Consider the following 57,671-nt stretch of genomic DNA (forward strand, 5'->3'; position numbering starts at 1 on the left):
GATCGGTGCCGCCGTGGTCCGACGCCTGGCCGAGCGCGGCACCCCCGTGGCCGCCGTCGACCGCGACGAGAAGGCACTGCACCGGGCCGTCGCCGACCTGACCGCCGACGGACTGCCGGTGCGGGGGTATCCGGCGGACGTCGCCGACCCCGCCGCCGCGGCTCCCCTGGTCGACACCGTCGAACGCGAACTCGGGCCGGTGGACCAGCTCGTCAACGCCGCCGGGGTGCTGCGCCTCGGCCCGGTGCGCGACTTCACCACCGAGGACTGGGTCACCACCTTCGCGGTCAACGTCAACGGCGTCTTCCACATGTCCCGCGCGGTCGTCGACCGGATGATCCCGCGTGGCCGGGGCGCCCTGGTCACCGTCGCGTCCAACGCCGCCCGCACCCCGCGGGCCGGCATGGCCGCGTACGCCGCCTCCAAGGCCGCCGCCACCCAGTTCACCAAGAGCCTCGGCCTGGAGGTCGCCCGCTACGGCATCCGCTGCAACCTGGTCGCCCCCGGATCCACCGACACGCCCATGCTCCGGTCGATGTGGCACGACGAGTCGGGCCCGCGCGCCACCCTGGCGGGCGACCCGGAGGCGTTCCGCACCGGCATCCCCCTGAACAAGCTGGCCCGGCCCGAGGACATCGCCGAGGCCGTGCTGTTCCTGCTCTCCGACCGGGCCGGCCACATCACCCTGCACGACCTGACCGTCGACGGCGGCGCCGGGCTCGGCGCCTGACCCGTCCCCGTTCCCGCCCAGGAGGCACCGACCCATGGCAGGCATTCCGCCCATCGCGCCCTACTCGATGCCGACCGCTGGCGAGCTGCCCCGCAACACCGTGTCCTGGACCGTCGACACGGACCGCGCGGTGCTGCTCGTCCACGACATGCAGCGCTACTTCCTACGACCCTTCCCGCCGGGCGGTTCCCCCGGCGGCGAGCTGCTGCACCACGCGGCGCTGCTGCGCCGCCGGGCGGCCGAGTGCGGCGTCCCCGTCGCGTACACCGCGCAGCCGGGCGGCATGACCCCCGAACAGCGCGGACTGCTCGCCGACTTCTGGGGGCCCGGCATGCGGGTCGACCCGGCCGACCGTGAGGTCGTCGAGCCGCTGGCGCCGGCGCCCGGCGACTGGATCCTCACCAAGTGGCGCTACAGCGCCTTCCACCGGACCGACCTGCTGCGGCTGATGCGCGACACGGGGCGCGACCAACTGGTGCTGTGCGGGGTCTACGCCCACGTCGGCGTGTTGATGACCGCCGTCGACGCGTTCACCCACGACATCCAGCCCTTCCTGGTCGCCGATGCCGTCGCGGACTTCTCCGCCGACCACCACCGGCTCGCCCTGGAGTACGCGGCCTCGCGCTGCGCGATGCTCCTGACCGCGAAGGAGGTCTTCTCGTGACCGGAACAGCACCCCGGGGAGCGGCCGCGGGTGGCCGGGAACCGGACGGGGAACGGACCCGCGCCCGCCGACTGCTGCGCCGGGTGCTCGCCGACCGGCCGCCGCCCTTCGCCCTGCTGTACCGCCCGGAGAGCACCGGCCCCGGCACCCTCGACGTCCTCCTCGGCGAGGTCACCGCCCCCGGCACCCTCGACCGGGTCCCCCTGGCCCCCGCCCCCGGCCGCCCCGGCCCGGAGACCCTCGTCCTGATCCCCTACCGGCAGATCGTGGAGCGCGGCTTCGACGCCCCCGACGACGGCACTCCGCTCCTCGCCCTCACCATCACCGACCACGCCACCACCGCCCTCGGTGCGGCCCTCGCCCTCGTCCCGGACCGGCCGACGGAACTGACCGGTGCCCGGTTCGAGCCCGACGACGAGGCGTACGCGGACACCGTCCGCAGGGTCGTGGCCGAGGAGATCGGCCGGGGCGAGGGCGCCAACTTCGTCGTCCGGCGCTCCTTCGTCGCCGACATCACCGACTACACCGTCCACGCCGCCCTGGCCTTCTTCCGCCGGCTCGTCGAAGGCGAGGTCGGGGCCTACTGGGTCTTCGTCGTCCACACCGGCGAGCGGACCCTGGTCGGCGCCAGCCCGGAACGGCACGTCAGCCTGGCGGACGGGGTCGCCGTGATGAACCCCATCAGCGGCACCTACCGCTACCCGGCTTCCGGTTCCACCCTCCCCGGCGTCATGGACTTCCTCGCCGACCGCAAGGAGACCGACGAGCTGTACATGGTGGTCGACGAGGAACTCAAGATGATGGCCCGCATCTGCGAGGGGGGCGGTCGGGTCACCGGCCCCTACCTCAAGGAGATGGCCCGACTCGCCCACACCGAGTACCTGATCCGGGGCCGCACCGCGCGCGACCCCCGGGAGATCCTGCGCGAGACCCTCTTCGCCCCCACCGTCACCGGCAGCCCCCTGGAGAGCGCCGCCCGCGTCATCCGCCGCTACGAGCCCGCCGGCCGCGGATACTACAGCGGGGTCGCCGCACTCATCGGACGGGACGCCGCCGGCGCCCCCACCATGGACTCGGCGATCCTCATCCGCACCGCCGACATCGACGCCACCGGACGGGTGGGGATCGGGGTGGGCGCCACCCTGGTGCGCCACTCCGACCCCGCCTCGGAGGCCGCCGAGACCCGGGCCAAGGCGGCCGGGCTGCTGGCGGCGCTGGAGGCCGGGGGCCGGCGGGGCTTCGCCGACCACCCCCGGGTGCGGGCCGCTCTGGCGCGCCGGAACACCACCATCGCCGGCTTCTGGCTCGCGAACGGCGCGGACGACGCCGGCGGCCCGGACCACGCCGGCGGCCCGGACCACCACCCGTCACCGGCGACGGTCCTGGCCGGCCGTCGGGTCCTGGTGATCGACGCCGAGGACACCTTCACCGCCATGATCGACCACCAACTCCGTTCCCTGGGGCTGTCGGTGGTGAACCGGCGCTTCGACGAGCCGCACGCCCTCCACGGTCACGACCTGGTGGTGATGGGCCCCGGGCCGGGGGACCCCCGGCGGGTCTCCCACCCCAAGATCGCCCGTCTGCGCACCATCACGACGGAACTCCTCGCCCGCCGGCGCCCGTTCCTCGCGGTCTGTCTGAGCCATCAGGTCCTCTGCACCCTGCTCGGACTGCCGCTGCGCCGCCGCGAAGCCCCCAACCAGGGGATCCAGCGCGAGATCGACCTGTTCGGGACCCGGGAACGCGTCGGCTTCTACAACACCTTCGCCGCCGTCGCCCGGGCGGACCGGTTCGTCCCCGTCGGCCCGACGGGCCCCGTGGCCGGCGCCGCCGTCGAGGTCAGCCGCGATCCCCACGACGGCGAAGTGCACGCGCTGCGGGGCCCGTTCTTCGCCTCCATGCAGTTCCACGCGGAGTCGGTGCTCACCCAGGACGGGCCCCGGATCACCGGGGACCTGCTCGCCGGGGTGCTCGGGGTCGCCCCCGTCCCGGCCGCCGGGTAGCCGTCGTCCGGCGGCGGGCGGAACGGTGCGGGCCGTTCCGCCCGGCCCGGCGCGCCGCACGTCCAAGGGTCCTGCTCGACGGCCCGGGCCCGCATTACGGGTTCACGGACGATCCGGGCCGATGGGGCGCGGCGCCAGCTCCCGGGCCAGCTCCAGCCGCTTCACCTTGGTGGTCGCGGTGTGCGGCAGCTCGTCCAGCCGTCGTTGCACCGGCGCCGCGAGCAGGGGCAGTCCGGTCACCGCTTCGTCCCAACGGCCCCGATCGAGCGGACGGTCGTCCCGGGTGCACACCACCGGCACCGGCGGGCCGTCCGCGCCCGGCACGATGATGACCTCCAGCAGTTCCGGCAGCCGGGTGAAGAGCTTGTCCTCAAGGTCCAGGGTGCTGATGCCGGGGATCTCGTCGACCTCCCGGTCCAACAGGTGCAGGCAGCCCCAGCGGGTGCGGTAGCCGAGGTCGCCCATCCGCCACCAGCCGTCCGGGGAGAAGTTCCGGTCGAACCGCTGGTCCTCCCCGTGGTAGCCGATGATCTGCCCGCCGCTGCGCACCTCGATGTGCCCGGGGGACTCACGGCTCGGCCTGCGGCCGTCCCGGCTCGCCACCCGGACCTCGGTCATCCCGGGGAAGGTCCGGCCCACGCAGCGTCCGTCGGCGCCGCCGGACCGGTGCCGGGTGTAGGTGCGGGCGGCGATCGCGCCGGTCTCGCTCTGCCCGTAGGTCTGCGCGAAGAACGGCAGCTTCCGCTCGGACGCCCCCAACAGGGTGTGCACCGTGCGGGGGTGGATGGCGTCGAAGGTGTTGCTGAAGCAGCGGACGCGCGCCAGCGGCTTCGCCGGGTGGTCCGCCAGCACCTCCCACCGGAGCAGGGTGTTGGGGTGGGACTCGATCACGCCCGGAGGCACCCGCGAGAACAACTCCGCCACCTGCTCCGGGTCGTCCTCGCGGAGCACGATCAGGGGATGGCCGCGGAGCGCGAACAGCGCCGTCCCGCTGATCATCCGGGAGTGGACGAAGGAGACGTGCACCGCGATCGGCTCGCGCCGGCCCACCGGAGCGAGCAGCACGGACTGCGGCCGGCAGCGGGCCTGGATGGTGTGCCCCGTCTGGACGGCCAGCTTGGGCAGTCCGGTGGTGCCCGAGGTGTGGGTGATCAGCGCGGCCCGGTCCTGGGGCGCGGTCACCGGTGCGACGCGCTGGACCCCGGCGAGCGCGGCGAGCGGGGTCGTGCCCGGGAACCGTCCGGTGGCCACCAGCACCCGCTCGGCCAGTTCGAGGACCTCGGCCGGGAGGTCCCGCTCCAGTTTGGCCGCGTCCGTGAGGAGGACGGGGCGGCCCAACCGTGCCAGCAACCGGGCGACGGTGGCGCCGTCCAGCTTCGGCGAGAGGAGCACCGGCACCGCGCCGATCCGGGCCACGCTGTAGGCGAGCAAGGAGATGTCGAAGCCGTCCGCCTTGTGGATCACCACCCGCTCACCGGGACGGACCCCGGCGGCCCACAACCGGGAGGCGTGGTCCGCGACGAGGTCGGCGATCTCCGTGAGCGTCACCCGGCGGCCGAGTTCCGGGGCGATGTCGAGGTCGTGATCGAGGTAGACGGGGCTCGCCGGGTGCCGCGCGGACGCCCGGTCGAAGACCGTGCCCAGTCGGATGCCCCGGTTGGTGACGCGGTGCAGGAGCATGGTGCCTCTTCCCGTTCGATGGGCGCGGGCGGCTGCGTTCGCGCGGCGGGGCCGGGGCCGCCGCCCGGCGGCCCCGGCCGGAGCCTCACGGGGTGCGCAGGGCCCGGTCGACGAGGGCGCCGGCGGCGCCGGTGTAGGCGGCCGGGTCGCACCACCGTTCCCACTCGGCGGGGTCGGCGACCCCGGCCAGTCGGGGCGTCCCGGCGAGGACGGCGTGCAGCGGGCGGCCGGTGCGGTCGGACTCCCGGGTCGCCGCGGTGAGCAGTTCCCGGGCGGCCGCCTTGCCGATGCGGGGCGCGAGGACCGCCGCGATCCGCTCGGAGACGATCTGGCCACCGGTGAGGTCCAGATTGGTCCGCATCCGTGCGGTCCGCACCTCCAGCCCCTCGGCGAGTTCCACCGCCGTGTGGGCCGCGCCGCCGGTCAGGCGCAGCGCCTCGCGCAACAGCTGCCACTCGGCGTGCCAGGCGCCCGACGGCCGTTCGTCCTCGGCCGTCAGGCACTGGGTCAGTCCGGCGGCGATCACCGGGACCTGGAGCGCGGCGGAGCGGATCAGGGTGGCCAGGACCGGGTTCCGCTTGTGCGGCATGGCCGAGGAGGAGCCGCGCCCGGCGCGTCCGGGCTCGGTGACCTCGCCCACCTCCGTGCGGCTCAGCGACTGCACGTCGACCGCGATCTTGCCGAGGGCGCCCGCGGTGAACCCGAGGGCGGCGGCGAGGTCCGCCACCGGGGTGCGCAGGGTGTGCCAGGGCAGGACGGGCGCGGCCAACCCGGTCTCCTCGGCGAACGCCGCCACCAGCCGCTCGGCATGGTCCTGCGGGTCGTCCGGGTCCGGGAGGGGCCCGTCGAGGCGCGCGTACTCCAGGTATCCGGCGAGCGTGCCCGCCGCACCGCCCAGCGAGACCGGCAGTTCCTCGGCGACCCGTCCCAGCCGCTCGTCGGCGTCCACCACCAACTGTCGCCAGCCGGCCGCCTTGAGGCCGAAGGTGGTCGGCACCGCCTGGAGGCCGAGGGTCCGGCCCGCCATGACGGTGTCCCGGTGCCGGGCGGCCAGGGCGCCCAAGGCCCGCGCGGTGCGGTCCAGGTCCGCCCGGACCGTCTCCAGCGCGCGGGCCGCCACCAGCATCGCGCCGGTGTCGAAGACGTCCTGGCTGGTCGACCCCCGGTGGACGTACTCGGCGGCGGCGGAGTCCCGTTCCGCGACCACCCGGGTGAACGCCCGGACCAGGCCCACCACCGGGTTGGCGGTCTCCCGGGACGCCACCGCGAGGGCCCGCACGTCCAACAGACCGGCGTCGGCGGCCCGGGTGATGACGTCGGCGGCCGACGCGGGCAGGGTGCCCAGCCGGGCCTGGGCCCGGGCCAGCGCGGCCTCCGCGTCCAACATGGCCTGGAGCCAGGCGGTGTCGCAGACCACCGCCTCGACCGGTGTGCCGGCGCGGACCGGCGAGAGCAGCCCGGTGTCGGCGTCCGCCGCGGTGACTCCGGTGGACCCCGCTGTCGTCCCGCTCATACGAGGACCCCGGTGAGATCGGTTTCGGCGGCCCCCGAACGGACTTCGACGGGGATCTGCGTGGTGGGCGGCAGCGCCAGCACCGAACGGGCGATCGCGTCGGAGTCCCCGAGCGTCACCGAGTCCACTCCCGGCCGGATGCCGGCCGCCGTGACCCAGTGCACCGACTCGGTCGGCACCCCGTACGCGTACCGCCGGGGGTGGGCCCGGCCCCGGGTGTCCAGCAGTCGGTAGGGCCGCTCCGTCACGGCCAGACCGCCGGTCTCGTAGCTGGTTCCGTCCTCCGCCGGGATCCGGTACACCGTCGCCTGTTCGGTGCTCAGCATGTGCACCAGCAGCGGATCGGTGGTGCGCCGCAGATCCGGTTCGGGCAGCCGCGCCTCGATCAGCACCCGTGCGCGCAGGGGCGGTCGCGGCACCTGTCGCGAGGTCAGGACGTAGGCGGGGGTCTCGGGGTCGATCCGGATCTCGGTGCCGGGGCCGGTCAGTTCGACCACGCCGGCCTCGATCAGGGCGATCAACTCCTCGATCCGCGAAGCCGGCGGACCGATCGACAGGAAGGCGTTGAGCGGGGTGTACCAGCCCTCCAGGTCGTCCCGGTGGGAGCCCCCGTCCAGACCGCCGTGGTCCACCGCGAGCCGCACCTCGTTGCGCAGGTCGCGCAGCACGTCCAGGGCGGCCTTCAGCGGGCCGCTGAGGTTGCCCGCGCGGGCCTGCCGCACGTCCTCCCTCAGATGGGGCAGGAGCCAGTCCCGGAAGGCGTCCGGTCCGGAGAAGGTCCGCTGCCCGTACGGCCGGAAGAGCCGTTCCCAGTTCCAGCGGTCGTCCTCGCCGACGGCGTACTCGTCGAGCAGGTCCGTCGGGTCGCCCTCCTCCGTGGCCGCCAGATAGCGCGTGATGAAACGTTCCCGCTCGTCGCCGCGTCCCCAGGACTCCAGCAGGGTGCCGTAGTAGACGCTCTCCACCTCGCGCGCGATCAGCGGCCACAGGTCGGTTCCGAAGCGCACCGGACGCCCCTGCCCGGACCGCTCGCGCAGCCCCGCGATGTACGCGGGGGTGAGCAGCCTCGGCAGATGACGCCCGTCCGCGCCCTTCTCGTTCTCGCCGCGCGCGTGGTACGGGATGCCGCGCCGCGAACTCGCGTACAGCTTCGGCTCCCGGCCGGAAGGCCGGTACACCAGCGGTCCGTCGGGACCCCCCGGGCGCTCGAAGGAACCACCCCGGCCGATGGTGAACAGGGCCATGTGGTCGAAGAAGTTGAGCCCGAGCCCGCGCATCAGGACGGGCTCGCCGGGCCGCACGCCGTCCAGGTCGAGATCGGCCGGGTTGGCGGGGGTGAGGTAGGTGAGGTGGTGGATCCGGGCCAGGCTCGCCGTCCGCGCCTCCTGCGGGGTGAGCCGGGTCGGCAGGTGGCCCTGGGCGAGGACGATCGCGTCCAGGCGGTCGAGTCGGGTGCCGTCCTCCAGGCGGACCCCCTGCGGGCCGCCGGGGACCCCGTGGACGTCCGCCATCGCCACCGCCCGCGAGCGGTGCACCCGCACGGTGACGTGCGCGGGCGCGTGCGCCACCACCCGGCCGAAGCTCGCGTTCAGATAGCGGCCGTAGAAGGCACGCGTCGGGTAGTCGTCCGGGCCGAGCCGGACGGCCTCCGCGAGGGTCGGCGCGTCCTCCCCGGAGACCGGGCCCGCCGCGGCGGTCTCCCGGGCCCACGCGTACAGGCTCGGTCCCGGCTCGATCGGCCCGCCGATCCGGGAACTGCCGTCGGTGTAGACGGTGATCTGCGAGGCCACCGTGTTCATCAGCAGGTGGCGCGACTGGTCCGAGCGCCACACCGCGCCCGCACCGGGCGCCGCCGGATCCACCACGTGGACGGTGACCGAGCCCTGTGCGGGCGAGGCCCGCTCGTTGGCGCACAACCGCTCCACCACGGAGAGGCCACGCGGGCCCGCGCCCACCACGCAGACCTCCAACTCCGCCTTGCGCTCCGGTCCGGTCACGGGGTCGCCTCCTTCTGGCTGCGGTCGCTCTCGGTGACGTCCGTCCCGGCCCCGGCTGCGAGCAGACGGGCCAGTTCCAGACGCTTGATCTTGATGGTCGCGGTCTGCGGCAACTCGCTCAGGCGCCACTGGACCGGATCCGCCATCGGCGGCAAGGTGCTCACGGCCCGTCGCCAGGCCACGGGGTCCAACGGACGGTCGTCCTTGGTGCACACCACCGGGACGGCCCTGCCGTCCGGCCCCGGAACGATGATGACCTCGGCGAGTCCGGCCAGCCGTCCGAAGAGGGCGTCCTCGGCGGCGAGCGTGCTGCCGAAGCCGTCGATCAGATCGACCTCGCGGTCCAGCAGGTGCACGCAGCCCCAGCGGGTGCGGTACCCGACGTCCCCCATCCGCCACCAGCCGTCCGCCGACACCTGGGCCTCGTAGCGGTCCTGCTCGCCGAGGTAGGTGACGATGCGGCCGTCGCTGCGGACCTCGATGTGGCCCGGGTTCCGCTCGGAGGGCGGCAGGCCGTTCCGGCTGACCACCCGGACGTCCGTCATCCCGGGGAACGGCATGCCGACGCAGCGGCCGTCGTCGTCGAGGGTGCGGCGCCGGGTGAAGCCCCGGACCACCGCGGGCCCCACCTCGCTCTGCCCGTACAACTGCCCGAAGACCGGCGAGCGGCGGCGGGTGGCGCGCAGCAGTCGGTGCACCGTGCGCGGGTGGATCGCGTCGAAGGTGCTGCTGAACAGCTTGACGTTGGCGAGCGGGCCGCGGGGGTCGTCCGCCAGTTCCTCCCACTCCATGAAGGAGTTGGGGTGCGCCTCCAGGATGCCCGGGCGCAGCCGGGCGAACAGGTCGCCGACCCGGCCGGGGTCCGGATCGCGGAGCACCACCAGTGGGAAGCCCCGGTACAGCGCGAGGGCGAGGGCCGTGACCAGCCGGGAGTGCACGAAGGAGACGTGGACGGCGATGGTCTCGCGGCCCCGGACCAGCGGGGCGAGGACGGATGCCTGCGGGCGGTACCGCGACTGGAGGCTGAAACCGGTGTGCACGGCCAGCTTGGGCGTACCGGTGGTGCCCGAGGTGTGGGTGACCAGGGCCGGACGGTGCGGCGGCAGGGTGACGGACGGGACCCGTTCGCATCCGGCGAACTTGTCGAGCGGCACGGCGTCCCGGTGCGAGCCGGAGGTCAGGAGCACCCGTTCGGCGAGGCCGAAGACGCTGTCCGGCAGGTCGGCCAGCTTCGCCCGGTCGGTGACGAGGGTCGGCCGCTCGGTACGGCGGACCAGTTCGGTGACCGTGGCGCCGTCCAGCGACGGCGAGAGCAGCACCGGGACGGCTCCCATGCGGGCCGCGGCGCAGGCGAGCAGGGTGATGTCGAAACCGTCGGACTTGTGCACCACGACCCGGCCGCCCGAGCGGACGCCCGCCGCGTGCAGCCGCGAAGAGAGGTCGGCCACCAGGTCGGCCACCTCGGCGACGGTCGCGCGCCGTCCGAACTCCGGTGCCACGTCCAGGTCGTGGTCGAGGATCAGGACGTTGGCCCCGTGTCGTCGGGCCGCCCGCTCGAACATCCTGCCGAGCTGGATTCCCCGGTTTCCGATACGTTGAAGAAGCACCTGTCCGCCTCCCGGGCGACGGCTGCGCGCCGCGGTCCTTGACGTGGATGGGGATGGAACACCGCGGGGGACGCCGGCGGAAATCGGCAGGGCGGAACGTCGGACGCGCCCGCGGTGCGGAACGAACGGCACGGTCCTCGTCCCGGAGCGCCCGCCTTCCGACGCGCGGGACCGCGTGCACGCGCCCCGGTGCGCCGATGGATCCGGCCGACCCGCCTGCCGGGGGTCAGCCCCCGGGGGTCTCGACGGCGGTCCGGATCCGTTGCAGGGTGGCGGTCAGGTCGTCCGCGATCTTCTCCCCCCACTCCACGAAGAAGCGGCGCCGTTCGACCGGGTCCATCGCCGCGGTGATCCCGCGGATGCCCTCGGTGGGCGCGTCCATGCGGAAGTGGTGGACCAGCAGGGTGCCGCCGTCCGCGCCCGGTGCGAGGTCGAAGCCCCAGACGCTCTCCTGCCGGCGTCCGGCCGAGTCGTGCATGGCCCAGCGGAAGGTGCGCCCCGGCTCGGCGGCGACCACCTCGGCGTACGTCGTCCAAGCGCCCCGGACCACCGGCGCCCAGGCGACGACCTCCGCCGCGCGGACGTTCTCGCCCCGGAAGACGGCTCCCACCGCGCAGGGGTCTCCGGAGATCCAGGAACCGCCCCGGCATTCGGGGCTCCAGTCCCCGCTGCGCGGTAGGTCACTGACCACCGCGTAGACGTCGAGGGGTGCCGCGGTGAGGTGGATTTCCGCGTCGGCGGAGAACAACGGCTCGTTTCCGGTGATGGTTTCGCCCATGGACCGAATCGTCCCAGCCGGGCCCGGTCAGGGGTCAAGCCGGGCCGTTCGGTTCCGTCAACTCCCTGCTTTCTCGTCAACTCCCTCATGCCATCAGGAGGGTGAACGATCGTGCGGGGGAGGGGGCCGCGCGCGGACGGCCACGGACGTGCGCCCCCGCCGCGGGGACGCGCTGCGCCGCCCCGTTCGTGCGGGGTCCCGCACCACGGGGTCCATCCCGGCGTCCGCCGGCCCCTCGGGTGCGTATCATCCGCCGGCATGAGGGGCAGACGAGCCGGCGCCTTCCACGGCACCGCCGACGTGATCGTCCTCGGTGCCGGCCCCGCAGGGCTGGTGCTCGGGAACCTCCTGCGGTCGGCGGGAGTCGACTGCGTCGTCCTGGAACGGTCCGCCCGGGCGGAGGTCCGCACCCGGGCCCGGGCCGGGTTCTTCGCCGAGAACGCCGTGCGGGTCCTGGACCGGCACGGTCTGGCCGAGGGGCTGCACGCGAACGGCCGGCGGCACTCGGTCTGCGAGTTCCGCACCCCGAGCTGCCGGTTCCGCCTGGACTACGGCCGGCTCGGGCGGGGCGAGTCGCACACCGTCTACCCCCAGCAGGAACTCGTGGCGGACCTCCTCACCCGCTACGAGGACGGTGGCGGACGGATCCACTTCACCACCGAGGCGCTCGCCGTGCTGGAGGCCGACGGTCCGCGGCCTTCGGTCACCGTCCGCGGTCCGGACGGCCGCCCCGGGCACTGGCGGGGCAGGTACGTCGCGGGCTGCGACGGCCGTCACGGTGCATCCCGCCGTTCCCTCCCGCCCGGCGCCTTCCGGCGCCACCACCGCGACCACCGGGTCAGCTGGCTCGGCCTGCTCGTCGCGGCGCCGCCGAGCTTGGACGCGGTCGGGTACGCCGTGCACGCCCGGGGGTTCGCCGGACACATGGCGCGCACGGCCGACGTCACCCGCTACTACCTCCAGTGCCCGCGCGGCACCCCGGCCGAAGCCTGGTCCGAGGAGCGGATCTGGGCCGAACTGGAGCTACGGATGCGCTCCGCCGCCTACGGCCCCCTGCGCCGCGGCCCGGTCCTCCAACGGACCGTGGTCGACCTGGAGTCCGACGTGCTCACCCCCTTGCGCCACGGAACCCTGTTCCTGGTGGGCGATGCCGCGAGCCTGCTCAGCCCGTCCGCGGCCAAGGGGGCCAACCTCGCGGTGTGCGAGGCGGAGGCACTGGGCCGGGCGCTCGTCGACGACCTGCTGCACGACCGGCCCGTGGGCCTCGACGCCTACTCCGCACGTTGCCTGGCCCGGATCCGGCGCGCCCAGTGGTTCTCGCAGTGGATGGTCCACCTGCTGCACGACGTCCCCCCGCCGCACGCCCCGCCCCTCCTCCTCGACGGCGACGCCCCGCCCAGGCCCTCCTGCCTCGACACGCTCCGCACCTCCCGCGCCGAACAGGACTGGTTCGCCGAGAACTACACCCGGGTCTGAGGCCGGTCCACCCGGGGTGCCCGGCCCGAGGAACGCGCAACGTCGGACCGGCTCGCCCAGCAGCGTCGGCGGCCGAAGGACACCGGACGCCGCAACGGGCCGCCCAACCCGCCTCACTTGAGGGTGCCTTCGCTCGACGACGGAGGGGAATCCGACCGGACGGGTTCCGCCGGCGGTTCGTAGGGTGCTGGCTGGGGCAGGTCGTTGGTGGAGGTTGCATCGGTTACTGCTTCCCGGCGAAGTCGCCGGTGTCGATGCCGGTGCCTCGGGTGAGGGTCCCGAGTGTGACCAGGCGTTTCCACTTGGCGCGGGTGCAGGGCTGTCCGGAGCGGACGGGCGCGGCGCCTGATCTGCCCGTGCGGTCATCGCATGCTGCCCGCCCGTACCTTGAGCCATCGACTTCCCACACGTATGCAAGGAAGCTGACGATCCCAGGCGAGAAGAGGGCTCCCGTGCACGATCACGAGAAGGTCGGCTCCCACACCGGGGCGGGCACCGGCCGTGTCATTGCCCGTCGGCCCGCAGTCGCCCCGCCCGCGCAGCACGGCCTGGTCGGCCTACAGGCCGGTGCGGGCAACGCCGCGGTCGTCCAGATGCTCCGCGGCGCCGGCCACCCCTGGGCCCGGGAACAGCACCAGCACGGCGCCGGCTGTGGCCACCAGGAGATCGCGTCCTCGCCCGCACCGGTGCAGCGCTCCGCCGTGCACGACGTCCTCCGCACCGGCGGGCGTCCCCTGGACGACGCGACACGTACCGACATGGAGAGCCGGCTGGGTGCGGACTTCTCGGACGTACGCATCCACGATGACGTTGCCGCCAGGGCCTCAGCCGCCGAAGTCGGCGCCCGCGCCTACACCTCCGGCAGCCACGTCGTCATCGGCGACGGCGGCGACGACAAGCACACGCTCGCACATGAGTTGACCCACGTCATCCAGCAGCGACAGGGCCCGGTGGCCGGCACGGACAACGGGTCGGGGCTGCGCGTTTCGGACCCGTCGGACCGCTTCGAGCGGGAAGCGGAGGCCAACGCGAGGCGGGTGCTCGGCGGCCCGACCCCGGCCCGGCGCATCCGGGACGGGGACACGCCGGTGTCCGGCGGGGCGGGCCCGGACACACCCGTGCAACGCACGAGTGACATCGAGATGGCGAGCCAGTCCAGCAGCGGTTCCGGTATGGACGTCGACCATCCGTCCGGTCCGGCCCCGGACGTCGACCCTCCGCCCGGGGTCGACGCGGCCCACTACGCGGCGGTGACCAAGCGCCTCTCCGAGCAGAAGACCGACAACCTGAGCCACATGGGTCCGTACCTGACGGCGACGGTGTGGGAAGCGCCGAGAGCGGGCCGCCCGGGCCGGGCCAAGAAGCTGAGCCAGATCGGCATGGACCACCTGAAGCGCCTCTACACGGAGGACCCCGGTCCCGAGGAGGACCACACCTGGCACTGGGACCGGGAGTCCTGGCCGAAGGTCCGGGCCGAGGTCGAGGCGGTACACGACTACCTGAGCGCGCGTACCCGGGTCATGGACGGCGGTGGCCTGATGCACTCCAAGAGCGACAAGCAGTGGCTGCTGGTGAAGCCCCCGCTGTCCCCCGGCAAGCAGGCGGCCTCCTCGAAGGCGCTCAACGAACTGCCCTTCTACGAGTCCCCCGTCCTGAAACCGGCTCCCGGCTCCGCCACACCCGACCAGGTCTCCCTCGGCGACGGCACGGCGATGACGCGCGGCGCCACCTACGCCTTCGTGTCCCCCAGCATGACCAGGCACCGCATGATCACCTATGCCAAGGACATGCCCGCCGAGATACCACCCCTCGCCTTGCCGCCCGCATCGATCCCGGTGCCCACCGCGGCACTCGGAACGGGACTGACGCCGGTGACGCAGGCCACCAAGACGGCCGGCCCCGTCACGGTCGACGAGAAGGTGCTCAGGACCTGGAGCGGCCAGCGCACCGGACACAAGCCCGACCAGAACGGTGCGATGAAGGGGGTGTCGGCGTCCGACGCCGCCAAGGCGAGCGGCGAGACCGAGGGCGTCTGGCAGTGGCTGCACCTGATCGCGTTCACCATGGGCGGCCACGACGGCACACAGCCCAACGCGCCGGAGAACCTGGTGGCCGGGCTAGCCGCCGCCAACGGACACCACCTCGTCCTGGAGAACCTGGTCAAGAAGATGATCCTTCAGGCGGGCGTCAGCGAGGTGCAGGTCACGGCGACGGCCAAGATGGTGATCGGGAGCTACCACGTCTGTTCGGGGATCGAATACCGGCTTGAGTGGACACGGAACGGGGAGACCTTCTCGGACGTCTTCGAGGTCGACACACGCAGCGAGAACAAGTCGATGGGCGGTCATCTCGCGCTCCTCGACAAGCAGTACGTGGCGCACCACCCCTGAGGACCGCCGCACGGGCCACCGACGGGCCCGGGCTCCGGCGCGCGCCGACGGCAGAGGAGTTCCAGCGCTGGGGCGTCACTCCGGACGTCCTGCCGGAAGTGAGGCCCCGGCCACGCGACCCCGCTCACCCGGCGGAGTGCGCGATCGACTCCCGCGACGGACGGCGGAGACCCGTCCCGCCGCGGGAGCGGCGGCCCCGGGGGCGTGCGCTTCCCGAAGTGCCGCCCGGATCGTCCGACCGGGTGTGATCAAGCGCACAAATCGCCCCCGATCTCCCTCAATCACCCCTTGACGCACCTCGGTTGGGCGCGACCCCTCACTGTCGCGCCTCCGGTGGAGGCTGCCCCCGCGCTCGACGTAAGTAAGGTAAGGCTTACCTAATTCGCTCGTTCGGAGGTTCGCCATGCCCGACCCCGTGCCACCCCTGCTCGACGGCTCCGCAGCACGTTCCGGAACCAGCCGGAGAGGAAGCAGTCGACGCGGTGTCCTGAAGCTGCTCGGCGCCTCGGGGGCGGCGGTGGCCACGGGCACCGTGCTGGTCGGCTGCTCCTCGCGCGAGGAGCAGGACGCGAAGGGGGCCGTGCGCAGCGGTTCGTCCGGGTTCACCGTGACGGACCAGCGGGGCGTCGAGGTCTCCTTCGACGGTCCGGTCTCCCGGATCGCCACCACGGTCATCCCCTCCCCGTCGATCCTCGCCGCCGTCGACGGCGGCGTCGACCGGATCGTCGGCATCAACGAGTCGACCCTCGTCGCCAACAAGCAGGGCATCTTCGGGGAGATGTTCCCGGCCTCCCGGAAGACCCGGACCGTCTCCGGCAGCGACTTCGTCCCCAACGTGGAGACGCTGCTCTCGCTCAAGCCCGATGTGGTGATCCAGTGGGGGGACATGGGCGACGAGGTCATCGCGCCCTTGGAGAACGCCGGCTTCAAAGTCATCGGACTGACGTACGGGACCCAGGAGAAGTTGGAGACCTGGATCTCCCTCTTCGGCAGGATCACCGGGAACGAGGACCGCGCCGCCGACCTCGTGTCCTGGATGCACGCCGAGAAGACCGCGGTGGGCGCGCTCGTCCGCGGAAAGGGCCGACCCGGCCAGAAGGTGCTGTACCTGAGGGCCGCCGCCGACGGCTGGACCTCCTACAACGGCAGCGGCTACATGAACTTCTGCACCGAGCTCGTCGGAGGGGTCAACCCCGCCAAGGACCTCAAGGCGGCCAGCCCCCAGGTCTCCACGGAGCAGATCCTGGCCTGGGACCCCGACGTCATCCTGCTCAGCGCCTTCGACGAGAAGCCGCCGGCCGCGCTCTACGCGGACGCCCGGCTCTCCCGGGTGCGGGCGGTGCGCGACCGAAGGGTGTACAAGATCCCGCTGGGCGGGTACCGATGGGACCCGCCGTGCGCCGAGTCCCCCTTGATGTGGCGGTGGATGGCGCAGGTCCTGCACCCGTCGACCGCCGCCGCGAACGGACTCCGCGCCCAGCTGACCCGCACCTTCGACCGGCTCTACGACTACCGGATCTCCGCCGCCCAGGTGGACGAGGTGCTCCGGCTCGACCTCAACGCCAGGAGCGCCGGCCATGACGGCTTCCGCGCCTGAACGCGTGGTGGCGGCCGGCGCGGACCGCCCCGCCCGGCCGTGGACCCGCGGTCTGCCCGTGCTGGGGGCGCTCTGCCTGGTCGTGGCGCTCGGCGCCCTCGCCCTGGGGCGCTACGTGGTCCCGCCCAACGAGATCGTGCGGATGCTCGTCGGCCAGGTCCTGCCCGTCGACCGCACCTGGACGGTCACCGAACAGACCGTCGTCCTCGACGTGCGACTGCCCCGGTTGGTCCTGGCCGTGTTGGTCGGCGGCGGACTCGCCCTCGGCGGCGCAGCCCTCCAGGGCGTCTTCCGTAATCCGCTGGTCAGCCCCGACGTCATCGGGGTCTCCTCGGGAGCCTCCTTCGGCGGGGTCCTCGCCCTGGTCCTCGGCCTGGGCTCGGTCGGCCTGGTCAGCAGCGCCTTCTTCTTCGGGCTGGCTGCGCTGGCGGTGGTCCTGATGATCGGACGGCTCTCCACCGGGTCGCCGCTGTTGATGATCGTGCTGGGCGGCACCGTCACCGGAGCCTTCTTCTCCGCGCTGGTCTCCTTCACCACGTACGTCGCGGACCCCTACTCGGAGCTGCCCTCGATCGTCTTCTGGCTCCTCGGCAGCCTCTCCACCGCCGACTACGGCAAGGTCCTGGTGGCCGCCGTGCCCGTGCTCGCGGGCGCCGTCGTCGTCCTCGTCCTGCGGTGGCGGCTCAACGTCCTCTCCCTCGGGGACGAGGACGCGCGGGCCCTCGGCGTGCCGCCGCGCACCACGCGGCTGTGGCTGCTCGGAGCGGTCGCCCTGATGACCGCCGGTGCCGTCGCCGTGTCCGGTCTGATCGGCTGGGTGGGGTTGGTCGTGCCGCACCTGGCCCGACTCTGGGTGGGCACCGACCACCGCGTCCAACTGCCCGCGTCCTTCCTGATCGGAGGCGCCTACCTGGCCCTCGTCGACACGCTGTCGCGCACCGCCACCGAAGCCGAGATGCCTCTGGGGATCCTCACCGCTGTCATCGGCGTCCCCTTCTTCATCGCGATCCTGGCCCGCTCCCGCAACCGACTGTGGACGAACGAATGATCGAGGCACGTTCCATCGGCTACCACTACCCGCGCGGGCGCTTCGTCTTCCGTGACGTCACCCTCGCCTCCCACGAGGGGCGTGTGCACGCAGTGCTCGGTCCCAACGGCCGTGGGAAGACCACCCTGTTGCGCTGTCTGGCCGGTCTGCTCACCCCCGCCGAGGGGACGGTGACCAGCGACAGTCCGGTGTCGTACGTCCCCCAGTCGCACGGCGCCACCTTCTCCTACCCCGTCGCGGACATGGTCCTCATGGGCCGCTCCCGGCAGCTCAAGGCGTACGCTTCCCCGGGGCGCCGCGACCGGCACCTCGCGGACGAGGCCCTGGACCGCGTCGGCATCACCGAGCTGCGGGAGAGGGACTACGCCCACCTCAGCGGCGGCGAACGACAACTCGTGCTGATCGCCCGGGCCTTGGCGGCCCAGTGCCGCATCATGGTGCTGGACGAGCCGGTGTCCGCGCTGGACCTGCGCAACCAGGCCAGGGTCCTGACCCTGTTGCAGTCGCTGGCCGCCGAGGGCATGGGCATCGCGCTCACCACCCACCACCCCGACCACGCACTCCACCTCGCCGACGACGTCACCCTGGTCCTCGGCCCCGAGGACGTCCGCACCGGCCCCGCGGCCGACCTGCTCACCGCCGAACTCCTCACCGAGGTGTACGGACTGCCGGTCACCACGGACCGGGTCGACGGCCCCCGGGGCCCGCGCACCCTCGTCGTCCCCGACCTCGGGCCGGCCCGCCCCACGAGCACCGCTGAAGGCATCCCGTGAACCTCCGCTCCGCCCCCCGACCCCGCGTCCTGAAGGCGACGATGGGTCCCCCGGCCACCGACCGCACGGTCCCCGGCCGGCCGGTCCCCGCCTTCGACCTGTACGACCTCTCCGCCGCCCGGCTCGACGGCTGTCGCGGGCTGATCCTCTCCCTCAACTGCGACCAGGTCTTCCTCGGCACGCGCACCGAACTGCTCGCCGACTGGGTCCGCGCCGGTGGACGCCTGCTCGTCAACGGCCATGTCCACCGGCCCTTCCTCCCCGGGCTCCCGCCCTGGCGACGCCTCGACCACCGGGGACCGCGCGATCTGCGGATCTCCCCGGTCACCCCGCACCCCGTCTGGGAGGGGGTGGACTTCGACGAACTCCTCTACCGCACCGGGGTGCCCGGCACCCCCACCGGTGCGGAGCTCGCGCGGGTCGGCGTCGCCGGCTTCTACGGCCGGGGCTACCACGGTTCGCTCCCCGAGGGCGGCACGGTCGTCAACGGCATCGGTCCGGACCGGCTCCCCGTCGACATCGGCTACCCGCTCGGCGCGGGTGAAGTCCTGGCCCACGCGGGGAACGATTTGCTGTCCTTCACCGACCGGGACCGCACGACCCGCCACCTCGGTCCGCGGCTGCTCGACTGGTTGGAGGGGCTGTGACGCACGCCGATCCCGTACGGTTGGGCATCCTGCACGGCGGCAGCTTCCACCAACTCGCCACCCTCGACGACCCCGCGGTCCGGCTCTGGCGACCGCGCGCCCACTACCTCCCCGACCTCGGTGCGGGCGACCTCGCGGACCTCGACGTCCTCCTGGTCTGCGACCGGCTGCACCCCACCCTGCTCGTCTCGGCGGCCCCCGAGATCCTCACCGTGGCCGAGCGCGGGGGGACCGTGATCGTCCTGGGCGAGAACGAGATCGCGCCCTGGCTGCCCGGACTGCGCTCCCACCGTCCCGCGGAGACCGACTTCTGGTGGTGGCGCACCGGCGCGGACCCGGGGGTGCGGCTGCGGTCCCCGGACCACCCCGCCTGGCGACACCTCACCGAGCGCTCGGTCCGCTGGCACTACCACGGCCTGCTCCAACCGCCGCCGGGCGCCGACGTCCTGGCCCTCACCCTGAAGGAGGGCCCCGGCCCCCGGGAGGCCCTGCTCTACGAGGACCGGGTCTCCACGCCCGGCCGCCTGGTGGTGACCACGATGGACCCCGTCTACCACCACGGCTCCGCCTTCATGCCCGGTGCCACGCAACTCCTGTACGGGCTGCTCGCCTGGACCGTGGGCGAAGCCGCGGCCGGCCGCCCGGGGAGGGGCGGCACGAGCACGGGGTGAGCACCGGGAGGAGACGCGTGATGCCCCCGGGGCGGCAACTGCCGCCCCGGGGGCATCACGCGTGTTCGGGGGAGCGGAACCGGCCTTTGGGGGTCCGCCGCCGGTGTCAGCCGCCCGGAGTGTCGTGGACCACGGCGTTGCCGTCCTCCTGGATGCGGAGGACCGTCCGACCCTGGAGGGCGCTCCACTCCCACGAGTCGTTCGGGTCGGTGCGGAGGCGAGGTCTACCGCGGTGGTACTAAGCCGGGTGCGCCCGAAGGGGGGAGGCGTCTCCTCGTTCCCGCGCGGAGAGGAGTGGGGCGGCGTCCGTCGGGGGAGGCTGCTCATGGCGGTCAAGGGCCCCCTTCGAGGGCCGTGGCGTGGCAGACGGTGCTCATTTCCGGTTTGTCCAAGGTGATGTGACGCAACGTCATATGTCACGGAGTCATCAACCGTCCACCTCGCCTTGCGTATGCTGACCCCACTGATTAGGTTAGCCTTACTTAAGCGAAGCGGGGGGATGCATGCTTGCCCGGAACGGGGGGAAGGCGGGCGCGGCACTGCGGCTCGCCGGGCCGTCCGGCGGACCGGGCGTCCCACCGGTTCGACCGGAACCCCGAGGCGGCAACGGCCGGCGCGGGACGGGAGCGGCCCCGCCCGGGTGACCGAGGAACCCCGGACCGATTCCGGCGGCCCGGCACTCGACCGCACCGTTCGACCATCGGTCGAACGCATCAACACCCCACCCTGCTGCACCCGTTCGTCGACGGCGGCGCGAACCCGCGTGCCCGAGGAAGGAACCGCTGACGTGTCCATACCCGCGCTGGTGCGCCCGAGGCCCGAGTACCGGGCCGCCGACCTGCTGGCCGCCTACCTGCCCGGCTCGTTGTTCTTCTCCTCCTCCCGCGGAACGCTGCTCGCCGACGGCGTGCACGCCCGGGTCCGGCCCGGGTCCGGTTCGCAGGCGCTCGCCGCGGCAGCGGCGCTCGACGCCGCGCTCGCCGCGGGACTGCCCGAACCCGTCGTCGCCGGGGCGGTCGGGTTCCGCCCCTCCGACCGGACCGGGCTGGTGGTGCCCGCCGTGGTGCGCCGGGCCGAGGCCCCCGCCGTCGTCCGTGCGCCGGACGCGGAGTCCGGCACCTCGTGGACGGTCGCCCCGCGCCCCGAGGGGGCGCGCTACGCGGACGCCGTGCGCCGTGCACTGGAGCTGATCGACCGTGGCGACCTGCACAAGGTCGTCCTGGCTCGCTCGTTGGAGTTGACCGCGGACGCCCCGGTGTGGGTGCCCGCCCTGCTGGCCCGCCTGGTGCGGGCGGACCCCGCCGCGTACGGCTTCGCCGTCGACGTCACCGCGCCCGGCGACCCCGCCCCGCGCACCCTGGTCGGGGCCAGCCCCGAACTGCTGGTGTCCCGCCGGGGCGCGACCGTGGTGGCCAACCCGCTGGCGGGCTCCGCCCCCCGGTCGGGCGACGAGGCGGTGGACCGCGAACGGGTCGCCCGGCTCCGCGCCTCCACCAAGGACCTCGGCGAACACGCCCACACCGCCGGACAGGTCGCGGAGGTGCTCGGCCGGTTCTGCGTCGACCTGGAGGTTCCCGCGGAACCCGAGGTGATCGGCACCCCGACCATGTGGCACCTGTCCACGCGGATCACCGGCCGACTGGCCGACCCGACCGACCCCACGGCCTCCGCCCTGGGCTTGGCCGAGGCGCTCCACCCGACCCCCGCGGTGTGCGGGGTGCCCGCGGCCGGCGCCCTCGCCGCCATCGCCGACCTGGAACCCGAGGACCGCGGCTACTACGCGGGGATGGTCGGCTGGACCGGCCACGACGGCGACGGCGAGTGGGCCGTGACCATCCGCAGCGCCGAAGTCGCGGACCGGACGGTCCGTCTGTCCGCCGGGGCCGGGATCGTCGCCGGTTCGGACCCGGCCGCCGAACTGGCCGAGACCAGCGCGAAGTTCGGCACGCTGCTGCGTGCCCTCGGAGTGGAGGAGGCGGGATGACCGTGGACCACGTGCCCTGGCCGCCGGAGATCGCCGCCCGCTACCGGGCCGCGGGCCACTGGCGCGGGCAGACCTTCGGAGCCCTGCTCTCCTCGCTGGCCGCCGAGCACGCCGACCGCACCGCCGTCATCGGCGGGGACCGGCGGTGGAGCTTCGCCGAACTGGACGAGCGGGCCCATCGGATCGCGGCCGGGCTGGTCGAGAGCGGACTCGCGGCCGGCGACCGGGTCGTGCTGCAACTGCCCAACGTCCCGGAGTTCCTGCCGGTGGTGTTCGGGATGTGGCGCGCGGGCGTCCTGCCGGTGTTCGCGCTGCCCGCGCACCGACGCAGCGAACTGCTGCACTTCGCCGCGCACAGCGAGGCCGCCGCTGTCATCACGGTCGGCGAGCACGAGCGACACGACCACGCCGCGACCGCCCGCCTGGTGGCGTCCCGGGTGGACTCCGTCCGGCAGGTGCTGGTCGTCGGGTCGGAGGAGTTCGACGAGCTGGCCGCGACCGCACCGCGCGACCTGCCCGACCCCGACCCGGAGGGCGTGGCGTTTCTCCAACTCTCCGGCGGCAGCACCGGGTTGTCCAAGTTGATCCCGCGCACCCACGACGACTACCTCTACAGCGTCCGGGAGAGCGCCCGGATCTGTGCCCTGCGTCCGGACAGCGTCCACCTGGCCACGCTGCCCGTGGCGCACAACTTCCCGCTCAGCTCGCCGGGGGTGCTCGGCGCGCTGTACGCGGGTGCCGCCACCGTGATGGCGCCGCGACCGGACGCGGACACCGCGTTCCGGCTGATCGAGGCCGAAGGGGTCACGATCACCGGAGTGGTGCCGCCGCTGGCCGCCGCCTGGGTGCAGGCCGCCGCCCGCACCGACCGGGACCTGTCCTCCCTCGAAGTCCTGCTGGTCGGCGGCGCCAAGTGCGGCCGCGAGCTGGCCGAACGGATCGGGCCCGCGCTCGGCTGCACGCTCCAGCAGGTGTTCGGCATGGCCGAGGGCCTGGTCTGCTACACGCGTCCGGACGACTCCGAGGAGACCGTGCTCACCACCCAGGGCCGTCCGATCTCCCCCGACGACGAGGTCCGCGTGGTCGACCCGGACACCGGTGCCGAGGTCGCACCGGGGGAGACCGGTGCCCTGCTCACCCGCGGCCCCTACACGATCCGCGGCTACTACCGGGCCCCCGAGCACAACGCCACGGCGTTCACCGCGGACGGCTTCTACCGGACCGGTGACCTGGTGCGCCGCACCCCCTCGGGGCACCTGGAAGTGGTCGGGCGGGCCAAGGAGCAGATCAACCGCGGCGGGGAGAAGGTGGCGGCGGAAGAGGTCGAGGACCACCTGATGGCCCATCCGGAGGTCCTGGACGCCGCCGTCGTCGCGGTGCCGGACGCCTATCTCGGCGAGCGGATCTGCGCCTACGTCGTGCCCGCCGCGGGCACCGTGCCCACCGGCCGGGAACTGCGGGCCTTCGTCCGCGAGCGCGGGATCGCCGCGTACAAGGTGCCCGACCTGGTCCAGGTCGTCGAGGAGTTCCCGGTGACCGGCGTCGGCAAGACCAGCAAGCGCGAGTTGAGAGCGGCCCTGGCCGCGCTCGCGCGGAAGGAGTAGTTGCGCATGTGCCCGAACGAGATCCCACCGTCCACCGGGGCGCCCTCCGGACCCGTTCCCGTAGGAGCCACCCGATGAGCCAGCCGCTGTCCCCCGAACGCGTCCGCGCCGACGTGGCGGAGCTGCTGGGCTGCGACCCGGCCGAACTCGCCGCCGAGGCGGACCTCGTCGACTACGGCCTGGACTCGATGCGGATCATGACCCTGGTCGAGCGCTGGCGCGAGGCCGGGGCCACCACCCTGGAGTTCCCCGATCTGGCCGAGCAGCCCCAACTGGCCCACTGGACCGCCCTCCTGACGGGCGGCACCGCATGACCCGGATCGACCACCGGGGCCGCCACCTGGAACGGATCGCCGAGGTCCGTGCGGGGCGGGAGCCCGAGAAGGTGGGCTACCCGATCCACATCCGGCAAACGGAGGTGGTGCGGACCGCCATGGTCGGCACCGGACTGCTCCGGGTGACCCTGGGCGGTCCGGGCGCCGCGGGCTTCGAGGCCCATGCGCCGGACGAGCACGTGAAGCTGATCTTCCCGGAGCCGGACGGTTCGCTCCGGCTGCCCGAACCGAACGGGACGATGCTGAAGTGGCCGCGTCCGTCGCCCACTTCGCGCGAGTACACGGTGCGCCGCTACGACCCGGTCGCGGGCGAGATCGACATCGACATCGCCCCGCACGAGAACGGCCTCGCCTCCGACTGGGCGCGTTCGGTCCGACCGGGCGCCGTGGTGCACGTCGCGGGACCGCCCGGCGGTCTGATCGTGCCGCACCACTACGACCGCTACCTGCTCGCGGGCGACATCACGGCGCTGCCCGCCATCGCCCGCTGGCTGGAGGAACTCCCCCGCACCGCGAAGGGCTGGGCGTTCATCGAGGTCGCGGACGCCGGCGAGGAGATCGAACTCTCCGAGCCCGACGGGTTCGAGGTCCACTGGCTGCACCGGGGCGAGCGTCCCGCGGGCACCGGAGACGCACTGGCCGGCGCCGTGACCGCGGTGACCGTCCCCGCGGGGGAGCGCGTGTACCTCTGGGCGGCGGGGGAGGCCGGGCAGATCAAACCCCTGCGCCGTTGGGCCCGTGACGCCCTGGGGCTGGCGAAGGCCGACCACGACATCACCGGCTACTGGAAGCGCGGCGTCGCCGACTTCGACGACGACCACTGACCACCGGCACGACGGTGGGACGCGACCGCGTCCCGCCCACCCCGGCGGCCCCTCCACCACGCCCTCCCCGGGCGGTTCCTCTCACCACTCACCATTCAAGGAGCAAGGCAATGTTCGTGCGCAGATCGTCGGGCCTGATCGGTGCCCTGGCGTTGAGCCTGACCCTGGCCGGGTGCGGCTCGTCCGACGACGGGAAGGACTCGGGCGCGAAGGACGGCAAGAACGAGACCCGCGTCTTCGCCGCCGACAACGGCAAGATCACCATCCCGGTCGACCCCCAGCGCGTGGTGGCCACCGGCTACGCCGTGCCCGTCCTGATCGAGGCCGGCGCACCGCTGGTGGGCATCTCCTCGTGGCAGCGCGGCGAACCCATGATGAGCGAGAAGGACCTGGCCGCCTACAAGAAGCTCACCAAGGTGGCGGGGGAGGCCGCCGCGGAGACCAACTACGAGGCCATCGCCGAGGCCGACCCGGACCTCATCGTCATCGGCGTGCCCGCCCCGGTGCTCGGCGACATCGACGTCAAGCGACTGGAGTCCATCGCCCCGGTCGTCGCGATCGGCCCGACCGTGCCCTCCGCCTGGCGAGACCTCTCCCACCGGCAGGCCGACGCCGCCGGCGCCCTCAAGCAGTTCGACAGCGTGAAGGCCACCTACGAGAAGAAGGCCGCCGAACTGGCCAAGAAGTACGCGTCCGTGCTGCCCGAGCTGAAGCTCGGACACGTCGGCTCCTACGGCGAGGTCTCCAAGGGCACCTTCCACCGCGAGTTCGGCCGCTCCTGGGGCACCAACATCGCCGAGGACATCGGCGCCGAGTACTACGGCAAGGTCAAGAAGCCCGGCCCCGGCTCGCGCGCGGTCAGCGAGTACCCCTCCATCGAGGAACTCCCCGCCTCCCTCGGCGAGGCCGACGCCATCACCTACTCGGTCCAGGCCGACGGCAGCGTGCCCGAGATGGTGAAGTACGTCATGGACTCGAAGCTGTGGAAGAACCTGCCCGCCGTGAAGGCCGGCAAGACCTACCCGATCGGCTACACCGAGGCCGCCACCTACGGGCAGGCCATGAAGACCCTCGACTCCGTCGACAAGGCGTTCGCGCCGCTGCTGGACCGGTGACCGCCGCAGGCCACGCGTCACGGCCGGGGGGAACCAAGCGGGCCGTGCCGCAGATCGGCGTCCTCGTCGGCGGGCTGGTCCTGCTGCTGGTGATCGCCCTGCTCAGCATCGGCGTCGGCGCCCGCTCGGTTCCCCCCGCCGAGGTCGTCCGGGCCCTGGTGGACTTCCAGGGCACCGACGACCACGTGATCGTCCGGGACGTCCGGTTGCCCCGCGCGCTGCTCGCCGTCGCGGTGGGCGCCGCGCTGGCGGTGGCCGGCGCCCTGATCCAGACGCTGGCCCGCAACCCCCTGGCCGAGCCCGGCATCCTCGGGGTCACCGCGGGTGCCGGCTTCGCCATCACCGTCGGCTCGGCGCTCGGCTGGGCCGGCGGGCAGGCCGGCGAGATGGGTTTCGCCGTCCTCGGCTCGGTCCTCGCGGCCCTGCTGGTCGCCGCGGTCGGCCGCCGTTCCCCGCTGCGCATGGTGCTCACCGGCGTGGCGGTGACGGCGGTGCTCAGCGGCGTCGCCCTGGGCCTGCGGCTGATGCTGCCGGACGTCTTCGACAGCTACCGCTTCTGGTCCGTCGGTTCGCTCGCCGCCCGCGAACAGGCCCCGCTGGCGCTGCCGTTGGCCGCCATCGCGGTGTCCCTCCTCGGGGCGCTGCTGCTCAGCCGGGCGCTCAACGCCCTGACCCTCGGCGAAACCGTCGCGCACACCCTGGGCGCCGGGGTGCACCGGGTCCGGGCCGCCGTGCTGGTGCTGATCACCGTCCTCAGCGGGGCGGCGACCGCAGTGGCCGGCCCGATCCTCTTCGTCGGACTGATCGTGCCCCACCTGGTCCGCCGGCCCGCGGGCGGATCGGTGCCCTGGCTGTTGCTCTACACCATGGTGCTCGGACCGATCCTGCTGCTGGTCGCCGACATGGGCTCGCGGGTCCTGCTGCCCACCGGCGAGGTGCCGGTGGCCATCGTCACCGCGTTCCTGGGGGGTCCCATGCTGATCTGGGCCGTCCGCCGCTACGGGGCGGGCTCGCTGTGAGCGCCCGGACAGGCATGCGGGCCGAACCCCGTACCGTCGTGCTCGGCGTCACCATGACCGTCCTGCTGCTGGGCCTCGCCCTGCTCGGACTCTGCTACGGCGCCTCCTGGTCCTCGCCCGGCGAGGTGCTGGCCGCCCTGGTCGGCACCGACCGCTCCCCGGTGATCCTGGAATGGCGACTGCCCCGGGTGGTCGCCGGCCTGGTCTTCGGCGCCGCGCTCGGCGTGGCGGGCGCGATCTTCCAGAACCTCACCCGCAACCCGATGGGCAGCCCGGACGTGATCGGCCTGGACGCCGGTGCCTACACCGGCGCCCTGGTCGCCATCACCGTCCTGTCCGGCACCTCGGCGCAGTTGGCGGTCGGCTCGGTGGCCGGCGGACTGATCGTCGCCGCCGTGATCTACCTGCTCTCCTTCGAACACGGCTTCTCCGGCCTGCGGCTGGTGGTGATCGGCATCGCGGTCAACGCGATGATGACCGCCGTCAACTCGTGGATCGTGCTCCGCGCCGAACTGGAGGTGGCGATCGCCGCGGTCGGCTGGAGCGCGGGCTCGCTCAACGGCGTCGGCTGGGACGACCTGTGGATCCCGCTCACGCTCATCGCCGTCCTGCTGGCCCTGATGGCGGCCCGGGCGCACGCCATGCACCAGGCGGCCCTCGGCGACTCCATCGCGGTGACCACCGGAGTCGGACTCGACCGGCTCCGCCTGCTGATGGTGCTGGTCGGCGTCGGCTGCACGGCCACCGTGACCGCCGTGGCCGGCCCCATCGCCTTCATCGCCCTCGCCGCCCCGCAGATCGGCCGCAGGCTCGCGGGCGCGCCCGGCGTACCGCTGCTCCCGGCCGCCCTGACCGGAGCGGTCCTGCTCCAAGGCGCCGACCTGCTCGCCCAGATGCTGCTGGCGCCCGTCGCGCTGCCCGTCGGCGTGGTGAGCACCGCGATCGGCGGCTGCTACCTGATCTGGCTGTTGACCAAGGAAGTGAGGCGAGCGTGACCGCACGCCTGACCGCGCAGGAGATCACCCTGCGCTACGGAGACCGGGTGGTGTCCACACGGCTGAGCCTCGACGTCCCCGACGGCGCGTTCACCGCCGTCGTGGGCCCCAACGCCTGCGGGAAGTCGACCCTGTTGCGGTCGTTCGTCCGGCTGCTGCGCCCCGAGTGCGGACACGTGCGACTCGACGGCCGGGACGTCGGCGACTACGCGCCCAAGGCGCTGGCCAAACAGCTCGGCTTCCTGCCGCAGGACCCGCTGGCCCCCGAGGACATCAAGGTCAGACAACTGGTGGGCCGTGGCAGGTTCCCGCACCAGTCGCTGCTGGCCGCGTGGTCGCCCCAGGACCAGGCGGCGGTCACCGAGGCGATGGCCGCCGCCGGCGTCGCCGACCTGGCCGACCGCTTCGTCCAGGAGCTGTCCGGCGGCCAACGCCAGCGGGTGTGGATGGCGATGGTGCTCGCCCAGCAGACCTCGTACCTGCTGCTCGACGAGCCGACCTCGTTCCTGGACATCACCCACCAGTACCAACTGCTGGGCCTCTTGGCCAAGCTGCGTGATCAGGGGCGCACGGTGATCGCCGTGCTGCACGACATCAACCAGGCGTGCCGGTTCGCGGACCACCTGGTCGCCATGAAGGACGGCCGGGTGGTCGCCGAGGGCGACCCCGCGGACATCGTGAACGCCACGCTGATCAAGGACGTGTTCGACCTGCCGAGCGTCATCGTCCCGGACCCGGTGACGGACACGCCGATGGTCGTCCCCACACTCCAAGGAGAGTAAGTTGAGCACCGCACGCGTGCCCTCGGACGGACCGCTCGCCCTGACCAGCGCCCAGTTGGGCATCTGGAACGCGCAGCGCCTCGAACCCGACTCGCCGTACTACCTGGTCGGCGACGTGGTGGAGATATCCGGTGACGAGCCGGTCGACGTCGACGCGCTCGTCGAGGCGGTCCGGGCGACCACCGAGGAGGCAGAGACCCTCCGACTGCGGATCCACGACACCCCCGAGGGCCCGCGCCAGACGGTCAGCGACGACCCGGTCGAGCGCCCCAGGGTGATCGACGTCAGCGGCCACCCCGACCCCCTCGCCGCCGCGCACGCCCTGGTCGACGCCGAGCGCGCCCGGGTGGCCGCGGAGTGCCGGGACATGGCGGACCGGCCGCTGTGCGCGCGCACCGTCATCCGACTCTCCGACCGTGAGGTGTGGTACACCCAACTCGGCCACCACCTGGTCTTCGACGGCTACTCTGCCGCGATGCTCGCCCGCCGCACCGCCGCCCGCTACACCACCCTGGTACGGGGCACCCGGCTGCCGGCGTCGACCTTCGGCCGGTTCGCCGACCTCGTCGCCGCCGACCGCGCCTACCGCGACGGCGAGCGGGCGGCCGAGGACCGCGCCTACTGGGTGGAGCGGTTCACCCCGCTGCCCGACCTCGGCGAGGTCGACCCGAGTGCCGGCCCGCCCGAGCGCACCCTGACCGCCCGCGCGGTCGTCACCCCCGAGGAGACCGCCCGGCTGCGCGCCTTCGCCACCGAGCACGGCATCACCTGGGGCGAGGCACTGATCGCCGGCTACGCCGCCTTCCTGCACCGCGTCCTGGGCCGCACCGACGTGGTGTTCGCGCTGCCCCTGATGTGCCGCGTCGGCTCGGCCGAACTGCGCACCCCCGCGATGGCCGTCAACGTGCTGCCGCTGCGGGTGACCGTGCGCCCCGGGGACGGACTGGCGGAGGTGGGCCGGCGGGTCTCCGCGGCGATGCGCGAGATGCGCGAGCACCAGCGGTACCGCGGCGAGGACCTGCCGCGCGACCTCGGCGTGCCCGGCGCCGGCGCCCTGCTGCACGGCCGGGGGATCAACCTCAAGGCGTTCGACCTGGCGCTGGACTTCGCCGGCTCGACCGGGGTGATGCGCAACGTCGCCGGCGGCCCGCCGGAGGACATGGGACTGAGCGTCCTGCCGACCCGGGACGGCGGACTGCTGCTCGGCTTCGAGGTCGACGCCCGCAGCACCGACCAGGCCGCCGTCGACGGCAAGCTGTCCGGGCTGCGCGCCCTGCTCTCCGGACTGGTCGACGGGATGCCAGTGGGACGGATCGCCCTCGCCGCGGACGCGGACCGGCTGCTGGCCGACTGGTCCCCCCGCGCCCTGCCCGGCACCCCGCAGTCCGTCCCCGCCGCCTTCGACGCCATGGTCGCCGCCGACCCGGAGCACACCGCCCTGGTCTGCGGCGAGGACCGCCTCACCGCGGCCGAGTTGGCGGACCGGGTGCACCGGCTCGCCCGTGCGCTGCGGGCCCGCGGCATCGGCCCCGAGGACGTCGTGGCGCTGGCGCTGCCCCGCTCCGCCGACATGGTGGTCGCCCTGCTCGCGGTCATGGACGCGGGGGCCGCCTTCCTGCCCCTGGACGCCGCACACCCGCCCGAGCGGCTGCGGGACCTGATCGACGACACCCGCCCCGCCCTGGTCCTCACCGACGGCACCGTCGACGGGGAGCCCTGGGCCACCCTGGTCGACGAGTCCGCCGCGCTCTCCGGCACTCCGCTGACCGCCGACGAACTGGCCGCGCCCCGCCATCCCGAGCACCTCGCGTACGTGATCCACACCTCCGGCTCCACCGGCCGCCCCAAGGGCGTCCTCGGCCGGGTCGGCGGCCTCGCCGGACTCCTGCACCACCAACGGGCGACGGCGGTCGCCCAGGCGGAGCGGACCGCCGGCCGGCGCCTGCGCGCCTCCCACACCTACTCCTTCGCCTTCGACTCCGCCTTCGAACACCTGGTGTGGCTGCTCTGCGGGCACGAACTGCACGTCTACGACGCCGACACCACCCGCGACGCCGAGGCCCTGCTCGCCGCGTACCGCCGGGACGGCATCGACATCATCGACACCACGCCGTCGATGGCCGCGCCACTGATCGACGGCGGCCTCCTCGACCTGCCCCCCGCCCTCCTGGTGCTCGGCGGCGAGGCGCTGCCGCCCGCACTGTGGCAGCGGCTCGCCGCGTCCGGCGTCGCCGCCCGCAACATGTACGGCCCGACCGAGGCGTCCGTCACCAGCAGCACCGCCCCGGTCGTCGGTGACGAGCCGACGGTCGGCCACCCGCTCGCCGGCACCCGCACCTACGTCCTGGACGGCGCGCTCCAGCCCGTCCCGCACGGCACGGTGGGCGAACTGTTCCTGGCCGGCCCGCACCTGGCCCGCGGCTACCTGGGCCGGCCGGGGGCGACCGCGGAGCGGTTCGTGGCCGACCCCTTCGGCGCGCCGGGGACCCGGATGTACCGCACCGGCGACCTGGCCCGCTGGGTGCCCGACCGCGGCCTGGAGTACCTGGGCCGCGGCGACGGACAGGTCAAGATCCGCGGCCACCGGGTGGAGACCGGCGAGGTCGAGGCCGCGCTCGGGGCGGTGCCCGGGGTCACCGCGGCAGCCGCCACGGTCCGCTCCTCCCGACTGCTCGGCTACGTGGTGTCCACCTCCGTCACCCCCGAGGCGGTCCGCGCCCACCTGGCCGAGCGGCTCCCCGACCACCTGGTGCCGGCCGCGGTGGTGGTGCTGGACGCCCTGCCCCTCACGCCCAACGGCAAGCTCGACCGCGCCGCCCTGCCCGCCCCCACGACCTCCGGCGGCGGCCGGGAACCGAGCACCGCACGCGAACGCCTGCTGTGCGGGGTCCTCGCCGAGGTGTTCGAGGTCGAGCGGGTCGGGGTGGACGAGGACTACTTCGCGCTCGGCGGCGACAGCATCACCGCGATCGCCGTCAGCAGCCGGCTGCGGGCCCGCGGCCTCGACCTGCGGCCCCGGGACCTGCTGGCCCGCCGCAGCTTCGCCGCCCTGGCCGCCTCCGCCGCCGAGGTGGACGGGGCCCCCGAGCCGCTGGACGAGCCGACCGGCCCGGTACCGGCGTCACCGATCGTCCGCAGCCTGCTCGACCCGCACCCCGACGTCGACGTCATCGCCGGATACGCCCAGTGGACCGTCCTGAAGGTCGACGCGCTCGCCCACCGGGACCTGCTGACCGGCGTCCGGGCGGTGCTCGACCGGCACGACGCGCTGCGCCTGCGGGTCGTCGACGGGGACGACGGCCCCCGGCTGGACGTCCTCGCCCCGGGCGAGACCCCGGCCGTCGTCCGCGAGACCCACGACCAGGACGTGGCCGCCCTGGCCCGGGACCTCGCCGGGGAACTCGACCCCCGCTCCGGCGACCTGCTGCGGGTGTCCCTGGTGCGCACCGAGGACGACGCCCCGGACCGGCTGGTCGTCGTCGTCCACCACCTCGCCGTGGACGGCGTGTCCTGGCGCATCCTCCTGCCCGACCTGCACACCGCCTGCACCGGCGGCACCCTCGAACCGGTGGGCGCCTCCTGGCGACGCCACGCGACGCTCCTGGCCGAACAGGGCGCTTCGGGCGCCCGCCGGGACGAACTCGACCACTGGCGCACCGCGTTGGCCTCCGCCTCCCGGCTGGGCGCTCGACCGCTGGACCAGAAGCGGGACACCGCGGCCACCGCCCACCGCTCGGTCACCCTCGCCTCGCCCGAGGTCACCGAGGCCCTGCTGACCACCCTGCCGGCCGCCTACCGCGCCGGTGTCGACGAGGTGCTCCTGGCCGCCGTCGTGCTCACCCTGCGCGGCCTGGGCGCGGCCGGCGACGCCGTGACCGTCACCCTGGAGGGCCACGGCCGCGAACACCTCGACCTGTCCCGCACCGTCGGCTGGTTCACCAGCGAGTACCCGGTCCGCGTCCCCGCCGCCGGCACGGTGCGGGAGGTGCTGCGCGCGGCCAAGGAGGCCAAGCGCGGCGTCCCCGACGCCGGCGTCGGCTACGGGGTCCTGCGGTCCCTCGACCCGGTCGCCGGTCCCGAACTGTCGGCAGTGCCGCCGCCGGACGTGCTCCTCAACTACCTCGGCCGGTTCGGCTCGCTGCCCGACACCAGCTGGCGACTGCCGGAACAGGACGCCTTCTCGGTCGTCGAACCCGGGGCCAAGGCCCTGGAACAGGTGCTGGCCCTCAACTGCTTCGTCCACGAGGAGGGCGCGCCGCGACTCGCCGTCGAGTGGACCGCGGCGACCGGAGTCCTCGACGCCGCTGCCGTGACGGCCCTCCAGGACGCCTGGGCCGCCGCCCTGGACGCGCTCCTCGCCCACGTGCTCGACGCACCGGGCGGACTCACCCCCTCCGACCTCCCGCTGGTCGACCTCGACCAGGCCGCCGTCGACGCCCTGGAGGCCGCGGACGGCGTCGGCCGCATCGCCGAGGTCCTGCCCGCCACCCCCCTCCAGGTCGGTCTCTCCTTCCACACCCTGGTCCGCGACGACCAGGACACCGACGTCTACGTCGTCCAGGCCCTGACCACCCTGGTCGGCGAACTCGACCCGGACCGGATGGCCGAGGCCGCCCGGGAACTGCTGCGCCGTCACCCCGCGCTGCGGGTCCACCTCGCCCCGACCGGGGACGGCGTGGTGCAGGTGGTCCCCGCCGAGGTCGTCCTGGACTGGCGCCGCGACGACGACTTCCCCCGCGCGGCCCGCGCCGAACTGGCCCGGCCCTTCGATCCGACCCGCTCCCCGCTGATCCGCTTCCTGCTCTCCCGGGTCGGCCCCACCGAACACAAGCTGGTCATCACCAACCACCACGCCCTCCTCGACGGCTGGTCGATGCCGTTGGTCGGCCGCACCCTGCTGGCCATCTACGCCGAACTCGGCGGCGGCCCCACAGCCCCCACGGCCCCGCCGCTGACGGAGTACTTCCGCTGGCTCGCCGACCGCGACCGCGGGGCCTCTCTCGCCGCCTGGCGCACCGCGCTCGCCGGCGTCGAGGAGGCCACCCGACTGGCACCCGCCAGCACCGGCACCGGCGTCGAGCGGCCCGGCCGGGTCGCCGTCGACCTGGGCCGCGAGTTCAGCGACCGGCTGCGCGCCTTCGCCCGCGAGCAGGGCGTCACCCTGACCACCGTGCTCCAGACGGCCTGGGGCCTGCTGCTGGGCCGGCTCACCGGCCGCCGTGACGTCGTGTTCGGCTGCCCGGTGTCCGGACGGCCCTCCGAGGTCGACGGGGTCGAGTCGATGATCGGGCAACTCGGCACCACCATCCCGGTGCGGGTCCGGCACGCCCCGGACACGACGGCCCGGGACCTGATGGCGCAGGTGCACGCCGAGAGCGTCGCCCTCGCCGAGCACCACTACGTCGGACTGCCCGACATCCAGCGGGCGGTCGGCATCGGCGACCTGTTCGACACCATGCTGGTGATGGAGAACTTCCCGCTCTCCAGCCGGAAGCGCACCCCGCTCGCCCCCGGGCTCGACCTCGCCGGGGTGGAGATCACCGACGCCACGCACTACCCCCTGACCGTCATCGTGATCCCCGACGACGCCATCACCATCGGACTCGGCTACCAGCCGCGCGCCTTCACCAGGGCGACCGTGCGCGACTACGGCCGCTGGCTGCACCACCTGCTGCGGGAGATCGTCGCGGACCCGACGCGACCGGCGGTCCGCATCCCCGCGCTCGACCCCGACGAGCGGGCGCGGATGCTCGCCACCGGCGACGGGGGCGCGCCCGCCCGGGAACGCGGCCACTGGCTGGACGAGTTCGCCGCCTGGGTGCACCGCACCCCCGACGCCGAGGCCCTGGTCTGCCGCGACCGCAGCCTCAGCTACGCCGAACTGGACCGCCGGGCCAACCGGTTGGCCCGGGCGCTCATCGCCCGCGGGGTGCGACCCCAGGACCCGGTCGCGGTCCTCCTCGGGCGCGACGTCGACATGACGGTGGCACTGTTCGCGGTGGCCAAGGCGGGCGGGGTGTACGTGCCGCTCGACCCGGGCTACCCGCAGGACCGGCTGGCCTACATGGTCGAGGACATCGCCCCCGCCGCCGTGGTGACGGCCGGCGCGGTACCGCCGGGCGACCGGGCGGTCCCGGTCGTGCGGCTGGACGACCCTGCCACGCTCGCCCGGCTCGCGGACACCGACCCGGTGGAGGCCCGCACCGGGCTCACCGCGGACTCCCTGGCCTACGTCATCTACACCTCCGGCACCACCGGACGCCCCAAGGGCGTCGGCGTCACCCACCGCGGCGTGCCCGACCTCCACGCGCTCCAGGAGGAGGTCCTGGGGCTCACCGCGCACGACCGGTTCCTGCACTTCGCGTCGACCAGTTTCGACGTCGCGTTCTGGCAGACCATGATGCCGTTGCTCTCCGGCGGCACCTCCGTGATCGCGCCCGAGGAGGTGCGCACCTCCGGCGACGCCCTCCTCGACTACATCGCCGAACACCGGGTGACCGTGGTGAACCTGCTGCCCTCGTTCCTCGCGGCGATGCCCGACGACCGCACCATCGACCCGGACGTGCTCCTCATCGTCGGCGCCGAACGCCTCGACCCCGCCCTCGCCGCGCGCTGGGGCGAGGGCCGCAAGGCGCTCTTCAACGCCTACGGGCCCACCGAGGTCACCATCAACTCCACGCTCTGGAGGTACGACCCGGACGACCCCGGGCCACTGCCGATCGGCCGCCCCGACCTCCACGTCCGCGCCTACGTGCTCGACGGCGGGCTCCAGCCCGTCGGCGTCGGCGTCACCGGGGAGCTGTACCTCGCCGGCCCCGGCCTGGCCCGCGGCTACCTCGGCCGACCCGCCCTGACCGCGGCGGCGTTCGTCGCCGACCCGTACGGCCCGGCGGGGAGCCGGATGTACCGCACCGGTGACCTGGTGCAGTGGCGCCCCGACGGACAGCTGGCCTTCCTGGGGCGCGCCGACCACCAGGTCAAGGTCCGCGGCTGCCGGATCGAGCTGGGCGAGATCGAGTCCGCCCTCGGGCGTCACCCCGACGTCCGCGCCTGCGCGGTGATCGTGCGCGCCGGCCGGCTCCTCGGCTACGTCATCCCGACCGACGGCGCCGACCCGGACCCGGTGCGACTGCGCGCCCACCTGGCCGCCGAACTCCCCGACCACATGGTGCCGACCGCGCTGGTGTCCCTCGACCGCCTGCCGCTGGGCCCCGGCGGCAAGCTCGACACCGCCGCGCTGCCGGACCCGGAGACCGCCGCCACCGCCCGGCGCGCACCCGCCACCGAGGCCGAAGCCGCTCTGCTCGCCCTCTTCCAGGAGGTCCTGGGCACCGAAGAGGTCGGCCTCGACGACGACTTCTTCGCCGTCGGCGGCGACAGCATCGTCTCCCTCCAAGTGGTCTCGCGCGCCCGCCGCCGAGGGCTCGGCCTCACCGCACGGGACGTGTTCGAAGGTGCCACCGTCGCCGGGATAGCGGCCCGGGCCCGTGCCCTCGCCCACGAGGACGCCCCCGCGGTCGGCGACGCACCGCTCACCCCGATCATGCGGGACCTGCTGCGCCGCGCCGGCACCGCGGCCGACGGCTTCTGCCAGTGGATCGAGGTCTGCGTCCCGCCCGGCGGCGACGAGACCAGCTGGCGGGGCGTCCTCGACGCGCTGCTGGCCCGGCACGACGTGCTCCGCGCCACCCTCGTCGACCGGGCGTTGCGCATCCCGCCGGTCGGCGCCGTCACCGGGGCCGCGGTGCTGACCCGGCTGCCCGCGACGGGCGACCCACGGGCACGGGTCGACTCCTGGATCGCTGACGTCCGCCGCGCGATGGACCCGCGCACCGGTCCGCTGCTGCGCGCCCTGTGGGTGGACGCCGGACCCGCCCGCCCGGGCCGACTGGTCCTGCTCGCCCACCACCTGATCGTCGACGGCGTCTCCTGGCGGATCCTGCTGGACGACGTGCAGCACGCCCACGACGGCGGCACGCTCGCCCGCCACGGCCAGTCGTTCCTCGGCTGGGCGCGTGCGCTGCGCGAGGCCGACCGCCGTACCGAACTCCCGCACTGGCAGGGGATCACCGCCACCCCGGCGCTCACCGAGCCGCTCGACCCCGCCCGGGACACCGCGGCCACCGCCGTGCACCACGAGTTCCGGCTCGACGCCGACACCACCCGCGCCCTGATCACGACCCTGCCCGCCGCCCACCGCACCACTCCCGACGCCGTCCTGCTCAGCGCGCTCGCCCGAGCGGTACGGGCCTGGCGCGCGGTGCCCGAACTGCTGGTCGCCCTGGAGAGTCACGGCCGTCCGCCGCAGGTCGACCTGGGCCAGACCGTCGGCTGGTTCACCACGGTCCACCCGGTGCGCCTGCACGCCGACGACGACGTGAAGGCGGTCGCCGACCGGCTGCGCGCCCAGGGCGACGGACTGGGCCACGGCATCCTCACCGCGGCCGGCCTGGTGGACCCGGTGCCGGTGGAGGTGGCCTGGAACTACCTCGGGCAGTTCCCGGGCGCCCCCACCGAGGAGACCCCGTGGCAGGCGCCGCCGGACGCGGACCCGCTCGGCTCGGGCGGCACCGACGAACTGCCCCTGCCGTACGGGCTGATGGTCAACGCCCTGGTCCGTGACGAGGCCCTCGGCGTGCGGATCACCTGGCCGGCCGCCCTGTTCACCACCGCCGAGGTCGAGGACCTGGCCGCCCACCTGCGCAGCGCGCTGCTGAGCACCGCCGCCGCACCGGAGGTCCGGGCCCTGGACGGCGACCTCACGATCGCCGCGGTGCAACCGCTCACCCCGCTCCAGGAGGTGATGCTGCGGCACTCGCGCACCGAACGCCCCGACCCGTACACCGTGCAGTCGACGTTCTCCCTGGCCGGCCCGCTCGACCCGGAAGCGCTGCGGGCGGCCGGCGCCGACCTGCTGGCCCGTCACCCCCACCTGGGCGCCGTGTTCCCGGCCGACCTCGCGGTGATCCCCGCGGCCCCGCGGCTCGCGTACCGCGTGGTCGACGGGCCCCCGCAGCAGGTGTTGGCGGCCGACCTGGCCGAACCGTTCGACCTCGCCGCCGGGCCGCTGCTGCGGCTGACCGTGATCCGCCGCGGCGAGGAACTCGCCGACCTGGTCATGACCAGCCACCACGTGCTCTCCGACGGCTGGTCCGCCCCGCGCATCCTCACCGAGTTGTTCGCCCTGTACGCGGCCCGCTGTCGCGGTGGGGCCCCGGACCTGCCGGCCCCCGTGCCCTTCGACGCCTATCTGCGCTGGCGCGCCGACCACGAGCCCGACCTCGACGTCTGGGCCGCCGAGCTGGCCGGCCTGCCCGAGGGCGACCACCTGGTCGGCGGCGAGGTCGGCCCGGCCTGGCAGGAACCCGCGGTCCTGACCTTCGACGCGGCCTTGGTGGCGGACCTCGCCCGGCAGGCCGCCCGCCGCGGCCTGACCCGCAACACCCTGCTGCAAGGGGCCTGGTCGGTGCTGTTGGCGCGGCGCTCCGGCCGTCGGGACGTCTGCTTCGGCGCCATGGTGGCCTGCCGGCCCCCGGGGCTGGAGGGCGTCGAGGAGATCATCGGTCTGCTGGCCAACACCGTGCCGGTGCGGGCCCGACTGGGCGGCACGCTCGCCGAGGTGCTCGTCGACCTCCAGAACCGTCAACAGGCACTGGTCGAGCACCAGCACGTCGCCCTCACCGACCTGGAGCGGCTGACCGGGGTGCGCAGGCTCTTCGACAGCCTGTTGGTGTTCGAGAACTACCCGGTCGATCCGGACCGCCTCCGGGAACCCGCCCCCGGCCTGGAGGTGGTGGGCACCCGCTTCCGCGAGGCCACCCACCACCCGGTCACCCTGACGGTGATGCCGGACGGCGAGGGCTGGACCGGTGTGCTCGCGCACCGCGCCGGAGTGGACGTCGCGGGGCTGGCCGGGGAACTGCTCGACCTGCTGCGGTCCTTCGGCGACCACCTCGACGAGGACGTCAGCGACCTCCTGGAGCCCCGATGAGCGAGAACGCCGCGCCCCCGACCGAGCGGATCGACGGACGCCTGCTGCGGATCGCGTTCATCCTGGTCCTCGGGACGTTCATGGCCACGGTGGACGCCACGATCGTCAGCGTCGGCATCGACACCCTGACAGAGGAGTTCGACGCCTCCGTCGCCGAGATCCAGTGGGTCTCCACCGCCTACCTGCTGGCCGTCGTCGCCGCGGTGCCCGCGTCCGGTTGGCTCGCCGACCGGTTCGGCGGACGACGGACCTGGATCGCCGCGGTGGGACTGTTCCTGCTCGGTTCGCTGCTCTGCGCGCTGGCCTGGTCCACGACCAGTCTGATCGTCTTCCGGGTCGTCCAGGGCCTCGGCGGCGGACTGCTGCCCGCGACCGGGCAGGCGCTGCTGGCGCGGGTCGCCGGTCCCGGCCGCACCGGGCGGGTGATCAGCATCGTCGCCGTCGTTCCCCTGCTGTCGCCGGTGCTCGGCCCGATGGTCGGCGGCTCGATCCTCGGGGTGGCGTCCTGGCCGTGGCTGTTCCTGGTCAACCTGCCGATCGGTGCGGTCGCGATGGTGTTGGCCCGTCGGCACGTGCCGGCGGTGCCGCCCTCGGAGCGGCGGGCGGCGTTCGACCTGCGGGGGGCGGCGCTGCTTTCGCCGGGTCTGGCCGTGCTGGTGTTCGGGCTGACCGAGGTCGCCCACGGGCGCACGGTGCCGGCCGTGATCGGCGTGGCGGCGGGCCTGGGCATGCTGGTCGGGTTCGTGGTGCACGGGCTGCGCACCCGGGGCACCCCGCTGATGGACCCCCGGCTGTTCGCCCGGCCGCCGTTCGGTGCCGCGGCCCTCTCGCTGGTCGTGCTGGGCGCGTCGGTGTTCGGCACGATGTTCCTGTTGCCGCTGTACTTCCAGACCGGTCGCGAACTGTCCGCGTGGGAGGCCGGCTTGCTCCTGGCCCCCCAGGGTCTGGGGGCGGTGGTGGGGACGGTGCTGGTCAACCGGACCATCGACAAGGTGGCCCCCCGCTCCCTGGTGGTGACCGGCATCGTGCTGATCCTGGTGGGCACGGTCCCGTTCACCCAGCTGGGCCACGAGCCGGCGGACGCGGTGATCGCCGTGACGCTGGTGGTGCGGGGCGTCGGCGCGGCGATGGTGGGTGCACCCCTCATGAACATCGTCTACTCCCGCATCGAGCCCGCGCACCTGCCGCGCGCCGCGGGTGCGCTCAACCTCCTCAACACCGTGGGCGGTTCGCTCGGTACCGCGGCGCTCGCCGTGGTGTTGCAGGACCGGTTGGCCGCTCGTGGTGCGGACGTCTCCCAGGCGTTCGCGGACGCCTTCTGGTGGGTGCTCGGATGCTGTCTGCTGGCCGCGGTCGGGGCGACCAGACTGCCCCGCACCCATGCGGGGAAGGACGCCTGACCCCGTGCCCGGTCCGGGGCCGCCGCACGCGACCGGTCCGGGCACGGCACGGCGACCCGTCCGGGGGGATCCCTCCGGCGGGGTCGACGGCGCGCCGGATACGGCGCGTCTCACCCGGCGATTCCCAACACGCCTTATGCGCAAGTGTGTTGGGAAATGGGATCCGTCACTTGGCGGTTCGGTCCCGTCGACAGGGTGGCTCAAGTAAGGTTAGCTTTACCTAAATTCAGGGGGAGCGGTGTCCGTGAACGGACGGCTTCGACACCCCCTTCACCTCCTCCACCCCTCACAGGCTGCTGCCCCACACGATGGGAGTGACATGTCACAGGTTCTTCCTGGCGACGCACCTCTGATCCATGACCTCATAGGCATCGGCTTCGGCCCGTCCAACGTGGCCATGGCGATCGCGCTCCATGAGCACAACGCGGGCGTCGCGAGACGGGATGCCGTCACTGCCCACTTCTTCGAGCGCCAGCCGCGCTTCGGCTGGCACCGCGGCATGCTGATCGACGACGCCACGATGCAGGTCTCCTTCCTCAAGGACCTGGTGACGCTCCGCAACCCGTCCAGCGCGTACACCTTCCTGTGCTACCTCCAGAGCAAGGGGCGGCTGGTCGACTTCGTCAACCACAAGAGCTTCTTCCCGCTCCGCGTGGAGTTCCACGACTACCTGGAGTGGGCCGCGGCGAAGGTCGACGACATGGTCTCCTACGGCCACGAGGTCATCGCCGTCGAACCCGTCGTGCACGACGGCGTGGTGGAGTACCTCGACGTGACGGCCCGCTCCGGAACCGAAACGGTCACCCACCGCGCCCGCAACCTCGTCATCGGCACGGGGCTGCGCCCCTTCGTGCCCGAGGGGGTGGAGCGCACCGACCGCGTCTGGCACACCTCCGAGCTGCTCACCAAGCTCGACCTGCTCGACGGCGCCGACCCCTCCCGGTTCGTCGTCGTCGGCGCGGGGCAGAGCGCCGCGGAGAACGTGGCCTACCTGCACCGCCTCTTCCCCGAGGCCGAGGTCTGCGCGGTGTTCTCGCGCTACGGCTACAGCCCCGCCGACGACAGCAGCTTCGCCAACCGGGTCTTCGACCCCGCCGCGGTGGACGAGTACTTCGCCGCTTCCGACGAGGTCAAGCACGAACTGATGGACTACCACGGGAACACCAACTACTCCGTGGTGGACGTCGACCTGATCGCCGACCTCTACCGGCAGGCGTACCAGGAGAAGGTGCTCGGCACCGAACGGCTGCGCTTCCTCAACATGTCGCGCCTCACCGGTGTCGAGGAGACGGGCGACCGGGTCCGGGCCACCGTCCGTTCCTCGGTCACCGGAAAGGACACCGCCCTGGACGCCGACGTGGTGGTGTTCGCCACCGGCTACAGCCCGGTGGACCCCTTCGACGTCCTGGGGAAGGTCGCCGCCCGCTGCCACCGCGACGAGGGGGGACGCGCCCGCGTCGAGCGCGACTACCGCCTCACCACCGACCCCGACGTGCGGTGCGGCATCTACCTCCAGGGCGGCACCGAACACACCCACGGCATCACCTCCTCCCTGCTCTCCAACATCGCCGTCCGGGTCGGCGAGATCCTGGACTCGATCGTCGAACGCGGTGCGGCGAGCGCTGTGGACGAGCCCCGACCGGTGGTCGACGGCATCGGTTCGGTCCGCTGAGACGCGGCTCCCTCCCGGAGTCCCCTCCCTGGCCCGGCCCCGGCCGGGACCCGTGGCGCGCCTTCCGCGCGGCCGTCCCCCCACCGTTCACCCCCGTGCCCACAAGGAGTGGCGACGCATGAGCACCAACCCGTTCGACGACCCGGAGGGCCGCTTCCTGGTCCTGGTCAACGACGAGGACCAGCACTCGCTCTGGCCGTCCTTCGCCGAGGTGCCCGCCGGCTGGCGGACCGTCTTCGGCGAGGACACCCGCGAGGCGTGCCTGGCGCACGTCGAGGAGCACTGGACCGATCTGCGCCCCGCGAGCCTGGTCGCCCACCAGGGCTGACGGAGCGCCCCGCGGCCCGTGCCGTCCGTGCCGCCCGTGGCGAACCTGCCGCGGGCGGCACGGTGCGTCCGGGGTGCTGCGGCTCCGCCGCGGCACCGCCCGCGCACCGCGTCCACCCGTACGGACGTGCCGTGCCGACGCGAGCGATGGTCACCCGTGCGACATCCCCGCGTCGCCCGACGGCCCCCCGACCTGCACCCGCGTGCCCGATGCTCGTCACGACGGACGCACCCGCTCCTCCAGAAAAGGCACCCCATGTCGCACCGTTCCGTGACCGCGCGCCTCCGGCGCTCCTCCGGGCGCGGTCTCGCCGTGGCCGTCCTGGCCGCGCTGACCACCACGACCCTCATCGCCCCGCCGGCAACGGCGGCTCCGGGGGGTGGCAAGCAGCAGGGCCACCGCTTCGACCTCCAGGCCCACCGCGGCGGCCTCGGCCTCGTCGTCGAGAGCACCATCGCCTCCTTCTCGAACGCCCTGGAGACCGGCGTCAGCACCTTGGAGCTGGACGTGCAGATCACCGAGGACGGCCACGCCGTCGTCACCCACGACCGGCGCGTCGCCGCGACGAAGTGCCGGGACACCGGGCCGGTGGTGCCCGGGGACCCGCAGTACCCCTACGTGGGCGACTACGTCGTGGACCTGACCCTCGCCCAGGTGCGCACCCTCGACTGCGGTACGCAGACCCTGCCCCAGTACCCGGGACAGCGCCCGAGCCCCGGCGCCAAGATGCCGCTGCTGTCGGAGGTGTTCGACCTCGTCAAGCGCTACAAGGCGAACAAGGTCCGGATGAACATCGAGACCAAGGTCGAAGCCGCGGCGCCGCACGAGACCGCGCCCCGGGAGCAGTTCGTGCGGGTCGTCGCGGACGAGGTGCGCAAGGCCGGGTTCCTGAAGCGCGTCACCGTCCAGAGCTTCGACTGGGGCGCCCTGATGAGGATGCGCGAGGTCGAGCCGAAGCTGCCCGTCGTCGCCCTCACCAACGGTCAGCAGTTCCTCCAGGTCGGCGTGGAGGGGAAGTCGCCCTGGCTGGGCGGCCTCGACATCGACGACTTCGGCGGCGACCTGGTCGCGGCGGCCAAGTCGTTCGGGGCCGTCGCCATCTCACCGGTGCACGGCGACCCCCAGGGCGGGAGCGTCGACGACCCCGGGTACCGGCCGTACGTGACCGCGGGTCTCGTCAAGAGGGCCCACGCGGCCCGGATGAAGGTGATCCCCTGGACCGTCAACGACACCGCGACCATGAACAAGCTCATCGACGACGGGGTCGACGGCATCATCACCGACTACCCGAATCGGCTCCGCGCGGTGATGGCCGAACGCGGATTCACCCTCCCCAAGCCGCAGCGCGCCCCGCGCTCCTGAGCGACCACCCGGCGAACCGTCGGGGCGGAGAACCTCCCCGCCCCGACGGTTCACCGGGGCGCGTCACCACCCTCAGGCGTCACGGCCCTGGGCGGCGGCCTCGACGTCGGCGAAGATCCGCTCGCGGACCCTCTCCGTCGCCGCGCCCGCGTCGGCCCGGTCCAGGTCGGTCAGCACCCCGTTCCGCTTGCGCACGGCTCCGCCGACGACGACCGTGTCCACGTCGCTGGGCTGGGTCCGGAGGACCACATGGGCGGCAGGGTCGCCCAGGGCCACCCCGTAGGGCGCCGTGTTGATCAGGACGATGTCGGCGAGCTGCCCGGGGGCGAGGCGGCCGAGGTCCTCGCCGAGGCCGATGGCGCGTGCCGCGTTCACCGTGGCGTACTCCAGCATGTGGCGGGGTTCGACCATGGGGACCCCGGGGCGGCGGGTCAGCGGGTAGCGGCCGGCCTCGCGCTCGTCGAACGCATCGACGCTGCGCATCAGGAGGAAGGTGAGGCGCATGGCGGCGAACAGGTCGATGGGAACCCGGGCCGGGGTGTCGATCCCCAGGGTGGAGGCGACCCCGGCCCGGTGGGCGCGGTTGAGCACCGTCATGGAGCGACCGCCGCCGAACTCGCACTCGGGGGTGAAGGAGATGCTTCCGCCGCAGGCGGCGATGAACTCCAGTTCCTCGTTGTCGGCGGCGTTGGAGTGCGCGGGCACGATGTCGGGGCCGAGCAGTCCGGCCTCGTGCAGGGCGCGGATCTGACCGGCCGGGTTCTGGTGCACGGTCATCTGCATGCCCAGCTCCCGGGCCAGCGCGATCTCCTCGGCGATCCGGCCCATGCTGCCGCGCTCGATCGAGGCGAGCGCCATGCCCACCCGGAGCAGCCCGTCGTCGCCGGTCTCCTTGCTCAGCTCGCTGACGTGGTCCAGGCGCCAGGCGTCCTCGCGGGGCGCGCCGTCGAGGCTGGAGAGCATGCCGTAGGCCCACAGGGTGCGCTGCCCGGTGGCCCGGTGGGCGTCGAGCGCCGCTTCGGCGTGGCGGGGCGACATCACGTTGTGGCAGAAGTCGAGGACTCCGGTGACCCCGGCGTCCAGCATCTCGATGGAGCCGGCGAGGGTGGCGTCGTGGATGTCCTCGACGCCGAAGTGCTCGCGCAGGTAGAACACGCGGGACTGGTAGTCGTCGAAGGTCCAGCCGGTGGCGTGCAGGCCCTTGAGCGGGGTCTGCCAGGCGTGCATGTGGGTGTCGATCAGCCCGGGGAAGGCGATCATCCCTTGGGCGTCGATCACCTCGGCCTGCGGGTCGGTGAGTTCGGGGGCGACGGCCGAGATGCGGTCGCCGACGACGAGGACGTCGCCGGTGGTGAGGTCACCGAGTGCCGGGTCCATGGTGAGGACGGTGGCGCCCTTGATCAGCAGGCGGGACTCGGTGGAGCGGTTTTCGGGCACGGCTGACTCCCTGGGAGACGGGGGAAGGCGATGGATGCACGGCGGTGGTCACCGCGGTGTGGGCGGACCGTTCGCCGGCGTGGTGGGGGCTCGGTCGGGCGCCCGGGGGCGCGGCGTGGGCTCCGGAGCGCGGCTCAGCCCCGGGGCTTGGCCTCCTTGTACCGGAACACGGCGACGTCGCCGGTGGTGGAGACGACGTTCTCGACCTTCTTCGGGTTGTACGCCCAGAAGCCCGAATAGTCGAAGTAGGCGCAGTCCAGGGCCTCTTCGTCGATGATCCGCGACATCTTCTGCCAGGCCGCGTCCTGCGCCGGGGGCGTCTTCGCGGCCAGCGCGTCGGCGGCGGCGGAGGCGAGCCGGGGGTAGGGAAGCTTCAGCGGGTTGCCGGCGGCGTCCGGTGCGAACTTGCGCTTGTAGTAGTCGTCGGGGCCGGAGCGCGAACCGTCGGAGAGGATCGAGGCCGGGTACTCGCCGCTCTGGAAGGTGCTCAGGAACTGGGCGAAGTTGGGGAGTTCGAGCGTGACGTCGACGCCGATCTTCGCCATCTGGTCGCGGAACAGCTCGGCCACGGGCCGCTGGGTGTCATAGCTGATCAGGGTGAACGAGCGTTTCCCGCCGCCCAGTTCGGACATCAGCTCCTTGGCCTTGGCCAGGTCGTAGGGGTAGCCCTTCAGCGAGGGGTCGTGGCCGGGCTGTCCCTCGGGGAAGCGCTGGGTGTGGATCTCGCCCTTGCCGCCGAGTGCAGCGTCGAGGTAGTCCTGCGGGTTCATCGCGTGGCACACGGCCTGGCGGAACGCCTTCTCCTTGAACACCTTCTCGGTGTCGTACATCTGGAGGTGCCAGAGCACGGACGGGAACGAGGCGGAGGCGAGGCCCTCCTTCTCGGCGCGCTCCGCCAGCGGCGGGCTCGTCCAGACGACGTCGAGTTGTCCGCCGCGCAGGGCGTTGTAGAGGCTGTCGGGGTCGTTGATCTGGGTGACCTCGATGCGCTCCGGACCGACCGACTCCTTGTCGTAGTAGTCGTCGAACGCGGTGACGACCGTGCGCAGCCCCTTGGTGGACGCCTTGGCGTCGTACTTCCAGGGCCCGGTGCCGACACCGGCCGTCTTCCAGTCGCCCGCCTCCAGCGATTTGGGGGAGATCATGTACATCGCGAACCGGGCGAGGTTGTTGACGAGGCTCGGGGCCGGTTCCTTGAGGTCGATGCGGACGTGGGTGGCGTCGACCGCGGTGATCGACTTGACGGCGCCGAGTTGGTTCCGGTACTGGCTGGGGGTGTTCTTGACGCGTTCCAGGTTCTTGACGACGGCGGTGGCGTCGAAGGGCGTGCCGTCGTGGAAGGTGACGTCGGAGCGGAGGGTGAAGTCGACCCGCAGCGGGGTCTGCTTCCACTCGGTGGCCAGTTGCGGCTGGAGGGTGAAGCCGTCCGGGGCGATGCTCAGCAGCGACTCGTAGACCAGCGAGGTGAAGGTGCTGTTCTGCTTGGTGACGGGGTCCCAGTCGGTGAACTGTTGGTTGGTGCCGAAGCGCAGGGTTCCGCTCGGCCCGCCGGCGGTCCGCTCGGTGCCGGCCTTGTCGTCCGTGCCCGTGTCGCTGCACGCGGCGAGGGTGACGGCCAGCGCGGTGGCGAGGAGGGCCGTTCCGGCCGTCCGGGCGGTGCGTCTTCGAGGGGAGAGGGTGGCCCGTCCCACGGGCGTGCGCACTCCGTTGTTCGTCACAGCGAAATCCTCCGCACAGTTGTGTGAGCGAGAATGCGATGTGCGTCATGGTGGACGCATGTGCAGTATTCCTGTCAAGAGTCGCGTAATCCCTCGCGAAATCCTGGGAATGCCAGGGGAGGAAGCGGAGAAGGGCGACAAGACGCCCAGCGGTCATCCCTGCATCAGGGGGAAGGTGTCTTGTTTGCTGTACGAATGTGCAAGATAACGTTCACCGTTGGACGGGGCCGTGATCAGCGAGACGCCGTGCGGGCACTGCGGATCACGTGATCAACGGCTACGCCGGGCCTCCGGAGAACGCCGGACGGGCGCGACGCTCACCCCCGCCCGTCCTTTGCGCCCGCACCGCCGCACCGCACCCGGTCGTCCCCCTCGGGCCGGGCCGCCCGGTGCATCCGCGCCGAGAGCGTGCGCAACCGCTCGACCAGTTCCTCGGGTTCGTGCACCACGAAGTCGAAGCCGAACGCCGCCACCCACACGGCGAGGTGGTCCAGGCTGTCCGCCCCGATGCGCAGCAGGCACGACCCGTCGTCGAGGGGCTCCACCGTGCCCAGCATCGGCGGCACCTCGTCGACGACCTCGTCCGCCGGGCCCCGCATCGTCACCACCGCCCGGTGGCGGAACGGGGCACCGGCGCGACCCGTCTCCAGGTAGGCCACCAGGTCCTCCGCCGGCAGCGGCCGCGGGGTGAACCCCGGTCCCGTGGGCACCCTGAGCGTCAGCCGGTCGACCCGGAACCTGCGCCAGTCGGACCGGTGGGTGTCCCAGGCGAACAGGTACCAGCGCCGCGCGTCGTGCACCAGCCGATAGGGTTCCACGTCCCGCACGCTGGGCTCGCCCCCGTACGAGACGTAGTCGAACCGCAGCCGCTCCCGGGCCCGGACCGCCGAGGCGATCGAGGTGAGCACCGCCGGGTCCACCGTGCGGCCGACCCCGGGCAGCGTGACGACCGCGGCGTTGAGCGCGTCCACCCGGTGGCGCAGCCGCGAGGGCAACACCTGGTCCAGCTTGGCCAGCGCCCGTACCGAGGTCTCCGCGATGCCCGTCACCGCACCCGCCGCCGCCGTGCGCAGCCCCACAGCGACGGCGACCGCCTCCTCGTCGTCGAGCAGCAGCGGCGGCAGCGAGGCGCCGGCCCCCAGCCGGTACCCGCCGCCGGCACCCCCCACGGCACCGATCGGATAGCCCAGCGCACGCAACTTCTCGACGTCGCGCCTGATGGTGCGCGCACTGACGTCGAGCCGGTCGGACAGGTCCCGTCCCGACCAGTCCCGGCGGGTCTGGAGCAGCCCGAGCAGACGCAACAGCCGGGCCGAGGTGTGCAGCATGACGGGAGTCTCCCACCGGTCGCGGACAGAGGCTGACCGCGAAGGCCCCTAACGTCCGTCGTGACGAAAGGAAAGCCATGACCGTTCTTGTCACCGGTGCCACCGGCACCGTCGGACGCGCCCTGGTCGAGCACCTGCTCGCCCGCGGGGCGCGGGTCCGCGCCCTGACCCGCGATCCGCGACGGGCCCACTTCCCGGACGGGGTCGAGGTCGTCGCCGGGAACCTGGCCGACCCCGCCGGTCTGGGCCGGGCCTTCCACGGCGTGACCGCCGTGCACCTGATCACCTTCGACGGGGCGGACCACGCTCCGCTCGCCACGGGCGCGGCGCTCGCCGAACTGGCCCGCGGGGCGGGCGTGCGGCGGGTGACGGTCCTCGGGGGAGACGTGGAGAAGAGCCCCCTGGAGACGGCCGTCGAGGCCGGCGGTCTGGGCTGGACCCGCCTCTCACCGGTGGAGTTCATGTCCAACGCGCTGGAGTGGGCCGGGTCCGTGCGGACGGAGGGCGTGGTCCGCGAGGCGTTCCCGGAGGTCCGGAGCGCCGTGGTGCACGAGGCGGACATCGCCGAGGTCGCCGCCGTCGCCCTCACCGAGGACGGCCACGCCGGCCGGGAGTACTGGCTGACCGGCCCCGAGTCGCTCACGGCGCCCGAGAAGGTGCGCATCATCGGCGAGGTCCTCGGCCGCGAGGTGCGCCACGTGGAGCTGACCCGGGACGAGGTCGTCGGGCAGTGGCGGCAACAGGGCTACGCGGAGGAGGACATCGCGTTCTTCCTCGCGATGCGCACCGACCCGCCGGAGGCCGGGTACACGGTCCTGCCGACGGTGCGGGAGGTGACCGGTAGACCGGCCAGGACCTTCGCCCACTGGGTGCGGGAGAACGCAGCCGCCTTCGGGGGCTGACTCCGCCCCGAATGCGCCCAGCGCGCACGGCGCACTGCCGGGCGGAAACAGTACTCGTCCGGGCTCCGTGCGCCCTACCCGGTGATCGCGCGCCGCAGTGATGATGAGCCGACCGCGAGTGATCCGGACGACTCCGCGCACCGGGCCCCGGCCGGGTGGACACGCGGGGGAAGGGACGTGCGTTGCTGCTCCTCATCTCTCCCGACGGCATGGAGGAGGCCCTCGACTGCGCGAGGGCCGCGGAACACCTCGACATCGTCGACGTCAAGAAGCCGGACGAGGGCTCGCTCGGCGCGAACTTCCCCTGGGTCATCCGGGAGGTCCGCGACGCGATCCCGGCGGACAAGCCGGTCTCCGCCACGGTGGGGGACGTCCCCTACAAGCCGGGCACGGTCGCCCAGGCGGCGCTGGGCGCCGTGGTCTCGGGGGCGACGTACATCAAGGTCGGCCTCTACGGGTGCACCACGCCCGAACAGGCCGTCGAGGTGATGAGCGGGGTCGTCCGGGCGGTGAAGGACCACCGGCCGGACGCCCTGGTCGTCGCCTCGGGATACGCCGACGCCCACCGAATAGGGTGCGTCAATCCGCTGGCGCTGCCCGACATCGCCCACCGCTCCGGAGCCGACGCGGCCATGCTCGACACCGCGGTCAAGGACGGCACCCGGCTGTTCGACCACGTACCGCCACCGGAGTGCGAGGAGTTCGTCCGGCGGGCCCACCGGGCCGGTCTGCTCGCGGCCCTCGCCGGCAGCGTGAAGGCCGAGGACCTCGGCTGCTTGACCCGCATGGGCACCGACATCGTGGGGGTGCGCGGAGCGGTCTGCGAGGGCGGTGACCGCACCGCAGGAAGGATTCAGCCCGCCTTGGTGGCCGCCTTCCGGGCGGAACTCGACCGGCACGCCCGGAGCCGTGCCGCCGCCGGCGCCACGGGCTGACCGCGGATGACCACGTGTCCGCCCCGCCCCGTGCCCGCCGCCCCCGGGCAGCACTTCACCGTCGTCGACCCGGCGACCGGTGAGACCTTCGCACAGGCGCCCGCCCGGCGGCCGGAGGAGGTGGACGCCCTCGTCGCCCGGGCCCACGCGGCCTGGCGCGGGTGGCGGGCCGACCCCGCCGCCCGCGCCGCGGCACTGCGCGAGGCCGCCGACGCCGTGGAAGCGGCCGGGGCGGACCTCGCCCCCCTGCTCACCCGCGAACAGGGCAAGCCGCTGGCCGAGTCGCGGGCCGAGGTGGCCCGCACCGCGGACCGCATCCGCTACTTCGCCGGGCTCCGTCCCGAGCCCCGCCCCCTGGTGGACGGTCGGCCGGTGCGCAGCGAGGTCCGGTGGCGGTCCATCGGGCCGGTCGCCGCGATCGTCCCGTGGAACTTCCCCCTCCAACTCGCCTCCGCGAAGTTCGCCCCCGCCCTCGCCGCGGGCAACACGGTGGTGCTCAAGCCCTCGCCCTTCACCCCCCTCGCCACCCGGCTGCTGGGCTCCGTCCTCGCCGCGGTGCTCCCCGAGGACGTCCTGACGGTCGTCACCGGTCACGAACCCCTCGGCGCCCGTCTGGCCTCCCACCCGGGCATCCGTCACGTGACCTTCACCGGCGCGGCCCCCACCGGGCGGGCCGTGGCCCGTGGTGCGGCGTCCTCGCTCGCCCGGGTCACCCTCGAACTGGGCGGCAACGACGCCGCGATCCTGCTGGAGGACGCAGCGGTCGACCGGATCGCCGACCGGCTGTTCTGGGCGGCGTTCCGCAACTGCGGGCAGGTCTGCATGGCAGTCAAACGCGTCTACGCCCCGGCCCGGCTCTACTCCGACGTGGTCGAGGCGCTCGCCCAGCGGGCGAGGACCGTCGTCGTCGGCGCGGGACTCGACCCGGCGACCCGACTGGGCCCGGTCAACAACGCCCCCCAGTTGGCCAGGGTCGAGGACTGCACGGCCCGTGCCCTGGCCGAGGGCGCCCGCGCCGCGGCCGGCGGACACCGGTTGGACCGACCCGGCTACTTCCACGCCCCCACGGTCCTGGCCGACGTCCCGCCCGACAGCCCGGTGGTGACGGGGGAGCAGTTCGGCCCGGTGCTGCCGGTGCTGCCGTACCGGAAGCTCGACGAGGCCGTCGAGGCCGCCAACGGCACGGGCTTCGGGCTGGGCGGCTCGGTGTGGGGGACGGACCTCGACCGGGCCGAGGCGGTGGCCGACCGGCTGGAGTGCGGAACGGCGTGGATCAACCACCACGCCGAACTGTCCCTGGCCCAGCCCTTCGCCGGCGCCGGGCAGAGCGGTGTCGGCGTCGCGGGCGGACCGTGGGGTCTCCACGGCAACCTCCGCCCGTTCGTCGTGCACCGCCCCGAGGAGACGTGACGATGAGGTTCGGCGCGGCCGTGCTGCGCACCGCCACCGGCCCGTTCGCCCTGGAGGAGGTCGTCCTGGCCGCGGGGCCCGCCGCCGACGAGGTCCTGGTGCGGATCGCGGGGTGCGGCATGTGCCGCACCGACCTCGCGGTGCGGCGACCGGGCAGCCGTTCGCCGCTGCCGGCGGTGCTCGGACACGAGGGCGCCGGGGTGGTGGCCGCGGCCGGCGGCCCGCACACCGGACTGACCGAGGGCGACCGGGTCGTGCTGAGCTTCGACTCCTGCGGGAACTGCCCGAGTTGTCTGGCCGCCGCCCCCGCCCACTGCGACGCCTTCGCCCCGCTCAACCTCTTCGGCGGGCGGACGGGGAGCACCACCCGGTTCACCGACGCGACCGGTGGCGCCCTGGCCCCGCGCTGGTTCGGCCAGTCGGCCTTCGCCCAGTACGCGGTGGTGCCGGCGCGCAACGCCGTCCGGGTCGACCCCGCGCTGCCGGTCGAACTGCTCGGACCGCTCGGCTGCGGCTTCCTCACCGGTGCCGGGGCGGTCCTCCACACCTTCGCCGCCGGGCCCGGTGACACCCTCGCCGTCTTCGGCGCCGGAGCGGTGGGCCTGGCCGCGGTGATGGCGGCCACCGCCGCCGGAGCGGTGACCGTGGCCGTCGACCGGCACCCCCGACGGCTGGCCCTCGCCGAACGGTACGGGGCGGTCCCGCTCTCCGCCTCGACCCCGGACCTGCCCGGCCGCATCCGGAGCCTGCTCGGCGGCGCCCGGTACGCCCTCGACACCACGGCCTCGCCCCGCCTGATCAACGACGCCCTCCGGGCCCTGCGCCCGACCGGACACCTCGGCCTGGTGGCCCGGCTGCACACCGCACTCCCGCTCGAACCGGGGACCCTGGACCGGGGCCGCCGGATCTCCCACGTCTGCGAGGGGGACGCGGTGCCTGGGCTGTTGATCCCCCGGCTGATCGGGCTGTGGCGGGCCGGCCGGTTCCCCTTCGACGAGTTGATCCGCACCTACCCGCTCGCCGACGTCAACGAAGCCGAACGCGACTGCGAGGCCGGCCGCGTGGTCAAGCCCGTTCTGATCCCGTGACGGGGCGCCCGCCCGGCCGTGCGCGGCGGTCGGGCACCCCGTGACGAACTCGACGCACCCATGGAGGACATGTGGTCGGTACACCCTTCGGGATCACCACGGCCGGGGCCGGGGAAGGCGTCGGCTCGGGCGTGGGGCTGACCGCCCTCCTGGTCGCCGCGGCACGCGCCATCGAGACCCACCGCCACGACTCCCTGGCCACGGACGGCTACGCGGAGCACTTCGTGCGCGCGGCTCCCGCGTGCGCCGACTGGCCGGTGCGGCCGCAGCAGGTTCCGGGCGGGGAGGCGAACCCGTTGTGGGGGAGGTTCGCGCGCTACTTCGGGCTGCGGACGAGAATCCTCGACCGGTTCCTCCTGCGTGCCGCACGGACGGGCGGCGTCCGTCAGGTGGTCCTGCTGGGGGCGGGGCTGGACACCCGGGCGTTCCGGCTCGACTGGCCTCCCGGCTGCACGGTCTTCGAGATCGACCGGGAGCGCGTGCTGGCGTTCAAGCACGGGGTCCTCGACGGACTGTCGGCGGCCCCGAGGACGACGCGGGTGCCGGTGCCGATGGACCTCCGTGCAGACTGGGCCGCGGCACTGCTCGCCGCGGGCTTCGACCCGGCCGTCCCCAGCGCCTGGCTCGCCGAGGGGCTGCTGTTCTACCTGCCCGCGACCGCCGAGACCGCACTCGTCGACACCGTGGACCGGCTGGCCGCCCCGGGCAGCGCGCTGGCGTACGAGGTCAAGCTCGACGAGGACCTGTGGGCGTACCGGCACGCACCGCTGTACACGTCGACGACCCGGCAGACCGGCATCGACCTGCTCACCCTGTTCGTCACGGAACCGCGGCCCGACTCCGCCGGTCGTCTCGTCGGCCGGGGCTGGTCCACGACGGTCCGCACCCCCTTCGACTTCAGCCGCCGGCTCGGCCGCGGCCCGCTGCCCGAGCCGGACGACCCCTTGGCGGGCAACCGGTGGGTGTTCGCGGACAAGCCGCGGCGGTGATCCCGCCGCGGCCGTCCCCGCCGTGGTCCGCGGTCACCCCGCGGACCGCGGTGCGGCCTCCTCCCGGGCCCGCTCCAGCAGGGCGAGGAGCGCGGCGGTGTCCTGCGCTCCCTCCAACGAGAGCCGACCGTCGACGACGAGGGTCGGCACCGAACGGATTCCCCTGGTCCGCGCCGTGCCGAGGTCAGCCGTCACCTCGGCCGTACCCCCGGTGCCCGCCAGCACCTCCAGGACCCGGTCGGGGTCGAGGTCGGGCGCGGCCACCGCGGCGAGCACCTCGGGGCGGGTGAGGTCGCGGCCTTCGGAGAAGTAGGCGGCGTACAGGCGCTCCTTCACCTCCGTCTGCTTCCCCTCGGTCCCGGCCAGCCACAGCACCCGGTGGGCGTCGAAGGTGTTGCCGATCAGCGCACGACCGAAGTCCATCGCGATGCCCTCCTCCGCCGCCACCCGCGCGGTGTGGGCGAGCACGGCGTCGGCCCGCGGGCCCAGCCGTTCGGCGAGGTGCTCGCGCGCCGGGGTGCCGGGGCGCGGCGCCGCGGGGTCGAGCTGGAACGCCCGGTGGACCAGGTGCACCTCGTCCGCGTGCGGGAAGGCGTCCAGCGCCCGGTCCAGGCGCCGCTTGCCGATGTAGCACCAGGGGCAGACGAGGTCGGCGTGGACCTCGACGGTGATCGTCCTGCCGCTCGGCCTCACCGGTCGAGCCCGAAGGTCTCGGCGAACCGGCCGACCATCAGGTCCGCCCCCTTGTACTGGGCGGTGGTCTCGGGTCCCAGCAGTTCCCCGCCGGGCATTTCGGTCGCACCCCCGGTCGGGCCGAGCGGCAGGAGCAGCAGCGGCGGGCCCGGGGCGTAGCGGGTCAGTTCCGTGCCGCCCCCGATCAGGGAGGTGATGTTCTCCGCGATCACCTCGGCGTGCCGCACGGCGGCGCCGGCCCGCTTGGGCTCTGCCACGTCGGTGATGTCCCCCAGGGCGAAGACCGTGCGCTGGCCCTTCACCTGGAGCGTGGGCGTCACCTCGATCTGGCCGCCGGAGCGCCGGGCGCCGGCGAGCGCACCGGCGAGGTACCCGGTGGCCGGGGTCACCCCGTGGGTCCGGAACCAGGTCTGGGCGGTCACCTCGACCCCCGCCCTGGTGGTGACGGTGAACGCCCGCGCCGTACCGGCCTCGGTCGGCGGCTCCTGGGCCAGCGAGTCCCCGAGCAGCAGCTCGACCCCGAGGTCGGCCAGCTGGCGCAGGATCTCCTTGCGGAACGGCTCGGAGTAGCCGCTGAGGATCTCCGGTGCCGGATCGACGAGGACGACCTCCTTCCGCGGCCACTTGGCCTTGATCTCCCCGGCGAACTCCAGGCCCACCGGCCCCGCCCCGAGGAGGAGCACGCGGTCCGCCTCCGCGAGCTGTCCGCGGGTGGCGCCGAACCGCTCCAGGGTGGCGGAGGAGTCGTCCAGGTCGCTCTTGGCCGGGAAGGGGTAGCCGGAGCCGGTGGCCAGCACCAGGTAATCGGCGTCCAGGGTGGCGCCGGAGGCGAGGGCGACGCTCCCGGGCTCCGCGCGCACGGCGCGGTCGCGCACCACGCGGCCCCTGGTCAGCAACTTGTCGTACGGCAGGAAGATCCGCGGGGCGAAGTCGGCGTCGACCGCGGCACGCAGGGCGCCGACGTTGTGCAGGAAGGCGTCCTTGGGCTCGACGAGGGTCACGTCGGCGACGCCGTCCAGGGCCTTGGCCGCGGCGCTGCCGCCGTATCCGCCGCCGATGATCACGACTCTGGGGGGCATGGTGTCTCCAGTCACGGGTGCGAGGGGCTCGGTCGGAGGGTGCGTGTGCAGGTCGCCAGGAGGGGGCGAGACCCCGCGGGGCCGGAACCCTCCCGATGACACCGAGAAAACTGTACAGCCGTTGAAATTTATTCCGGAGGGTGCCTCCGTTGAAGGGGTGCCGGACGACGGACCCCCTCCCGGAGACACGGAGACACGGAGACACGCGCCGGGCCCCGCCGGGCCGACCGGCGCGGCACGACGGCCGCACCCGGTCGGTCCGGCGGCACCGGCTCAACGCCGCGAGCTCACCACGACCGCCGGACCGGCCGGATCGGCGTCCGCGCCCGGGAGCTTGCCCGCCACGTCGAGGCTCCGCCCGCGCGCGGAGATGTCCACCGCCGCGAACTCCGCGCCCCCGGCCACGTGCAGGCCCAGAGACGTCCATGACGCACCGGTGCGCTGCCACACCACCGGAGCCACCGCGCCCCGGCCCTCGGCCAGGACCACCGGTTCGCCGCCGCTGACGGCCACCGACCGCAGCGGGGTCACCCCCTGCGGCAGCGGCACCTCCCGCCACTTCCCGCCGCGCAGTTCCACCACCAGACCGCGCGCCGGCGCCCCCGCGGCCTTGGCCCGGCCGACCGCCCACACCCGCCCGTCCGGCCCGGCCGCCACTCCGTTCAACCGGACCCGCTCCGTACCGAGGTCGGGTGCGGGGGCCATGCGCCACCCGGTGCCGTCGTAGTGCAACAGGACGGGCCTGGACCAGGCGTCGTTGAACGCCTCGCCCACGGCCCACACGTCGTCGTGGGCGAGTGCGGCCACGCCGGACAGGCTCCAGTTGCCGCCCGGCCCCTCACCGACGTCCGGCAGTGCGGCGGGCGTCCACCGCCGCCCGTCCCAGTGCTGGAGCTCGCCCACGGCCTTGACCATGTACTCCGGGTCGGGCACGGCGGACCAGCCCGCGGCCCAGGCGTCCCCGGCGCCCCGGACGTCGACGGAGAGGAACCCGGCGGTCATGGTCTGCGCCGGCACGGGCGCCGTCGCGGTCCGCCAGCTCCTGCCGTCCCACCGTTGGGTGACGATCCCGCGGGCCTGTTCCGCGTAGTCGCCGACGACCAGCGCATGGCGCGGCGAGGAGGCGTCGACGTCGTTGAAACGGACGTCGTACGACGCGGGCAGCGCGGCGGTCGGCAGCGCCTGCCACCCGCCCCCCTCGCGGGCGTCGCGCTCCCAGAGCGTCGGGACGGTGCGGAAGAACCCCTCGCTCCCGCGCTCGAAGCGGATGCCCGCCGCCCAGGTGGTGTGGGGCGCGGGACGGGTGACGGCGAAGGCGTGCGCGTCGGACCCCGCCCCGGTCACCTCCGACATCGTCCACGCCCCGCGCGCCCGGGGGTCGGAGGGCGACGACGGCGGGAGGGCGTACGCCGCCGTGGCCGACGCCACCACGGCCACGGCCGTGCCGAGGACGAGTGCGGTGCGGCGGAAGCCGGTGGGAGTGGAAGCGGTCATGCTCGGGCCTTTCGGAGGACGTTCGGTGGTGCGACGCACCCGGGCCCGCCGACCCGGCCCGGGACGGCCCGCCCGGCCCCGCGGTTCCCCGGGGCGACCGGACGTGCCGCGTCACCCGTTGCTGTCCGCTGACGATCACGGGTTCCCGAAGTCCCGGCACCCGTCCTCCGCGTCCGCCGCCGTCCTTCCCGTCCGTCTCCGAGGCCCGCCGGTGGCGGCCCGGCGCAGGGGGCTGGCCGGTGCGGAGCGCACCCGTCGCCGTCGCCACCACCACAGGGCCAGGGCGACCAGCGGCACCGGGAACAGACGGATCGCCCAGGTCCCCGGCGACACGGCGCCCCGCGCCGCGCCGAACCCGTCCGCCGCCTGCCGGGGGGTGGGGGCGCCGAGCCAGACCACCTCGTCCGGACCGCCGGGGGAGGGGGCGTGCAGGGAGCCGGCCACCCGAGCGGGCAGGGCGTCGAAGTCCGCGTCGAACGCGTCGCTGGAGAGCCTGCGTAGGGGCACGCTGGTGAGGTCCACCCCGCCGTAGGTGTACCGCTGGACACGGGTGGTGCCCCCGCTGGTGGTCCGGTCGGTGACCTCGTACTCGCCCTCCGTGTACGAGACCACGAACTCGTCGAAGACCTCGCGCGGCTCCCAACCGTCCGTCAGGCGCCACTCGGTGACGTCTCCGGAGTCCACCAGCGCGCCGTACGTGGTGTCCCCGCCCGCGCTCAGCTCGCGGTACCACTCCGCGGCCACCCGGGCGAGGTGGACCCGGCGCAGGGCCGCGTACTCGGGGGCGGTGTTGACGGCCTTCCTGAGCCGGGGTAGGACCAGGGTGCGTTCCAGGTGCTCGTAGCGGGCCTCGGCGGCCGGGTCCTGCCCGGGGCAGTCGGGAACGCCCGCGGTCCTCCCGGCGGACGTCACCTGCTCCGTCTCCATCTTCACGTCGAGGGGGGCGTCCAGGATGTACAGGGCTTCGCCGTCCTGGTGGATCGAGGCCGGCCCGGGAACGATCCAGTTGCGGGACGACACGCAACCCTCTTGGACGCCCTGCCAGTACCGCTTGCCGAGCGCGGTGCGCGGATGGATGATTTCGCCCACCGTCCGCTTCATCCGCAGGTCGGCCTCCAACAGGACGCGCCCGGCGTCCGTGCGGCCCAGTCGCTCCTCCACGATGCGATCCGGTTGATGCGGGTGGAGGTTCACCCAGAGGTCCCGCCGGGGGAGGGAGAGCCAGACGAAGAAGGCGTCCGAGGACTGTTGGGCCGCGTCCATCCCGGTGTCCGGACGCAGGTCGCCGTGGACGGGGTCGCGGTCGGTGCGGAACGCGTACTGGAGCCCGCTGCCGTCTCCGGGGTCCGACAGGTAGCGCAGTTCGACGCTGGAGAAGTCGATCCCGCCCGTTTTCGCAACCGGTTCCGTCAGGGCCTTGACCAGACCGCTTTCGGTCGCTCCGGAGTCCGTACCGCAGCCGTCCCCCCGGGAACCGGGGCGTGCGGTGAGCGCCAGTCGCAGACCGAGGTTCCGCTTGCCGCAGGAGCCGCCTCCGCTCACCCGGAGCAGGTGCTTCGCCTTCTTGACCGTCGCGTTCGCCCGCCGGGCCTTCGCGTACTTCCGCTTGCGGT

At 73.7% G+C, this 57,671-nt stretch carries 40 protein-coding genes (2 of these 40 running past the window's edge); 28 read left to right on the forward strand and 12 right to left on the reverse strand.

Annotated elements, in window-relative coordinates; translation table 11 throughout:
• The 3 genes from ACSMX9_RS27670 to ACSMX9_RS27680 all read left to right on the forward strand — a co-directional run.
• A protein-coding gene (locus tag ACSMX9_RS27670) for a 2,3-dihydro-2,3-dihydroxybenzoate dehydrogenase (protein WP_445398030.1) crosses the window boundary here: on the forward strand, positions 1 to 730 show its 3' portion. The gene continues 41 nt to the left of window position 1, outside the view; only the last 730 of its 771 coding nucleotides appear in the window; its start codon lies beyond the left edge, outside the window; its stop codon occupies positions 728 to 730.
• Positions 731 to 764: 34 nt separating this feature from the next.
• The gene (locus ACSMX9_RS27675) at positions 765 to 1,394 is read left to right on the forward strand and encodes an isochorismatase family protein (protein WP_445398032.1); all 630 of its coding nucleotides are present in this window, start codon (positions 765 to 767) and stop codon (positions 1,392 to 1,394) included.
• Positions 1,395 to 1,465: 71 nt separating this feature from the next.
• Positions 1,466 to 3,397 carry an anthranilate synthase family protein gene (locus tag ACSMX9_RS27680; RefSeq protein WP_445403115.1) on the forward strand — a complete coding sequence of 644 codons (1,932 nt, stop codon included), beginning with the start codon at positions 1,466 to 1,468 and terminating at the stop codon, positions 3,395 to 3,397.
• A gap of 102 nt (positions 3,398 to 3,499) precedes the next feature.
• Here the strand turns inward: ACSMX9_RS27680 and ACSMX9_RS27685 are convergent, their stop codons facing one another.
• From ACSMX9_RS27685 to ACSMX9_RS27705, 5 genes are all read right to left on the reverse strand, one after another.
• Positions 3,500 to 5,077 carry a class I adenylate-forming enzyme family protein gene (locus tag ACSMX9_RS27685; protein ID WP_445398034.1) on the reverse strand — a complete coding sequence of 526 codons (1,578 nt, stop codon included), beginning with the start codon at positions 5,075 to 5,077 and terminating at the stop codon, positions 3,500 to 3,502.
• Positions 5,078 to 5,162: 85 nt separating this feature from the next.
• Positions 5,163 to 6,590 (reverse strand): 3-carboxy-cis,cis-muconate cycloisomerase, encoded by a 1,428-nt coding sequence (pcaB, locus tag ACSMX9_RS27690; RefSeq protein ID WP_445398036.1) that lies wholly within the window; start codon positions 6,588 to 6,590, stop codon positions 5,163 to 5,165.
• Positions 6,587 to 8,587, reverse strand: coding sequence for an FAD/NAD(P)-binding protein (locus ACSMX9_RS27695; protein WP_445398038.1), 2,001 nt, complete (start codon positions 8,585 to 8,587; stop codon positions 6,587 to 6,589). Before ACSMX9_RS27695 ends, pcaB begins: the two co-directional genes overlap by 4 nt.
• Positions 8,584 to 10,149 (reverse strand): class I adenylate-forming enzyme family protein, encoded by a 1,566-nt coding sequence (locus tag ACSMX9_RS27700; protein WP_445398040.1) that lies wholly within the window; start codon positions 10,147 to 10,149, stop codon positions 8,584 to 8,586. Before ACSMX9_RS27700 ends, ACSMX9_RS27695 begins: the two co-directional genes overlap by 4 nt.
• 271 nt (positions 10,150 to 10,420) lie before the next feature.
• Positions 10,421 to 10,972, reverse strand: a complete 552-nt coding sequence (locus ACSMX9_RS27705; protein WP_445398042.1) for an SRPBCC family protein — start codon at positions 10,970 to 10,972, stop codon at positions 10,421 to 10,423.
• A 258-nt stretch (positions 10,973 to 11,230) separates the two neighbouring features.
• Here ACSMX9_RS27705 and ACSMX9_RS27710 point away from each other — a divergent pair, with 258 nt between their 5' ends.
• The 20 genes from ACSMX9_RS27710 (at position 11,231) to ACSMX9_RS27805 (ending at position 42,985) form a co-directional block, all read left to right on the forward strand.
• The gene (locus ACSMX9_RS27710; protein WP_445398044.1) at positions 11,231 to 12,448 is read left to right on the forward strand and encodes a 4-hydroxybenzoate 3-monooxygenase; all 1,218 of its coding nucleotides are present in this window, start codon (positions 11,231 to 11,233) and stop codon (positions 12,446 to 12,448) included.
• A gap of 452 nt (positions 12,449 to 12,900) precedes the next feature.
• Positions 12,901 to 14,838: an eCIS core domain-containing protein gene (locus ACSMX9_RS27715; protein WP_445398046.1), complete on the forward strand. Its 1,938-nt coding sequence runs from the start codon at positions 12,901 to 12,903 to the stop codon at positions 14,836 to 14,838.
• A gap of 403 nt (positions 14,839 to 15,241) precedes the next feature.
• Entirely contained in the window at positions 15,242 to 16,435 is a 1,194-nt protein-coding gene (locus ACSMX9_RS27720) for an ABC transporter substrate-binding protein (protein WP_445398048.1), read from the forward strand.
• Positions 16,416 to 17,483, forward strand: coding sequence for a FecCD family ABC transporter permease (locus ACSMX9_RS27725; RefSeq protein WP_445398050.1), 1,068 nt, complete (start codon positions 16,416 to 16,418; stop codon positions 17,481 to 17,483). The genes ACSMX9_RS27720 and ACSMX9_RS27725 overlap by 20 nt, the downstream gene beginning before the upstream one ends.
• Positions 17,480 to 18,256 carry an ABC transporter ATP-binding protein gene (locus ACSMX9_RS27730; protein ID WP_445398052.1) on the forward strand — a complete coding sequence of 259 codons (777 nt, stop codon included), beginning with the start codon at positions 17,480 to 17,482 and terminating at the stop codon, positions 18,254 to 18,256. The genes ACSMX9_RS27725 and ACSMX9_RS27730 overlap by 4 nt, the downstream gene beginning before the upstream one ends.
• The gene (locus ACSMX9_RS27735; protein WP_445398054.1) at positions 18,253 to 18,903 is read left to right on the forward strand and encodes a hypothetical protein; all 651 of its coding nucleotides are present in this window, start codon (positions 18,253 to 18,255) and stop codon (positions 18,901 to 18,903) included. Before ACSMX9_RS27730 ends, ACSMX9_RS27735 begins: the two co-directional genes overlap by 4 nt.
• On the forward strand, positions 18,900 to 19,574 hold the full coding sequence (locus ACSMX9_RS27740) for a hypothetical protein (protein WP_445398056.1): 675 nt from the start codon (positions 18,900 to 18,902) through the stop codon (positions 19,572 to 19,574). The genes ACSMX9_RS27735 and ACSMX9_RS27740 overlap by 4 nt, the downstream gene beginning before the upstream one ends.
• A gap of 787 nt (positions 19,575 to 20,361) precedes the next feature.
• Positions 20,362 to 21,558 (forward strand): isochorismate synthase, encoded by a 1,197-nt coding sequence (locus tag ACSMX9_RS27745; RefSeq protein ID WP_445398058.1) that lies wholly within the window; start codon positions 20,362 to 20,364, stop codon positions 21,556 to 21,558.
• Positions 21,555 to 23,162, forward strand: a complete 1,608-nt coding sequence (locus tag ACSMX9_RS27750; RefSeq protein WP_445398060.1) for a (2,3-dihydroxybenzoyl)adenylate synthase — start codon at positions 21,555 to 21,557, stop codon at positions 23,160 to 23,162. Before ACSMX9_RS27745 ends, ACSMX9_RS27750 begins: the two co-directional genes overlap by 4 nt.
• 74 nt (positions 23,163 to 23,236) lie before the next feature.
• The gene (locus ACSMX9_RS27755) at positions 23,237 to 23,476 is read left to right on the forward strand and encodes a phosphopantetheine-binding protein (RefSeq protein ID WP_445398062.1); all 240 of its coding nucleotides are present in this window, start codon (positions 23,237 to 23,239) and stop codon (positions 23,474 to 23,476) included.
• Positions 23,473 to 24,321 (forward strand): siderophore-interacting protein, encoded by an 849-nt coding sequence (locus tag ACSMX9_RS27760; protein ID WP_445398064.1) that lies wholly within the window; start codon positions 23,473 to 23,475, stop codon positions 24,319 to 24,321. Before ACSMX9_RS27755 ends, ACSMX9_RS27760 begins: the two co-directional genes overlap by 4 nt.
• 110 nt (positions 24,322 to 24,431) lie before the next feature.
• Entirely contained in the window at positions 24,432 to 25,436 is a 1,005-nt protein-coding gene (locus ACSMX9_RS27765; protein ID WP_445398066.1) for an ABC transporter substrate-binding protein, read from the forward strand.
• Entirely contained in the window at positions 25,433 to 26,455 is a 1,023-nt protein-coding gene (locus ACSMX9_RS27770) for a FecCD family ABC transporter permease (RefSeq protein ID WP_445398068.1), read from the forward strand. Before ACSMX9_RS27765 ends, ACSMX9_RS27770 begins: the two co-directional genes overlap by 4 nt.
• Positions 26,456 to 26,469: 14 nt before the next feature.
• Positions 26,470 to 27,450, forward strand: a complete 981-nt coding sequence (locus tag ACSMX9_RS27775) for a FecCD family ABC transporter permease (RefSeq protein ID WP_445403116.1) — start codon at positions 26,470 to 26,472, stop codon at positions 27,448 to 27,450.
• The gene (locus ACSMX9_RS27780) at positions 27,447 to 28,232 is read left to right on the forward strand and encodes an ABC transporter ATP-binding protein (RefSeq protein WP_445398070.1); all 786 of its coding nucleotides are present in this window, start codon (positions 27,447 to 27,449) and stop codon (positions 28,230 to 28,232) included. Before ACSMX9_RS27775 ends, ACSMX9_RS27780 begins: the two co-directional genes overlap by 4 nt.
• A gap of 1 nt (position 28,233) precedes the next feature.
• Positions 28,234 to 38,223 carry an amino acid adenylation domain-containing protein gene (locus ACSMX9_RS27785; RefSeq protein ID WP_445398072.1) on the forward strand — a complete coding sequence of 3,330 codons (9,990 nt, stop codon included), beginning with the start codon at positions 28,234 to 28,236 and terminating at the stop codon, positions 38,221 to 38,223.
• The gene (locus tag ACSMX9_RS27790) at positions 38,220 to 39,623 is read left to right on the forward strand and encodes an MDR family MFS transporter (protein ID WP_445398074.1); all 1,404 of its coding nucleotides are present in this window, start codon (positions 38,220 to 38,222) and stop codon (positions 39,621 to 39,623) included. The genes ACSMX9_RS27785 and ACSMX9_RS27790 overlap by 4 nt, the downstream gene beginning before the upstream one ends.
• Positions 39,624 to 39,942: 319 nt before the next feature.
• Positions 39,943 to 41,295: a lysine N(6)-hydroxylase/L-ornithine N(5)-oxygenase family protein gene (locus ACSMX9_RS27795; RefSeq protein WP_445398076.1), complete on the forward strand. Its 1,353-nt coding sequence runs from the start codon at positions 39,943 to 39,945 to the stop codon at positions 41,293 to 41,295.
• Positions 41,296 to 41,413: 118 nt separating this feature from the next.
• Positions 41,414 to 41,623, forward strand: a complete 210-nt coding sequence (locus ACSMX9_RS27800; RefSeq protein WP_445398078.1) for an MbtH family protein — start codon at positions 41,414 to 41,416, stop codon at positions 41,621 to 41,623.
• A 255-nt stretch (positions 41,624 to 41,878) separates the two neighbouring features.
• The gene (locus tag ACSMX9_RS27805; RefSeq protein ID WP_445398080.1) at positions 41,879 to 42,985 is read left to right on the forward strand and encodes a glycerophosphodiester phosphodiesterase; all 1,107 of its coding nucleotides are present in this window, start codon (positions 41,879 to 41,881) and stop codon (positions 42,983 to 42,985) included.
• 72 nt (positions 42,986 to 43,057) lie between these two features.
• Here ACSMX9_RS27805 and ACSMX9_RS27810 read toward each other — a convergent pair whose 3' ends face one another.
• The 3 genes from ACSMX9_RS27810 to ACSMX9_RS27820 form a co-directional block, all read right to left on the reverse strand.
• The gene (locus ACSMX9_RS27810) at positions 43,058 to 44,422 is read right to left on the reverse strand and encodes an amidohydrolase family protein (protein WP_445398082.1); all 1,365 of its coding nucleotides are present in this window, start codon (positions 44,420 to 44,422) and stop codon (positions 43,058 to 43,060) included.
• Positions 44,423 to 44,556: 134 nt separating this feature from the next.
• Positions 44,557 to 46,140: an ABC transporter substrate-binding protein gene (locus ACSMX9_RS27815; protein ID WP_445398084.1), complete on the reverse strand. Its 1,584-nt coding sequence runs from the start codon at positions 46,138 to 46,140 to the stop codon at positions 44,557 to 44,559.
• Between the two features lie 317 nt (positions 46,141 to 46,457).
• Complete coding sequence (locus tag ACSMX9_RS27820; RefSeq protein ID WP_445398086.1) at positions 46,458 to 47,468, reverse strand: helix-turn-helix transcriptional regulator; 1,011 nt, start codon at positions 47,466 to 47,468, stop codon at positions 46,458 to 46,460.
• 77 nt (positions 47,469 to 47,545) lie between these two features.
• On the opposite strand from ACSMX9_RS27820, the gene ACSMX9_RS27825 reads away from it, so the two are divergent.
• From ACSMX9_RS27825 to ACSMX9_RS27845, 5 genes are all read left to right on the forward strand, one after another.
• Positions 47,546 to 48,370 (forward strand): NmrA family NAD(P)-binding protein, encoded by an 825-nt coding sequence (locus tag ACSMX9_RS27825; RefSeq protein ID WP_445398088.1) that lies wholly within the window; start codon positions 47,546 to 47,548, stop codon positions 48,368 to 48,370.
• A 182-nt stretch (positions 48,371 to 48,552) separates the two neighbouring features.
• On the forward strand, positions 48,553 to 49,305 hold the full coding sequence (locus ACSMX9_RS27830) for a (5-formylfuran-3-yl)methyl phosphate synthase (RefSeq protein WP_445398090.1): 753 nt from the start codon (positions 48,553 to 48,555) through the stop codon (positions 49,303 to 49,305).
• Positions 49,306 to 49,311: 6 nt separating this feature from the next.
• Positions 49,312 to 50,715 carry an aldehyde dehydrogenase family protein gene (locus tag ACSMX9_RS27835; RefSeq protein WP_445398092.1) on the forward strand — a complete coding sequence of 468 codons (1,404 nt, stop codon included), beginning with the start codon at positions 49,312 to 49,314 and terminating at the stop codon, positions 50,713 to 50,715.
• 2 nt (positions 50,716 to 50,717) lie between these two features.
• Entirely contained in the window at positions 50,718 to 51,803 is a 1,086-nt protein-coding gene (locus ACSMX9_RS27840; protein WP_445403117.1) for an NAD(P)-dependent alcohol dehydrogenase, read from the forward strand.
• Between the two features lie 71 nt (positions 51,804 to 51,874).
• Positions 51,875 to 52,792 (forward strand): SAM-dependent methyltransferase, encoded by a 918-nt coding sequence (locus ACSMX9_RS27845; RefSeq protein ID WP_445398094.1) that lies wholly within the window; start codon positions 51,875 to 51,877, stop codon positions 52,790 to 52,792.
• A gap of 33 nt (positions 52,793 to 52,825) precedes the next feature.
• Here the strand turns inward: ACSMX9_RS27845 and ACSMX9_RS27850 are convergent, their stop codons facing one another.
• The 4 genes from ACSMX9_RS27850 to ACSMX9_RS27865 form a co-directional block, all read right to left on the reverse strand.
• The gene (locus tag ACSMX9_RS27850; RefSeq protein WP_445398096.1) at positions 52,826 to 53,485 is read right to left on the reverse strand and encodes a DsbA family oxidoreductase; all 660 of its coding nucleotides are present in this window, start codon (positions 53,483 to 53,485) and stop codon (positions 52,826 to 52,828) included.
• Positions 53,482 to 54,564 (reverse strand): FAD-dependent oxidoreductase, encoded by a 1,083-nt coding sequence (locus ACSMX9_RS27855; protein WP_445398098.1) that lies wholly within the window; start codon positions 54,562 to 54,564, stop codon positions 53,482 to 53,484. The genes ACSMX9_RS27850 and ACSMX9_RS27855 overlap by 4 nt, the downstream gene beginning before the upstream one ends.
• Positions 54,565 to 54,837: 273 nt before the next feature.
• Positions 54,838 to 56,058 carry a hypothetical protein gene (locus ACSMX9_RS27860; RefSeq protein ID WP_445398100.1) on the reverse strand — a complete coding sequence of 407 codons (1,221 nt, stop codon included), beginning with the start codon at positions 56,056 to 56,058 and terminating at the stop codon, positions 54,838 to 54,840.
• A gap of 135 nt (positions 56,059 to 56,193) precedes the next feature.
• On the reverse strand, positions 56,194 to 57,671 hold the 3' portion of the coding sequence (locus tag ACSMX9_RS27865) for a hypothetical protein (protein WP_445398102.1). The gene runs 709 nt beyond the window's last position; only the last 1,478 of its 2,187 coding nucleotides appear in the window; its start codon lies off the right edge, out of view — the gene reads right to left on this strand; its stop codon occupies positions 56,194 to 56,196.

The sequence above is a fragment of the Streptomyces sp. LE64 genome (genome assembly GCF_052606915.1).

Excerpts from the sequence above, each read along its gene's own strand:
- ACSMX9_RS27750 (WP_445398060.1), top strand. The coding sequence starts at position 21,555 with ATGACCGTGGACCACGTGCCCTGGCCGCCGGAGATCGCCGCCCGCTAC.
- ACSMX9_RS27820 (WP_445398086.1), bottom strand. The coding sequence starts at position 47,468 with ATGCTGCACACCTCGGCCCGGCTGTTGCGTCTGCTCGGGCTGCTCCAG.
- ACSMX9_RS27700 (WP_445398040.1), bottom strand. The coding sequence starts at position 10,149 with ATGTTCGAGCGGGCGGCCCGACGACACGGGGCCAACGTCCTGATCCTC.
- ACSMX9_RS27765 (WP_445398066.1), top strand. The coding sequence starts at position 24,432 with ATGTTCGTGCGCAGATCGTCGGGCCTGATCGGTGCCCTGGCGTTGAGC.
- ACSMX9_RS27685 (WP_445398034.1), bottom strand. The coding sequence starts at position 5,077 with ATGCTCCTGCACCGCGTCACCAACCGGGGCATCCGACTGGGCACGGTC.
- ACSMX9_RS27720 (WP_445398048.1), top strand. The coding sequence starts at position 15,242 with ATGCCCGACCCCGTGCCACCCCTGCTCGACGGCTCCGCAGCACGTTCC.
- ACSMX9_RS27755 (WP_445398062.1), top strand. The coding sequence starts at position 23,237 with ATGAGCCAGCCGCTGTCCCCCGAACGCGTCCGCGCCGACGTGGCGGAG.
- ACSMX9_RS27730 (WP_445398052.1), top strand. The coding sequence starts at position 17,480 with ATGATCGAGGCACGTTCCATCGGCTACCACTACCCGCGCGGGCGCTTC.
- ACSMX9_RS27760 (WP_445398064.1), top strand. The coding sequence starts at position 23,473 with ATGACCCGGATCGACCACCGGGGCCGCCACCTGGAACGGATCGCCGAG.
- pcaB (WP_445398036.1), bottom strand. The coding sequence starts at position 6,590 with ATGAGCGGGACGACAGCGGGGTCCACCGGAGTCACCGCGGCGGACGCC.
- ACSMX9_RS27855 (WP_445398098.1), bottom strand. The coding sequence starts at position 54,564 with ATGCCCCCCAGAGTCGTGATCATCGGCGGCGGATACGGCGGCAGCGCC.
- ACSMX9_RS27800 (WP_445398078.1), top strand. The coding sequence starts at position 41,414 with ATGAGCACCAACCCGTTCGACGACCCGGAGGGCCGCTTCCTGGTCCTG.
- ACSMX9_RS27725 (WP_445398050.1), top strand. The coding sequence starts at position 16,416 with ATGACGGCTTCCGCGCCTGAACGCGTGGTGGCGGCCGGCGCGGACCGC.
- ACSMX9_RS27860 (WP_445398100.1), bottom strand. The coding sequence starts at position 56,058 with ATGACCGCTTCCACTCCCACCGGCTTCCGCCGCACCGCACTCGTCCTC.
- ACSMX9_RS27675 (WP_445398032.1), top strand. The coding sequence starts at position 765 with ATGGCAGGCATTCCGCCCATCGCGCCCTACTCGATGCCGACCGCTGGC.
- ACSMX9_RS27840 (WP_445403117.1), top strand. The coding sequence starts at position 50,718 with ATGAGGTTCGGCGCGGCCGTGCTGCGCACCGCCACCGGCCCGTTCGCC.
- ACSMX9_RS27825 (WP_445398088.1), top strand. The coding sequence starts at position 47,546 with ATGACCGTTCTTGTCACCGGTGCCACCGGCACCGTCGGACGCGCCCTG.
- ACSMX9_RS27710 (WP_445398044.1), top strand. The coding sequence starts at position 11,231 with ATGAGGGGCAGACGAGCCGGCGCCTTCCACGGCACCGCCGACGTGATC.
- ACSMX9_RS27790 (WP_445398074.1), top strand. The coding sequence starts at position 38,220 with ATGAGCGAGAACGCCGCGCCCCCGACCGAGCGGATCGACGGACGCCTG.
- ACSMX9_RS27805 (WP_445398080.1), top strand. The coding sequence starts at position 41,879 with ATGTCGCACCGTTCCGTGACCGCGCGCCTCCGGCGCTCCTCCGGGCGC.
- ACSMX9_RS27775 (WP_445403116.1), top strand. The coding sequence starts at position 26,470 with ATGCGGGCCGAACCCCGTACCGTCGTGCTCGGCGTCACCATGACCGTC.
- ACSMX9_RS27705 (WP_445398042.1), bottom strand. The coding sequence starts at position 10,972 with ATGGGCGAAACCATCACCGGAAACGAGCCGTTGTTCTCCGCCGACGCG.
- ACSMX9_RS27795 (WP_445398076.1), top strand. The coding sequence starts at position 39,943 with ATGTCACAGGTTCTTCCTGGCGACGCACCTCTGATCCATGACCTCATA.
- ACSMX9_RS27835 (WP_445398092.1), top strand. The coding sequence starts at position 49,312 with ATGACCACGTGTCCGCCCCGCCCCGTGCCCGCCGCCCCCGGGCAGCAC.